Here is a 44,442-nt window from a genome sequence, read left to right as displayed (position 1 = left end):
CCCGCCGATATCGCGGCGCTGAAAGACTGAGGCGGGCCGGGGCTGGCCCCGGTGCGCGCGACACATAAAGCACGAATGATGAGGCGAACATGTTCGATCTGACGGGTAAGACGGCGCTGGTGACCGGCGCTTCGGGCGGCATCGGCGGCGCGATCGCCACGGCGCTGCATGGGGCAGGTGCGACAGTCGCCCTGTCCGGCACGCGCGAGGCCCCCTTGCGCGAACTGGCCGACAGCCTGGGCGACCGCGCGCATGTGGTTCTGGCGAACCTGGGCGATCCCGAATCGGTGGCGGCGCTGCCCAAGGCCGCGGCCGAGGCGATGGGCGGCATCGATGTGCTGGTGAACAACGCGGGCATCACGCGCGACAACCTGTTCATGCGCATGTCGGACGACGAATGGGCGCAGGTGATGGACGTGAACCTGACCAGCGTCTTCAAGCTGTCGCGCAGCGTTCTGCGCGGCATGATGAAGGCGCGCTGGGGGCGGATCGTCAACATCACCTCGGTCGTGGGGTCGACGGGCAATCCGGGGCAGGGCAACTATGCCGCCGCCAAGGCGGGGCTGGTCGGTATGTCGAAATCGCTGGCCTATGAGGTCGCAAGCCGCGGGATCACCGTGAACTGCGTGGCGCCCGGTTTCATCGCCACGCCGATGACCGACAAGCTGACCGATGACCAGAAGGCCAAGATCCTGACCCAGATCCCCGCCGGACAGATGGGCAGCCCCGACGATATCGGCGCGGCGGTCCTCTATCTGGCCAGCCCCCAGGCGGGTTACGTCACCGGCACGACCCTGCATGTGAACGGCGGCATGGCGATGATCTGACGGGCTTGGGTCCTGCATGCAACGTCACGCGGGATCTGTTGCGAAAGCGGTTGCATGAAGGTTCATGGGTGCTATATCCCCGGCTTTAGCAGCAGGGGAACCGCCCTGTGCTGAATCGGGCCGCTTGCCCGTGCAAAAAATGGGCGGATGCCCGCGAGAATGAGGATATGACATGAGCGATATCGCTGATCGCGTGAAGAAGATCGTAGTCGAGCACCTGGGCGTTGACGAAGACAAGGTGGTCGAATCCGCTTCGTTCATCGACGATCTGGGTGCCGACAGCCTCGACACCGTCGAGCTGGTTATGGCCTTCGAGGAAGAGTTCGGGATCGAGATCCCCGATGACGCCGCCGAAACCATCCAGACGGTTGGCGACGCCGTGAGCTTCATCAAAGGCGCGGTCTGATCCGACGCTTTCGGTTGCCCGGTCACGGGCGACACTCATGACGGCGCTTCCCGCAAGGGGGGCGCCGTTTCTTCATTCCCCGTTCCTTCATCCCAAGGACATGGACGGAACCGGCGTGCGGCGGTTCGGGTTGTAGGCCCGAATGACGACAAAGGAGCTGATCATGGCTGTGAAGTTGAAGGGGCTGACCGATAACGCCCGCAAGACCGCGATCTCGGAACTCAATGCCCGGCTGGCAGATGGCCTTGCGCTGTCGATGGCCATCAAGCAGGCGCATTGGAACATGAAGGGCATCAACTTCATCGCGGTTCATGAATTTGTCGACGGGGTGAATGCCCGCCTGAACGAACATCTGGACACCTTTGCCGAACGCATCCAGATCCTGGATGGCGTCGCCATCGGCACGGCCGAAAATGTGGCCAAGGAATCGACGCTGAAGCCCTATCCCACCGACGTGACCAAGGTGAACGACCACCTGAAGGAACTGTGCGACCGTCTGCGCGATCATGGTGAAAACCTGCGCAAGGCCATCGACATCACCGACGAAGCCGGTGAGGCCGATACCGCCGACATCTTCACCGCCGCGTCGCGGACAGCCGACAAGGATCTGTGGTTCCTGGAAAGCCACCTGGAATAACGGACCCGTCGGACCGAAGGAAAGGGCGCCCAGATGGCGCCCTTTTTCTGTCATGGGCGTCAGCGACCCAGCTTGGCGTGAACTTCGGCGATGTCGACCTCGCCCACGGGGAACTTGTTGTCCGGATCGTCGAAGTCGTATTTGAACAGCTGGAAATCGTCCTTGTAGATTTCCCAGATCAGGTGGCGCGACAGGTCGTCGAAATAGTCGCTGACCTTATGGGCACGCTTGGGGCCGTGGCCTTCGGATTCGTTGAAGCGCGGCACCTGGCCCAGATCGATCCCGACCTTGGTATCGGCGGCATCCAGAACCTTCTGCATGCCTTCGTTGAAGGTTTCGGTATGGAAGATCTGGTCATAGCGTCCGCCGTTCACGATGAAGGTCGAGATATGCCCGGACATGGCCGACCAGTGGATGTCGGGTTCCATCGGCTTGCGGAACCGGATGGTGTCACGCGCGAACAGCAGGAAACGGCGGAAGCTGGCGACTTGGTCGAAATCGAACCCGTTTTCGGGGCTGCCGACATCGATGCCATAGCGTTGGGTCAGCTGCGGCACCAGATTGCCGCGGTAACGGCGGCCATTGCGCTGGATGCCGGCAATCTTGTCGAAAAACGACGACAGCAAACGGGCATAAGGGTTCCTGACGCAGGTGAAGGCGACGGCCTCATGGGCGCGGACGGCCCGTTCGATCGGTTCGTGGCTGTAATCCTGGGCCCATTTATGCAGGCCTTCGGTTGAATCGTGGATGTCACCGTCAAAGAACCGCCCGTGATCGGAATGGTACATGATCTGGCCGATGGTCGAGCAGGCGCATTTCGGCACGACCCGATAGACCATGCTTTCACTTTCCGTCATCCAGACGCCGGGAAAACCCATGAAAATACTTCTCCGAATTGCGAGCATCTGACCCGGTGAACGGGGGCCCAACGGCCATGCTGCTTGTCCCAACGATAAAAATGGTTACACATTCAGAACAAAACCGACAGAGATTTTCAACGTCTTACGTCCGTTCGAGTGTAATCATTGCGGGGGAAGTCTTCGAAACATGGCGCGTATTGCCTTCATTCTGCTGACCCACAAGGATCCACAGGGTGTGATCGATCAGGCGCGGCGCCTGACGGCGACGGGCGATTACGTTTCGATCCATTTCGACAAGCGCGCGCCCGCCGGGATGTTCCAGCAGATCAAGCAGGCGCTTGGCGATCATCCGGGCGTTGCATTCGCGCAAAAGCGGCTGAAATGCGGTTGGGGGGAATGGTCGCTGGTGGCAGCCACCCTCGAGGCGTTGCGCGCCGCCGAGGCCGCCTTTCCCCAAGCGACCCATTTCTACATGCTGTCGGGCGATTGCATGCCCATCAAGTCGGGCGAATTCGCGCGCAATTTCCTGGACGACGAGGAATGCGACTATATCGAAAGCTTCGATTTCTTCGAGAGCGACTGGATCAAGACGGGTTTCAAGGAAGAGCGCCTGATCTATCGGCACTGGTTCAACGAACGCACCCAGAAATGGCTGTTCTACACCAGCTATGACCTGCAGAAGCGGTTCGATCTGACGCGCGCGGTGCCCAAGGACATCCAGGTGATGATCGGGTCGCAATGGTGGTGCCTGCGGCGCCAGACCATCGAGGCGATCCTGGAGCTGATCCGCCGCCGCCCCGAGATCGTGCGCTTCTTCAGCACCACCTGGATCCCCGATGAAACCTTTTTCCAGACGCTTGTGGCCCATGTGGTGCCCAAGACCCAGATCCGCACGCGGACGCTGACCTTCCTGATCTTCACCGATTACGGGATGCCGGTGACCTTCTACAACGACCACTATGACCTGTTGCTGCGTCAGGATTACCTCTTTGCCCGCAAGATCAGCCCCGAGGCGCTGGAGCTGCGGGCAAGGCTGGGTGCCTTGTGGCAGACCACCGGCCAGAATTTTCCCATCGCGGCCGAAGGGCGGCGATTGTTCAGCTTTCTGACCGGGCGGGGCCGGATCGGTCGCCGCTTTGCGCCGCGGTTCTGGGAAACGGATGGCAGTCTGGGCAATGACCGCGTCGCCCATATCATCGTGGCCAAGAAATGGCATGTGGCCAAGCGGCTGACCGCCGCGGCGCGGCGGCATACCGACATTCCCGCGGTCGATTACCTGTTCAACGAGGAGGAGGCCCACCTGCCCGAGATGGGCGGCGTCGAATCCTCGCTTGGCAAGCGCCAGCGCCACCGCCGCGCGCTGGTCAAGCTGCTGTTCGACCAGTTCGGCGCCGAGAGGCTGGCCTTTTGCGTGGACCCATCGGCCCTGTCGCTGATCACGGATTTCGACAATGACCGGTCCGAGGTGCGCATCCTGTTCATCGACTGCAGGTTCGACGACGATTACGTGCGCGGGCATATGGGCCGCGTGGGGCTGGTGGCCGACGATGCCCCGCAGGCGCAGATCGAGAGCCTGCTGCCCATCGTGCGGCGCGATCTGCAGCACGAGGCCGAGCGGCTGAAGGAGGCGGGATTCACTCATCTTTCCATCATCTCGGAGACGGCGGGGCCGGCGAAGAACGCCGAGGCCTTGGCCGGTTTCTTCAAGATCCCGGCCGACAGCGCGCGTATCCTGGCCGAAACACCGCATCTTTTTGACGACTAGAAAGGTTTCACGATGGGCTTTGCCTATGACGACAGCAACATCTTCGCCAAGATCCTGCGCGGAGAGATCCCGAACGACACGGTCGCGGAAAACGATCACGCGTTGGCCTTCCGCGACATCTCGCCCAAGACGCCGACCCATGTGCTGGTGATCCCGAAGGGGTCCTATGTCAGCTTCGACGATTTTTCGGCCAATGCGTCGGACGCGGAGATCGCGGGCTTCATGCGGCTTTGTGCGCAGGTCGTGGCGTCCGAGGGCGTGGGCCTGGAGGCGGGCAAGGGTTTCCGCGCCATCACCAATGCCGGCGAGCACGGCGTGCAGGAGGTGCCGCATTTCCACCTGCACATCATGGGCGGTCGGATGATGGGGCCGATGGTCAGCCTGCGCGACTGATCAGCCTGTCGCGCGGCAGGGTCACTTGTCGCGCGTCAGTTCCACGAAGACGTCTTCCAGGTCGGGCTGTTCGGTCGCCACATCCAGGATGGGGATGCCCGCGCCCCGCAGCGCGTCCAGGACCTGATCGGCCCGCAGTCGCGAGGGCGGATAAGTCAGGGCCAGCCTGCCATCGGTGCGGCGTTCGTGGCGCACGCCCTCGGGCAGGGGGGGCAGGGTGACGGGCCCGCCCGTGTCCAGCACCAGCGTCTTGCCGTCGGTGCGCGACAGCAAGTCGCGGGTGTTCTGACGCACCACCAGTTCGCCGTGGTTGATGATGGCGATCTCGTCGCACATCTGTTCGGCCTCTTCCAGGTAATGGGTGGTCAGGATGATGGTCATGCCCTGTTCGTTCAGCTTGCGGACATTGGCCCACAGCATCTCGCGCAGGGTGATGTCGACGCCCGCGGTCGGTTCGTCCAGCACCAGGATCTGGGGGCGGTGAACCAGCGCCTTGGCCAGAAGCAGCCGCCGCTTCATGCCGCCCGACAAGTTGCGGGCATAGGCATTGGCCTGATCCGTCAGCCCCACCAGCGCCAGCAGCTCGTCCGTCCAGCGTTCGGATTTCGGAACGCCGTAGAGGCCCGCCTGCACCTCCAGGCTGGCGCGGGGGGTGAAGAACGGGTCCATGTTCAGTTCCTGGGGCATGACCCCGATGGCCGCGCGCGACTGGCGCGGGTTCACGTCCTGGTCGAAACCCCAGATGACCACCTGTCCCGCGGTCTTGTTCACCAGCCCTGCAAGGATGTTGATCATGGTGGATTTGCCCGCGCCGTTCGGACCCAGAAGGCCGAAGATGCTGCCAGCCCTGATGATCAGGTCCACCCCCTTCAGAGCGTGTTTGGCGGGGGCGTTGCCTTGGGCGGCATAGGTCTTGCGAAGACCGGTGATCTGAAGTGCATCGGGCATGGGACAATCCTTGCAGTGCTTGCGAAGGCAGGCGGCGCTGCGCTATTGGGGTTAGACCAGATGCAGCCCGCCGCCACAAGAAGGCCAGCCCATGACCCAGTCCGATCTTCATCACGTCACGCCCGAAACGCCCCTGTCGACCGAAACCGGTCCCGAGGCGATGAACCTGCCCGCGCCCGTGACCGAAGTCGTCACCAAGTGGCGCGTCAGCTGCGACGGCGACGATGCGGCGGGTCTGGGCCATCCGCGCGTCTGGCTGGCCATCGCCCCCGAGGCGGGCTATGTCGATTGCGGATATTGCGACAAGCGCTTTGTCATCGACCGCGCGCACGCCCACGACGACCACTGATCCGCCGACCACCGATCCGTCCCGGCCCGGCAGGCCTTGCCAGCCCCCATCGAGGGGGCCGTCAAGGCCGGGTGGCGTCGCCACCCTTTCCAGGCCCGCGCGCGGCGTTCCGGCAGCGGTCGGAGCAATATCTGACCTGATCCCAGTCCCGCGCCCATTTCTTGCGCCAGGCGAAGGGCAGGCCGCAGGCGGCGCAGGTCTTGTGAGGCAGGTCGGCCTTGCGGCGCATCTTGGGCATCGTCGTCTTTCCATCGGTGTCTGGAGATTTCGGCGCGGGCGTGGCAGAAGGCATCTCTGATCACAGGGGAAGTTGAGCATGAGCGACGCATTCGGCAAGGGCTGCCACCTGCATCTGATCGACGGATCGGCCTTCATCTTCCGCGCCTATCACGCGCTGCCGCCGCTGACGCGGAAATCAGACGGCCTGCCGATGGGCGCCGTCGCGGGGTTCTGCAACATGCTGTGGCGCTATGTCCAGAACGAGGACGGCAGCAGCGCACCCACCCATGCGGCGGTGATCTTTGACCATTCGTCCAAGACATTCCGCAACGAGATCTTCCCCGATTACAAGGCCAACCGCCCCGAACCGCCCGAGGATCTGCGCCCGCAATTCCCGCTGACCCGCGACGCGACCCGCGCCTTCAACATCGCCTGCATCGAGACCGAAGGCTATGAGGCCGATGACATCATCGCCGCCCTGTCCTGCAAGGCGCGCGACGCGGGCGGCAGCGTCACCATCATCAGCAGCGACAAGGACCTGATGCAGCTGGTCGGCAACGGCGTCGACATGCTGGACCCGATCAAGAACAAGCTGATCGGCCCCGATGAGGTGATGGAAAAGTTCGGCGTCGGTCCCGACCGGGTCATCGACGTGCAGGCGCTGGCGGGCGATGCGGTCGACAACGTCCCCGGCGCGCCCGGCATCGGCATCAAGACCGCCGCCCTGCTGATCAACGAATACGGCGATCTGGACACGCTTCTGGAACGCGCGTCCGAGATCAAGCAGCCCAAGCGCCGCCAGACGCTGATCGATCATGCCGACCAGATCCGCATCAGCCGCCGCCTGGTGGCGCTGGACTGCGACACGCCGCTGGATTTCACGCTGGACAGCCTGGAGGTGCGCGACCCCGAGCCGCAGACCCTGCTGGACTTTCTGGCCACGATGGAGATGCGGACCCTGTCGGCCCGCATCGCCGAAAAGCTGGGCGCCGAAGCCCCCGTCATCACCGCCCCGCCCGTGGCCGATGCGCCGGCCGCGCCCGAACAGCCCGCCATCGACACCGCCGCCTATGAAACGGTGACCGACATGGAGGCGCTGGATGCCTGGATCGCCGCCATCCGCGAAGCGGGGCAGGTGGCCATCGATACCGAAACGACCGGCCTGGACGAGATGCGCGCCGATCTGGTCGGCATCTCTCTGGCCGTGGCACCGGGCAGGGCCTGCTATGTCCCGTTGGGCCATGTGGCGGGGGGCGACGACCTGTTCGGCAAATCCGCGCGGGTCGATGGCCAGCTGGACATGCAGGCCGTGCTGGCGGCGCTGAAGCCCGTGCTGGAGGATGCGGGGGTCCTCAAGATCGGGCAGAACCTGAAATACGACTGGAAGATCCTGGCGCGTCTGGGCATCCGGATGGCGCCCCTGGCCGACACGATGCTGATGTCCTATGCGCTGAATGCCGGCACGCATAATCACGGCATGGACGAATTGGCCGAACGCTATCTGGGCCACAAATGCATCCCCATCAAGGAGCTGATCGGGTCGGGCAAAAGCCAGATCCATTTCGGTCAGGTCGCCATCGACAAGGCCGCCCCCTATGCCGCCGAGGATGCGGATGTTACGCTGCGCCTTTATCAGCATTTCCTGCCGATGCTGCCCGACCAGCAGGTGATGACCGCCTATCAGACGCTGGAACGCCCGATGATCCCGGTGCTGGCCGATATGGAAATGGCTGGCATCCGCGTCGACGGGGCGACCCTGAACCAGATGTCGAACGCCTTCGCCCAGAAGATGGCCCAGCTGGAGGATGAGATCCACGCGCTGGCAGGCGAAAAATTCAACATCGGCAGCCCCAAGCAGCTGGGCCAGATCCTGTTCGAGACGATGGGCCTGGCGGGGGGCAAGCAGGGCAAGACCGGCGCCTTCTCCACCAGCGCCGACGTGCTGGAGGATCTGGCCGCCGAAGGTCACGACCTGCCCGCGCGCGTCCTGGATTGGCGCCAGATCAGCAAGCTGAAATCGACCTATACCGACGCGCTGCAGACCTATGTGAACCCCGAAACGGGGCGGGTGCACACCAGCTATTCCATCACCGGCGCGCAGACGGGGCGCCTGGCCTCCAGCGAGCCGAACCTGCAGAACATCCCGATCCGGTCCGAGGAAGGCCGCCGCATCCGTCAGGCCTTCGTGGCCCCGGAAGGATACAAGCTGGTCAGCCTGGATTACAGCCAGATCGAACTGCGCATCCTGGCCCATGTCGCCGACATCCCGGCGCTGAAGCAGGCCTTCCGCGACGATATCGACATCCACGCCATGACCGCCAGCCAGATGTTCGGCGTCCCGGTCGAGGGCATGGACCCGATGATCCGCCGCCAGGCCAAGGCGATCAATTTCGGGGTCATCTATGGCATCTCGGGCTTCGGGCTGTCGCGCAACCTGCGCATCCCGCGGGCCGAGGCGCAAAGCTTCATCGATACCTATTTCGAACGCTTCCCCGAAATCCGCGCCTATATGGACAAGACGGTGGCCGACGCGAAACGGGACGGCTTCGTGCGGACTCTGTTCGGGCGCCGCATCAACACGCCGGGCATCAACCAGTCGGGCCCTGCGGCGGGCGGCGCACGCCGTGCGGCGATCAACGCGCCGATCCAAGGGGCAGCCGCGGACATCATCCGCCGCGCCATGATCCGCATGCCCGACGCCATCAAGGACCTGCCCGCGCGGATGCTGCTGCAGGTTCATGACGAACTGGTCTTCGAGGTGCGCGACGATGCCGTCGACGACCTGATCAAGACGGCCCGCGACATCATGGAAAACGCCGCCGAACCGGTCGTCAAGCTGTCGGTCCCCCTGACGGTGGAAGCCGGTCAGGGCATGAACTGGGCCGACGCGCACTGAACGGCCACATATCTCCTTTGTGCAAATACCCATGAAGGGCGGGGTCTTGCCCGCCCTTCACTTTCGGCGCGCCGGCTGATAACCCGCACGCACCCGGTCGCAGCCTACCCGGGTCACAAAAACAAGGGTTACAGATATGAAGACTGCTCTCGTCTGCTCCGGCGGACTCGATTCCGTTTCGCTGGCGCACAGCCTTGCCGGGCAGGGGCACCTGTCGCGCATCGTCAGTTTCGATTACGGCCAGCGCCACCGCAAGGAACTGGACTTTGCCGCCGCCTGCGCCCGGCGCCTTGGCATGCCCTTCCACCTGGTCGATCTGTCGGGCCTGGGTGCCGCGCTGTCGGGATCGGCCCTGACCGATGACATCGACGTCCCCGACGGCCATTACGCCGAGGAGACGATGCGCATCACCGTCGTCCCGAACCGCAACTCGATCATGCTGACCATCGCCTTCGGCATCGCGGCAGCCAATGGCGACGATGCGGTCGCGGCGGCGGTGCATGGCGGCGATCACTTCATCTATCCCGACTGCCGCCCGGCCTTCACCGATGCCTTCGGCGCGATGCAGAAGGCGGCGCTGGACGGCTATGCCGATATCGGCCTGCATGTGCCCTTCGTTCATGCGACCAAGGCCGATATCGTGGCCGAAGGCGCGCGCCATGCCACGCCCTTCGCGGAAACCTGGTCCTGCTACAAGGGCGGCGATCGGCATTGCGGGCGCTGCGGCACCTGCGTCGAACGGCGCGAGGCCTTCCATCTGGCGGGCGTCGCAGACCCCACGGATTACGCCGATCCCGACTATTGGCAGGCAGCCATCGCCGCGCATGAGGGGGCGTGATGTACAGGATCAGCAAGGAATTCCACTTCAGCGCCTCGCATCAGCTGGCGCATCTGCCGGGTGACCATCAATGCGCCCGCCTGCACGGGCATAATTACATCGTCGTGGTCGAACTGGCATCCGCCGATCTGAACGCGGACGGTTTCGTGCGCGATTACCACGAATTGAAACCGCTGAAGGATTATATCGACGGGACCTTCGATCACCGCCACCTGAACGACGTGCTGGACGGTCCCTCGACGGCCGAGAACATGGCGCGACATTTCTTCGACTGGTGCAAGGCCCGCTGGCCGGAAACCACCGCCGTCAGGATCAGCGAGACGCCCAAGACCTGGGCCGAGTACCGCCCATGACCCGCCTGCGCATCGCCGAGATCTTTGGCCCCACCATCCAGGGCGAGGGCGCGCTGATCGGCGAACCCACCGTCTTCATCCGCGCCGGCGGCTGCGATTACCGCTGCAGCTGGTGCGATTCGATGCATGCCGTGGACAGCGCCTTTCGCGACACATGGGCCCCGATGGAGCCCGCGCAGGTCTGGCAACAGGTGCGCGATCTGTCGGGGGGCGTGCCGCTGACGGTGTCGATTTCGGGGGGCAACCCCGCCATCCAGGATTTCGCCCCGGTGATCGCGATGGGCAAGGCCGAAGGATACCGCTTTGCCTGCGAGACCCAAGGTTCGGTCGCGCGGCCTTGGTTTGCGGATCTGGACATGCTGGTGCTGAGCCCCAAGCCGCCCTCCAGCGATCAGGTGGTGGATTGGGATGCCTTCGACGCTTGCGTCCAGGCGGGCCGGGGGGCGGGACAGACGGTGATCAAGATCGTAATCTTTGACGACCGCGACTATCTGTGGGCGCAGGATGCCGCCGCCCGCCATCCCGACCTGCCGCTTTACCTGCAGCCCGGCAACCCCGAGGTCGACCCCGATGTGCCGGTCGCGGCGCAGGATGTGGCGGACCGGTTGCTGTGGCTGGTGGACAAGGTGACGGCGGATCGCTGGTTCCGGCCGCGCGTCCTGCCGCAATTGCACGTGATGCTGTGGGGAAACCTGCGCGGGGTGTGATTGCGTCCCGCGACGCCGGGGGGCCTGCTGCCCCCCGGACCCCCCGCTGCCACCGCCTTAGCCGACCAGTTCGCCGCGCAGCGAATTCGTGGCGCTTTCGATGATGCGCACCTGCACCAGGTCGCCGATCTGGCCCTGCGGCGCGTCGACGAAGACCGAATGCAGGTAGTCGGATTTGCCGATCATCTGGCCCGCCTCGCGGCCCTGTTTTTCAAAGAGGACGCCAAGGGTGCGACCCACCATTTCCGCTTGGACGGCGCGTTGTTGGCGCGTCAGCAGGGCCTGCAATTCCTGCAGGCGGGCATCGGCCACGGCGGCCTCGACCTCGGGGCGGTCATAGGCGGGTGTGCCGGGGCGGGGCGAATACTTGAAGCTGAAGGCCGTGCCGAAGCCCACCTGTTCGACCAGGCGCAGCGTGTCGGCATGATCCTGGTCGGTTTCACCCGGGAAGCCGACGATGAAATCGCTGGTCAGCAGGATGTCGGGGCGGGCGGCACGGATGCGGTCGATCAGCCGCAGATAATGGTCCGCCGTATGCTTGCGGTTCATCGCCTTCAGGATGCGGTCGCTGCCCGACTGGACCGGCAGATGCAGATAGGGCATCAGCTGCGGCACGTCGCCATGGGCGGCGATCAGGTCGTCGGCCATGTCGTTGGGATGGCTGGTGGTATAGCGGATGCGGTCCAGGCCCTCGATCTCGGCGATGGCGCGGATCAGGCGGCCAAAGCCCCATTCGCGGCCATCGGGCCCCACCCCGTGCCAGCCATTCACGTTCTGGCCCAGCAGCGTCAGTTCGCGCACGCCGCGGGCGACCAAGCTCCGCGCCTCGGACAGGATGCGGTCGACGGGACGGCTGACCTCGGCCCCGCGGGTATAGGGCACCACGCAGAAGGCGCAGAACTTGTCGCAGCCCTCTTGCACGGTCAGGAAGGCCGCGGGGGCGCGGCGGGTGGCCATGCGTTCGGGCAGGTGGTCGAACTTGTCCTCGGCCGGGAAATCCGTGTCGATGTTCGGACCCTCGCCCCGCGTCATGGCGGGCAGGCGGTGATAGGATTGCGGGCCCACGACCAGATCGACCAGCGGCATGCGGCGGGTGATCTCGGCACCCTCGGCCTGGGCCACGCAGCCTGCGACGCCGATCTTCAGATCGGGTTTCGCGGCCTTCAGCGGCTTCAGCCGGCCCAGATCCGAATACAGCTTTTCCGCCGCCTTTTCGCGGATATGGCAGGTGTTCAGCAGGACCATGTCCGCATCGGCCTGGTCCTCGGTCAGGACATAGCCTTCCGCGCCCATGGCCTCGGCCATGCGCTGGCTGTCATAGACGTTCATCTGGCAGCCATAGGTCTTGATGAAGAGTTTCTTGGCCGCCGGGGCGGTCCTGGCTTGATCGGTCATGCCACGCTGTCCTTGGGGTTCGCGCGCTGATACAGGAAAGCGGGACGATTGGGAAGACGGGCATGGACAGCGATCTGGTCACGATCAGGAATATCGGTCCGGCGACGGCGGCATCGCTGATCGCCGCGGGCATCCCGGACGCCGCGACATTGCGGGCGATGGGGGCGGACGCGGCCTATCGCGCCATGCTGGGGATGGGCGAGCGTCCGCATTTCATCGGTTACTATGTGCTGCACATGGCCCTGCAGGGGCGACCGTGGAACGATTGCAAGGGCGACGAAAAGACCGCCCTGCGCGCGCGTTTCGATGCGCTGGTGGCCGATGTCGGGGGCGGCAGGCTGTCCGGCATCGAGGCCGAGCTGGATGCCATCGGCCTGCGCCGCCCCCGGACCGGTCATTCGTCCTTCTGAAGGGTCTCGAAGCGCAGGCCCTTGGCGCTGCGGTCGGGGAAGCCCGCCCAATAGCTGTGATCGGCGGTCGGCTGGCCGGCATCATCCAGCGCCGTGACCCCGTCGTCCGAGGCGGGCGTCAGGTCCAGGAAGCGCGCCTTGTCCTCCTCACCCTTCAGGTGCAGGTCGAAATAGGCGGTCGCGAAATGCTGCAGGATGTTGTTCATCCGCACCGTGTCCCAGACCGCATCGGCGTAATGGTCGAAGGGCGCACGGCCCAGGCTGTCGGAATGCTGCCACGCTTCGACCGGCGCGGGCATGGCGGCGGCGGCATTGTGGTTGGCGTCATCGAAGGTCAGCAGGTGGCGCGTGGTGGCGGTGGTCTGGTCGAAGATCTGGCGGATCGCGTCATATTGCGACACGTCGTCGGCGCCGCCCGCGACCAGCATCAGCGGCTTTTGGAAACCTGCCAGCCCCTCGGCATCCCAGAATTCGTACTGGCGGCCCCAGGGGGCGATGGCGATGACGGCCTTGACGCGCGGATCGACCAGTTCGGCATGGTCGTCGCTGCCCGATTGCAGGCGGGCCAGCAGGGTCTGCGGCGGCACGAAGCGTTCGGGCTGGTCGCGCGTGACGGCGGTTTCGGAAAGCCCCGCGCCCCCAAAGATCATCGCGCCATAGCCCCCCATGGAATAGCCGACGACACCGGTCTTCTCGGCATCCGTGATGGCGCCCAGGTCGTCCTCCAGCGCCGCCATGCTGTCCAGCAGAAAGCGCTGGTCCACCGCACGGTTCACCAAGGTCGACGTGAAGGGCCCCATGTCGTCATAGGTGCTTTCGGGATGGTCGGCGGCCACCACGACATAGCCCTTGGATGCCATGTTCTCGGCCAGGTGGCTCAGCAGATAGCGGTTGCCGGGAAAGCCGTGGGACACGATCAGCAGGGGGAAGGTCCCGTCCGCAGGCGTCGCGTCGCGGCTGGCGCGGCCATGCAGCTGGATCTGCGTTTCGCCGTCGCGCAGCATGGTGTCGTAGGCGACGCCCGGCGCGGTCCCCTGGGCGGCGGGATACCAGATCTCGGCCTGCAGGCTGCGCGGTCCCCGGGGGGGCGTGTCCGTCGCGGTGGCGGCCTTGACGTCGATGCGGTCGGGGTCGGTGAATTCCGCCGCCCGCACGCCGACGGGGAAGGGGCCATAGGGGGCCAGTTCCGGGGCGTCGGGGCGGATCATGTCGATGCGGTTCACCTGTGCCTCCTGCTGGGCATCCTGGGCTGCCTCTTGTGCGGCAAGCGGCGCGGCGCAGGCCAGCGCGGCGGCGGCGGCCATCATAAGCTGTCTCATGCGGGGTCCTCCTCGGGGTTCGTGCAGACTGTGCATGGGGTTCGCGCAGCTGACAAGCGTGACGGGCGGTCATCGGGGCGATGCCGAAAGGCCCCATTGAACGCGCGCTGCGGCGCGGATAGCCTGCCCTCAAGATCCGGTTGAGGAGCATCACCATGACGACACCGCAAAGCTGGGAAGCACGCGCCGACGAATATTCCCTTTACGGGTTCACCGACCTGCCAAGCGTGCACAAGCGCGGCGCGGTCGTGCTGACCCATGGCGAAGGCCCCTATGTGGTCGACGTGAACGGCAACCGTTACCTGGATGCCAATTCGGGCCTGTGGAACATGGTCGCGGGCTTTGACCACAAGGGTCTGGCCCAGGCCGCCAAGGACCAGTACGACCGCTTTCCGGGCTATCACGCGTTTTTCGGGCGGATGTCCGACCAGACGGTGATGCTGTCGGAAAAGCTGGTCGAGGTGTCGCCGTTTTCGCGCGGCAAGGTCTTCTATACCAATTCGGGTTCGGAAGCGAACGACACCATGGTCAAGATGCTGTGGTTCATGCACGCCTCGGAAGGCAATCCGCAAAAGCGCAAGATCATCACCCGCTGGAACGCCTATCACGGCGTGACGGCGGTGTCGGCCAGCATGACCGGCAAGCCCTATAACGAGGTGTTCGGCCTGCCGTTGCCGGGCTTCATCCATGTCGGCTGCCCGCATTTCTGGCGCTATGGTGCCGAGGGCGAGACCGAGGATCAGTTCACCGCCCGCCTGGCGCGCGAGCTGGAGGAAACGATCCAGAAGGAAGGCGCCGACACCATCGCGGGCTTCTTTGCCGAACCGGTGCAGGGCGCGGGCGGCGTCATCCCGCCCTCCAAGGGGTATTTCCAGGCGGTCATGCCGATCCTGAAGAAATACGGCATCCCGATGATCTCGGACGAGGTGATCACCGGCTTTGGGCGCACGGGCAACACCTGGGGCGCGCAGACCTATGATTTCATGCCCGACGCGATCATCAGCTCCAAGAACCTGACGGCGGGGCTGTTCCCGATGGGGGCGGTGATCCTGGGGCCGGAACTGGCCGACCGCCTGCAGGCCGCGATCGAGAAGATCGAGGAATTCCCGCATGGCTTCACCGCCTCGGGGCATCCGGTGGGCTGCGCGGTGGCGCTGAAGGCCATCGACGTGGTGATGAACGAGGGTCTGGCCGAGAACGTCCGCAACCTGGCGCCGCGCTTCGAGAACAATCTGCGCCAGCTGGCGACCAATCCCAACATCGGCGAATATCGCGGCGTCGGCTTCATGTGGGCGTTGGAGGCGGTCAAGGACAAGGCGACCAAGACCCCCTTCGACGGGTCGCTTTCGGTCAGCGAGCGCATCGCCAACACCTGCACCGACATGGGCCTGATCTGCCGTCCCCTGGGCCAGTCCATCGTCCTCTGCCCGCCCTTCATCATGACCGAGGCGCAGATGGACGAGATGTTCGAAAAGCTGGACAAGGCCTTGGGCAAGGTCTTCGCCGAAGTCGCCTGACGCCTCCCTTGACGGGCCTGACATTGCGACGCCCGGCCCGTCAAAGGGCCGGGCGTTCGTCCATGGGGGCGGGTTTCATGGGATCCGCAGGGGCGCCATGTCGCCCTGATGCCAGACCGGCCCGTCCTTGCCGAAATCGACCGCCACGGCGCCCGTGCGGCGCAGGCTGGCCGGATCGAACAGCAGGCAGTCGGGCGTCTTCAGCCCCGTCTTTTCCGCCGCCACGACGATGCGTTTCGCCCGGCACGCTTTGGCCGCGCGTTCGCCCGACCCCTTGCCGGTCAGGTGCCACAGCTGCCAGCCGTCCGGCAGATCCGCCCACCGGTCGCGGGTGTCCCCCTGCCAGGCGGGGCGGGCGGCCGAGATGTCCTGCGCGGCCATGTCGCCATCTTCCTGCAGCCAGGACGAGGTGACGAAGGACCCGCCCTTGGGTTTGGACATCGCGCGGCCCTGATCGGTCATCAGGCCCACGGCCTTGCCCTCGGGGGCGATCAGGATCAGGGGGCGATGGGCGGTCGCCCAGATGGCCGCGGCCGCCACCATCATGGCAAGCCCGCTGGCCAGCCCGCAGGTCTGCGCCATGCTGCGTTGCGCCTTGGCACGCCAGCACAGGATGGCCAGCACGGCGCCGAATTCCATCATCGGGATGACGGCGGCAGGGGGTTTGGACACCGCCATGACCGCGCCGCCCAGACCCGCCACGTATTCCGCCACCAGCAGCATCCATTGCGTGCCGATCCCCATGACCCACAGCGCCGGCGCCTCGGCCCCGACCAGCGCCAGAATCGCGCCGATGACGCCTGCGGGCATGACCAACGTGCCCATGACCGGCACGGCCAACAGATTGGCCAACAGCCCGTATTGCGCCATCCGGTTGAAATGCGCCGCAGCGATCGGCGAGGTGGCCATCGCCGCCACCAGCGACGACACGATCAGCATCGCCAAGGGCCGGATCCACCAGGGGACATTCGGTGCGATCCGCGACCAGGGGCCATAGCTGATGATCAGCGCGATGGTGGCCGCGAAGCTCATCTGGAAACCCGCGCCGGTGACGGCTTCGGGGGTGAGGATCAGGATGACGGTGCCCGCCAGCGCCACCGAACGGAAGGATATCGCCCGTCGGTCGGCCAGGATCGCGCCCAGCATGACGGCGACCATGACGAAGGCGCGTTCGGTCGCCACGCCCCCGCCCGACAGCCACAGATAGGCCGCCGCCGCCGCCAGCGCACCGCCCGCCGCCCATTTGTGCAAAGGCCGGCCCAGCCCGATCCCCGCACCCTGCACCGCCACGGTCAGCAACCGCAGACCCGAATAGACGAAGCCCGCCAGCATCCCCATGTGCAGCCCCGAGATCGAGATGATGTGGTAGAGGTTCGAGGCCCGCATCACCTCGTTCGTGTCCTCGGAAATGCCCGACCGGTCCCCGGTCATCAGCGCCGACGCCACCGCGCCCGCCTGTCCGCCGATCCGGTCGCGGATGGCGGCGCTGACCTTCAGCCGTGCGCGATGCAGCCACCAGAGGCCGCCCTGGGGCAGGGCCACCGACATGATGGGCGTGCGCGCATAACCCACCGCGCCCAGTTCCTGAAACCAGGCATAGGTGCGGAAATCGAAGCTGCCGGGGGACGCGGGCGGTGACGGTGGACCCAAATGCCCGGTCAGCATGACCCGCTGGCCCAGGGGGGGCAGGTCGGCATCGGGGTCCATCAGCGACAGGCGCACCTTGGCGGGCGTGCGGTCGGGCGCCAGATCGCGCAGCAGCACCTGATCCAGCGTGACCCGCATCCGATCGCGCGAGGATCGGTCGATCTCGGTCACGCGCCCTTCGATCGGGCCGTAATAGCGCCATTCCAGCACGGGGGCGGCCACCTGGGCGGCGCGGAATGCCGCCAGCCCCGTCCCCAGGCCCACCAGCATCACCGCCAATGCCGCCAGATGCAGGGCATCGGCGGCCTGCCAGCCGATCAGTCCCCGGCCGGCGCTCCGATGCACCCGCAATGCGACCGCCAGTGCCACCGCCACCAGCATGGCCAGTGCGGACCATTGCCACGCGACCAGCAGCGCAGGCCGCCAGAACCATAGCGCGATCCCCATCGACAGTAGGACAGGCACCCAGGGGAACAGACCCGCGCGCGCGGCGGCGGCAGGGCGGGGACGAATGGCGGCTGCCGGGCGCATCGCCGGGGCCGCGCCCGTTTGGGGCAACATCCTTGTCCTTTCGCGGCCTGTTGATTATCAATTGCGCGCAAGGATGGCATGGCGACCGTTACCAAAGCGTTAACGCCCGATCGCCCGTGTCGCATCACGATATTTTCCGAAGGCTCACATGTCCGAAACCCCCTCTGTCGTCACCCGTTTCGCCCCTTCGCCCACCGGGTACCTGCATGTCGGGGGCGCGCGCACGGCCCTGTTCAACTGGCTTTACGCCCGTGGCCGGGGCGGCAAGTTCCTGCTGCGGATCGAGGATACCGACCGCGTCCGGTCGACCCCCGAAGCCACCGCCGCGATCCTGAAGGGTCTGGAATGGCTGGGCCTTGACTGGGACGGCGAACCCGTCAGCCAGTTCGAACGCAAGGACCGCCATGCCGAGGTCGCCAACCAGATGCTGGCGGCGGGCACGGCCTACAAATGTTTCTCGACCACCGAGGAAATCGCCGCCTGGCGCGAGGAAAACCCCCGTCAGCCTTTCATCAGCCCCTGGCGTGACGCGACGGAACTGCCCGATGCGCCCTATGCGATCCGCCTGAAGGCCCCGCGCGACGGCGAGACCGTCATCGCGGACCAGGTTCAGGGCGATGTGCGCGTGGCCAACGACCAGCTGGACGACATGGTGCTGCTGCGCAGCGACGGCACGCCCACCTATATGCTGGCCGTGGTGGTGGATGACCACGACATGGGCGTGACCCATGTGGTGCGGGGCGACGATCACCTGACCAACACCGCGCGCCAGATCCAGATCTATGACGCGATGGGCTGGGACCGCCCTGTCTTTGCCCATATCCCGCTGATCCACGGCGAAGACGGCAAGAAGCTGTCCAAGCGTCACGGCGCGGTTGGCCTGCATGAGTTCGCGGCCCTTGGCTATCCGCCGGCGGCGATGCGCAACTATCTGGCGCGCCTTGGCTGGAGCCATGGCGACGACGAGCTGTTCGACGATGCGCAGGCCCGCGAATGGTTCGACCTGACGGGCATCGGCCGTGCGCCCGCGCGGTTGGATTTCAAGAAGCTGGAGCATGTCAGCGGCCATCACATCGGCCAGATGGCCGATGCCGATGTCATGAAGGCGTTGCAGGATTACGTTAGGGAATCGGACAACGAGTCCCTGACGCAGGTGCAGCATCAGCGCATCGAGGCCGCCATGCCCGCCCTGAAGGAAAAGGCGAAAACGCTGCCTGCATTGCTGAGCCAGGCCCGTTTCGCGCTGGTCGAACGCCCCATTCAGGTGGACGATAAGGCGGCCAAGAACCTGGACTCGGTATCCCGTGGTATGCTGAAATCATTGACTGCCGCAGTGCAGAATGGTAGCTGGACCCGAGACGAGCTGGAGGAGGCCGCCAAGCAGGTCGCGGAACAACACGGCGTGGGCCTGGGCAAGATCGCCGGCCCCTTGCGGGCTGCCTTGGCAGGGACCAGCGCCACCCCCAGTGTGTTCGACATGATGACTGCGCTTGGTCGCGACGAAACGCTGGCCCGGCTTCAGGACCAGACCGATTTGGCAGGCTGAAGCCTGCTTTCACTTGTCCGCATGGCCTGTCCGTTTTGATGACGCGCCATGCGGCTTAGCCGGAAAGGACGTACAGGATGGCAGACAAGAGCGCCACACTGCGAATCAACGACAAGGATTACGAACTTCCGATCCTCAGCCCGACGCAGGGGCCGGATGTCCTGGACATCCGCAAGCTGTACGGCCAGGCCGACGTCTTTACCTATGACCCCGGCTTCACCTCGACCGCCAGCTGCGATTCGACCATCACCTTCATCGATGGCGACAAGGGAGAGCTGTGGTATCGCGGCTATCCCATCGAACAGCTGGCCGGCCAGTCGAACTATCTGGAAGTGTGCTATCTGCTGCTCTATGGCGAACTGCCCACGACCGAGCAGATGGAAGATTTCCGCACCCGCGTGACGCGTCACACGATGGTGCATGAACAGATGCACAACTTCTTCCGCGGGTTCCGCCGCGATGCGCATCCGATGGCCACGATGGTCGGCGTCGTCGGGGCCATGTCGGCCTTTTACCACGACAGCACCGATATCGGCGATCCCTGGCAGCGCGAGGTCGCCTCGATCCGCCTGATCGCCAAGCTGCCGACGATTGCCGCGATGGCCTATAAATACTCGATCGGTCAGCCCTTCGTGTATCCCAACAACGAATTGGATTACGCGTCCAACTTCCTCAACATGTGCTTCTCGGTCCCGGCCGAGAAATACAATGTCGATCCCGCCCTGGCACGCGCGATGGACCGCATCTTCACGCTGCATGCCGATCACGAACAGAACGCCTCGACCTCGACGGTGCGTCTGGCCGGGTCGTCGGGCGCGAACCCGTTTGCCTGCATCGCGGCGGGCATCGCCTGCCTGTGGGGTCCGGCCCATGGCGGCGCCAACCAGGCCTGCCTGGAAATGCTGCGCGAGATCGGCACCGTCGACCGCATCCCCGAATTCATCGCCCGCGCCAAGGACAAGGACGACCCGTTCCGCCTGATGGGCTTTGGTCACCGCGTCTACAAGAACTTCGACCCGCGCGCGAAGGTCATGAAGGAATCGGCCGACGAGGTTCTGGATCTGCTGGGCGTGGGCAACAACCCCACCCTGCAGGTCGCCAAGGAGCTGGAGCGCATCGCGCTGGAGGACGAGTATTTCGTCTCGAAGAAGCTCTATCCCAACGTCGATTTCTATTCGGGCATCATCCTGGAGGCGATGGGCTTCCCCACGTCGATGTTCACGCCGATCTTCGCGCTGTCGCGCACGGTCGGCTGGATCGCCCAGTGGAAAGAGATGATCGGCGATCCGCAGAACAAGATCGGCCGCCCGCGCCAGCTGTATGTCGGTTCGGAAAAGCGCGATTACGTCGATTTCTCGAAGCGCTGAGATCGGTTGAATGCAGGAAGGGGCCCCGTTCGCGGGCCCCTTTTTCATGCGGCAACGAAGGGCTTGCGTGACGGGCGCGGCGATGGCAATGGATCGGGCATGAGTGAACATGATCAGGCGAAAGCGCCCAAGCTGGCGTTGGTGACGGGGGCCTCGCGGGGTCTGGGGGCGGCCTTGGCCGAGGAACTGGCGGCGCGAGGATACCACGTGCTGGCGGTGGCCCGGACGGTGGGCGGCCTGGAGGAACTGGACGACCGCGTCCGGTCGGCGGGCGGGCAGGCGACCCTGGCCCCGATGGATGTGGGCGAGGCCGCCGCGATGCAGCAGATGGCGCAGGCCATCGAAAGCCGTTGGGGCGGGCTGGACTTGTGGGCCCATTGCGCGGTCCATGCGGCGCCGATGTCGCCCGCCCCCCATATCGAGGGGCGCGACTGGTCGAAATCGATGCTGATCAATGTCGAGGTGACGCGCGGGTTGATCGCCCTGTTGGAACCTCTGCTGCGTCGCAACGGCGGCACGTCGCTGTTCTTCGACGATCCGCGCGGCGGGCAGAAATTCTTTGGCGCCTATGGGGCCACCAAGGCGGCGCAGATCGCGCTGGCGCGGACTTGGCAGGCCGAAACCGCCCGCATGGGCCCGCGCGTGGTCATCGACAGCCCCGCGCCCATGCCGACCGCCGTCCGCGCCCGCTTTTTCCCGGGTGAGGAGCGCGACAAGCTGGCTTCCTGCAAATCCGAGGCCCTGCGCATCCTGAACGCGCTGTAACCTTGCGTCCCGCGGCGAGGCGGGGGGCTGCCTGCCCCCGCACCCCCCGGGCGTCGCGCCCTTAGGTCAACGGGCGCGTCGCCTGTTCCAGCCAAGCCCGGTCGGTTTCGTCCAGCGCGTCGGACAGGGCGTCGCGGACCTGCGCGTGATAGCCGTCCAGCCAATCCCGTTCATCGCCCGACAGTGCCGCGACATCGATCAACCGCTGGTCGATGGGGCAGAGCGTCAGCGTGTCGAAGCCCAGCATCTGGCGTCCCGGCTCGGCCTCGACCGGTTGGATGGCGATCAGGTTTTCCAGGCGAATGCCGAAGGCTCCTTCGCGGTAATAGCCCGGTTCGTTCGACAGGATCATCCCCGCCTCTAGCGCGATGTCGCTGGCGCGGCTGACGCGGATCGGGCCTTCGTGGACGCAAAGCGCCGCGCCGACGCCGTGACCGGTGCCGTGATCGAAGTCCAGCCCCTGGGCCCACAGAAATTGTCGCGCCAGCGCATCCAGGTGACCCCCCGTGACGCCCTTGGGAAAGCGCGCGCGGCTGAGCGCGATCATCCCGCGCAGCACCGCCGTGAAGGGCGCGACGGCATCGCGGTCAATGGTGCCGATCGGCACCGTCCGCGTGATGTCGGTGGTGCCGCAGTCATATTGCCCGCCGCTGTCGATCAACAGCAGGTCGCCATCCGCGATGGGACGGTTGGATGCCTGTGATACGCGGTAATGGACGATGGCGCCGTTCGGGCCCGCGCCCATGATGGTGTCGAAGCTGATGTCGAGGATGCCCTGGTCGCGTCGGAACTGCTCCAGCTGGCGGACAACGTCGATTTCCGTCAGCGTGCCGGGGGCCTGGCGGTCCAGCCAGGACAGAAGGCGCACCATGGCGATGCCGTCCTGTTGGTGGGCCTTGCGCATGCCCAAAAGTTCCGCCGTGTTCTTGCGGGCCTTGGGCAGGATGGCTGGGTCCGAACCGCGCGCGATATCCGTGCCCGCGGCTTCCAGGATGCGGAAGGCGGCCTCGGGGGCGGTGACGGGATCAAGGCGGACGGGGCCTTCCAGGTCGGTCAGCGCCGCCGACAGGGCGTCGGGCGGCAGGATGGTGACCTGGTTGCCCAGATGGGCGCGCATGTCGTCGTCGAACTTGGCAGGGTCGGCAAAGAGCGCCATCGCGCCGCTGTCCGACAGCACCGCAAAGGACTGCACGATGGGGTTCTTGGGGACATCGCTGCCGCGGATGTTCAGCAGCCAGGAAATCGAATCCGGCAGCGACAGCAGGGCGGCGGCCTGACCTTCGGCCTTGAGTTCGGCGGCAAGGCGGGCACGCTTGTCCTGCGCCGTTTCGCCGGCCCATTCGGCGGGGTGGGCACGGGTCCGGCCCACGGGGGCATCGGGGCGGTCGGGCCAGATGGCGTCGACCGGATTGGCGTCGACGGCGATCAGGCCGATATTGCTGCCCTCCAGCGCGCGCTCCATCCCCTCGATTTCCTTGCGGGTATGCAGCCAGGGGTCGAAGCCCACGCGCCCACCCTTGGGCAGCGCCTCTCGCAGCCAGTCGGAGGGGCGGGTTTCGGGCCAGGGAACCGGGGTGAAATGGGCCGCGTCGATCTGGCTGCGCACCTGCACGCGATAGCGGCCGTCGATGAAGACGCCTGCCTGATCCGTGGTGACGATCGCAAATCCCGCGCTGCCGGTGAAGCCTGTCAGCCAGGCCAGGCGCGCATCGGCATCGGCGACATATTCGCCCTGATGGGCATCGGCACGCGGCACGATGAACCCCGCCAGGTCGTGGTCGCGCAGGGTCGCGCGCAGGTCCGACAGGCGCTGCGGGTGGTCATTGCCGCCGGCCGGGTCGTCGAAGGTCTGGAAGGGGGTCATAGGTCGATGGCCTTCATGATCTGCGGTTCGATCACCTGCACGCCGGGCAGGGCCTGCACCATCACCGACGCATCCTGTTCCAGCGCATCGAAGGTCTTGTAATGGCAGGGGATCACCGTCTTGAAGTTGAAATAGCGCTTGGCGGCATAGCTGGCGCGGCTCATGTCCATGGTGAAATGGCCGCCCGCGCAAAGGATGCCGATATCGGGTTTGTGCAGGTCGCCCATCCAGTCCATGTCGGCCATGATGTCGGTATCGCCCGACAGATAGATGACATGGCCTTCCGCGGCGATCATGTAACCGGCCTCGGCGCCGGCATAGATCGGGCCGTCGGGACCGCTGAGCGAGCTGGAGTGGCAGGCATTGACCATCGTCACCTGCACGCCCGCCAGATCGACGGTGCCGCCCTTGTTGAAGCCGATGCCTGCGATCTTGTGATCCGATTCCCAAAAGCTGATCAGGTCGAAGATGCCCACGACGGGGATCTGCAATTCGCGGGCCAGGGACAGGGCGTCGCCGCTGTGATCGCCATGGCCGTGGGTCAGCAGGATATGGGTCGCGCCTTGGATGGCCTGATCGCGCTGGTCCTGTGGAAAGGCGGGGTTTCCGGTCATCCAGGGGTCGATCAGGATCACGGCATCCCCGGTTTCCAGTCGAAAGCCGGAATGTCCAAGCCAGGTCAGTTTCATCATGGGCTCCTTGATGGCAATGTCGCGCAAAGCTTAGCGGCGCGAGGGCGCAGTGACCACAACATCCGCCGTGGCCTGCCGGTTGCTTCAGGTGACGGCGGCGGCATCGTCCAGACGCAGGCGCAGGCGTTCGCGCCCGCCCCATGTGGACAGTTCCAGCTTGCCCGCCAGGTGAAAGCGACGGCCCTTGGCGCCGATCAGCGCGGGTCCCAGGGGGCCGTCCATGGCGCCCCAGGCGACGGCCTCCATCGCGGGGGCGCTGGGGGTGCGGAAGGACAGCCGCAGATGCCGGTCCCCCATGGTCGAGGCGCTGTCGATCAGCTGGTCGGCAAAGGCAAAGCGCGGCGCGGGGGCGGCCTGGCCATAGGGGCCCGCATCCTCCAGCATCCTGAACATGTCGGGCGTGGCCCCCGCCGTTTCCAGCAGCCCCGAGATGCGCAGATCGCCGCCGCCGGTGCGGCCCGCCAGATCGCGCTCCAGCAGGTCCGACAGCCGCGCCATGGCGGCGGGGATCTGGTCCTCGGCCACGGTCAGGCCGGCGGCCATTTCATGCCCGCCCCCCTTGATCAGCAACCCTTCGCGGGCCAGCCGCTGGATGGCGCGGCCCAGATCGACGCCCGGAACCGACCGGGCCGACCCCTTGCCGATGCCGCTGTCCACGCCGATCACCACGGATGGCAGGTCGGTGGCCTCTTTCACGCGGGCGGCGACGATGCCGACCACGCCCGGATGCCAGCCCTGACCGGCGGCCCAGGACAGGCGGGTTTCCATGCGGGCCTCGACCTGGGCCAGGGCCTCGGTGCGGACGGCGGCCTCGATGGCGCGGCGGTCGCGGTTCAGGTCGTCCAGCTGCTTGGCCAGCTGCGCCGCCTGCGCCGGGTCGCGCGACGCCAGGCATTGCGCGCCCAGATCGGCGCGGCCCACGCGGCCCCCGGCATTGATGCGCGGTCCCAGCAGGAACCCCAGGTGAAAGGCCGCGGGCGGGCCGTCCAGCCGGGCGATGTCCGACAGCGCCACCAGCCCCGGCCGCTGCCTGCGGGCCATGACCGCCAGACCGGACCGCACGAAGGCGCGGTTCACGCCCACCAGCGGCGCGACATCGGCGACGGTCGCCAGCGCCACCAGATCCAGCATCGCCATCAGGTCGGGCTGCGGCAGGCCCTTGTCGCGCAGCAGCCGCCCGCATTGCACCAGCGTCAGGAAAACGACGCCCGCCGCGCAGAGGTGGCCAAGGCTGCCGTCTTCGTCCACGCGGTTTGGGTTCACAACGGCAAGTGCCGGGGGAAGGGTCTCGCCGCCCAGATGGTGGTCCAGCACGATGACCTGCGCGCCCTTGGCCGCCGCCAGCGCGTCATGGCTGAGCGTGCCGCAATCGACGCAGATGATCAGGTCATGTTCCGCGGCCAGCGCCGCCATGGCGGGTTCGTTCGGGCCGTATCCTTCGTCGATGCGGTCGGGAATATAAAGCGTCGCCTTGCGCCCCTGCTGGTACAGCCAGTCGATCAGCAGCGCTGCCGAGGTGCCGCCATCGACGTCGTAATCGGCAAAGATGGCGATGCGTTCGCCGCCTGTGGCGGCCGCGACGATGCGGTCCGCGGCGGTCTGCATGTCGCGCAGGCTCAGCGGATCGGGCAGCAGGTCGCGCAGCTTGGGCGCCAGGAAGGCCTGCGCGTCCATCGGTTCGACCGCGCGTTCGGCCAGCACGCGGGCAACGGGCAGGGGCAGCGACGCCTGCTGCGCCAGGCCTTCGGCGCGGCGTTCCAGATCGGCGGCGGGGCCGATCCAGCGCCGTCCGGAAACCGATGTATCGATGCCCAGGAATGCCACGTCGCGCCCACCTTTGTCTTGAAACGAATGTCGTGGCGCTTCATTAGCCTAGTTGACCGGGTTGCGGTAGGTCATGCGCCGGACCGATCCGGTGGCCGAACGCATCAGGACCGTCTCGGTTGTCAGGAAGCCGGGTTCGCGCTGGACGCCCGCCACGACCAGCCCATCCGTCACGCCCGTCGCGGCAAAGACGACATCGGCGCGCACCATGTCCTGCAGGGCATAGATCCGGTCGGGTTCGGTCAGCCCCGCATCGCGGGTCCGCGCGCGATCCTCGTCATTGCGCAGGACCAGACGCCCCCAGATCTGCCCGCCCATGCATTTCAGCGCGCAGGCCGCCAGCACGCCCTCGGGGGCGCCGCCGATGCCCATGTAGATGTCGACCCCGGTCAGCTCGGGTTCGGCCACGTGGATGACGCCCGGAATATCCCCGTCCGAGATCAGCCTGATCGCCGCGCCCGTCTGGCGCAGTTCGGCGATCATGTCCTCGTGCCGCGGGCGTTCCAGGATGCAGACGGTGATGTCGCGCATGTCGCAGCCGCGAAACTGGGCCAGCGCGTGCACCCGTTCGGCGGGGGGCATGTCCAGATGCACCAGGTCGGCCGGATAGCCCGGCCCGATGGCCAGCTTGTCCATATAGACCTGGGGCGCGGCCAGCAGGCTGTCGCGGGGCGCCATGGCGACGACGGTCATGGCATTGGCCTTGCCCTTGGCGGTCAGGGTGCTGCCCTCCAGCGGGTCCAGCGCGATGTCGACGTCGGGGCCCTTGCCGGTCCCGATGGATTGGCCGGTATAGAGCAGCGGGGCCTGGCCCGGCGCGCCCTCGCCGATGACGATCCGACCGGTCATGGCCATTTGTGCCAGCTGGTCCTGCATGGCGGTGGCGGCCGCGTGATGGGCGGCGCGTTCGTCACCCCGTCCGATGAACGGGGCCGAAGCCTGGGCCGCAGCCTCGCTTGCGCGGCTCAGTCCCAGTGACATCAGGCGGTCGTTGAAATCCCCTGGCGCGGTCATGTCGGTGGTGTCCTTGTCCTCATCCCCCGACCGCTTCTAGGGGGGCGGACCGGGGCGGACAAGACCGGGCGCGGGGCGCGCGTCAGCTTTCGCTGAGTTCCAGCGCCAGCGCATGGATGCGCGGCACGATGTCGCCAAGCCGGTCATGGACCAGGCGGTGGCGCTGCAGCCGCGTCAGGCCGGCGAAGGCGGGGCTGGCCAGGCGGATGCGGAAATGGCTTTCGCCACCCTCGCGGAATCCTGAATGGCCCCGGTGGCTTTCGCTTTCGTCCAGGATTTCCAGCTGCGTGGGGGTCAGGCCCTGCAGCCGCTCGGTCATCTCATCCGCAATCATCCGCATAACTTTTCGTCAAGCCCTTTCATGTGCCGCCAGATAGCATAGACTGCCGCCTCCGAGTCGCAAAGGTGCCCCAACCATGAGCAAGAACGACCCGTTTGGTTTCGACATTTCGGCTGCCAAGGACAAGAAACGCAAGTCCAAAGGCCGTCGAGGGATGTCGGGTGCCTTCGAAACGTCGACCCGCGTGTGCGAACGCGAGGGTTGTGACGAACCCGGTCAGTATCGCGCCCCCAAGAATCCGCGAAACCTGGATGACTATTTCTGGTTCTGCAAGGATCATGTCCGCGAATACAATGCCAACTGGAATTATTTCCAGGGCCAGTCCGAGGAGGAATTCCAGCAGTTCATCGACAATGCCACGGTGTGGGAACGGCCGACCAAGCCCTTCCGCAAGAGCGTCGAGGAACAGAAATGGGCCCGCCACGGCGTCAGCGATCCGCACGAGATCCTGGGCGCGAACGGCACCGCCCCCGAAGCGCGCGCGCAGGTCAGCACGCGAAAGCTGCCGCCGACCGAGCGGCGTGCGTTGGACATCCTGGAAGCCAAGGACAGCTGGACCCGCCCCGAGATCCGCAAGAAATACAAATCGCTGGTCAAGGATCTGCATCCAGACATGAACGGCGGCGACCGTTCCGACGAGGATCGCCTGTCCGAAGTGGTCTGGGCCTGGGATCAGATCAAGGACAGCCGCTTTATCCGCGACTGATCACGGCAAAAGGGGGCGATCGGCCCCCCTTACTGCCGATTTCGGCGCGGACGCAGCGTCGCCAGCATCAGCAGCCCCAGCAGAACCAGAAGCGGCGCATCGCCGACCCTGATCCAGACCGTCGGGGGCAGGGCGCCGGGCAGCGGGGCGTCGATCTTTCCCATCTGACGCATGCCAAGCTGGTCGCGGATGCGGCCCTTGGCATCGATCATGGCGCTGACGCCCGTATTGGCCGCCCGCGCCACCGGCAACCCGCTTTCGATGGCCCGCAGCCGCGCCTGCGCCAGGTGCTGATATGGCCCCGAGATATTCCCGAACCACGCGTCATTCGTTGCCTGCAGAATCCATGCGGGCCGCGTGGCCAAGTTGCGCAGATGCTGGGGGAAGATCGCCTCGTAGCAGATCAGCGGCTGGAAGGGCGGCAGACCCGGTTCGTCGATGACCTGCGGCCCCGCCCCCGAGGAATAACCATTGCCCTGCTGGGCGGCAAAGGCGCCGACCCCGAACCGGGCCATCAGGTCGCCCCAGGGGATGTATTCGCCGAAAGGCACCAAGTGGAACTTGTCGTAGAGCTGCGTCACCTGTCCGCCCGGCTGGACCAGCGCCAAGCTGTTGAAATAGCGCGAATCCTCGCGGCGCTGGATGCCCATCACCAGGGGCGCGCCCGCCGCGTCGGACATGGCGGGCAGGATCGAGGCGGCGTCCTCCAGCAGGAAATTGACGGCGGTTTCGGGCCAGATGACCAGATCGCGCGGACCGGCTTCGTTCGACAGGGTCAGCAGCCGTTCAAAGAAGACCTGCGACCATTCGGGGTCCCATTTGAGGTGCTGCGTGGCATCGGGCTGGACGATGCGGACGGTCAGATCGGTGTCGGCGGGACCGGGACCCGCCAGCCGCGACAGGCCGAAGGCCCATGCCGCCCCGACCGACAGGATGACGGCCAGGGCGCCGGGCAGATGGGCGGCCGCCCGTGGCCAGTCGGGACGCCACAGCAATGTGGGCAGGGCCGCCAGCGCCAGCGTGAACGCGCCAAGGCCCAGGGCACCGCCCCATGCGGCCAACTGCGCCACCGGCGTGTCGATCCAGGCATGCCCGATCAGCGCCCAGGGAAAGCCGGTGAAGATCCACCCCCGCAGCCAATCCGACATCGCCAGTGCCGTGGCGATGCCGATCGCCTGCCAGCGCCAGTTCCGCGACCAGATCGCCGCCAGCCAGGCAGGCAGCGCCCAGAACAACGCGCCCCCCAATGCCATCAGCACCAGCGCGAAGGGGGCCATCCAGCCATAGATCTCGGGTTCGACCAGGAAGGGTTCGACGATCCAGAACAACGCCAGGGCGAACCAGCCGAAGCCCGCGACCAGCGCATGCCAGAAAACGGCGGCCGGGCGCTTTCGCGCCAGCCGCCAGATCAGGATTGAAAGAACGAAGGGGGGTGCGGCCCAGATGCCGAAGGGCGCAAGGCCCAGGGCACCGACTGCGCCCAGCAGCAGGTCCGGCCAAAGCTGTCGCAGGGGCGGTCGGCCCCTGCGATGCAGCCGTGGCGGAATCTGGCTGGACGCCGCCGAGGTCATCAGGCCTCGGAGGTCGTGTCCTTGGCGGGCGCCTCGGCTGCTGCCTCGGGGTCGGCCTTCTTGCGGCGGGTGCGCTTGGGCTTTTCGGCCGTCACGTCCTCGGGGGTGTCGTCGGTCTTCTTGCGACGGGTGCGCTTGGGCTTGGGGGCCTCTTCGGCGGCTGCGGGGGCGGTTTCGGTTTCACCGGCCTCCGCGGGTTTCGCGGCCGGCTTGCGGCTGCGCGTGCGCTTGGGCTTTTCGGCGGTCGCCTCCTCGGCCACAGCGGCGTCGGCCTCGGTCATCTCGGGCTTCTTGCGGCCGCGGGTGCGCTTGGGCTTGGCGGGGGCTTCGGGCTGTTCAGCAACCTGTCCGGTGGGCTGTGCATCCGATGCCGCATCGGTCGCCACGTCCCGAGCCGGAGCTTCAGCCGCGGTTTCGGCGGGCGTCGCGACCAAGGGAGCTTCCGCGACCGGCGCATCGACCGGCTTGTCGGCTGCCTTCTCGGCGGAGGATTTGCGACGGCTGCGGGTGCGCTTGGGCTTCTGCTCGGGCTGGGCGGCCTCGGGCTGTGCCTGGGGCGCCTCTTCGGGGCGTTCCTCGGGCATGGGCGAGATGCGCAGCTCGACCGTCATGAAGCGCGGGACATGATCGCCCATGCCGACGATCTGCTGACCGCGATTGCCGTCATTCCCGCCACGACGGCCATCACGCCGATTGTTGTCGCGGTTGCTGTCCCCACGGTTGCCATTGTCGCGGCGGTTCTCGTCGCGACGGCTGTCCTCGCGGCGGTTTTCATCACGGCGGGCAGGTTCGGCTGCGGCGGGACGGCTGTCCTGGCGCGGCTGGCTTTCCTTGCGGGGCTTATCGACGGCCTCGGGCATGGCAACCTCGGGTTTGACGGCTTCTGGCATGGGGGCGGCGGGCTGCGTTGCGGCCTCGGGCTGGTTCGGGGCGGGGCTGACAGCGGATTGCTGTTCCGAATCGTCGCGCTTGCCGCGGCGGCTGCGCTGACGGCTGGTGGGCTTGCGGTCCTCGGGACCGGCATCTTCGGGCTGCGGAGCCTGGGCAGGCTTTGCACCGGCGAAACCGGCGGGCAGATCGCTGCGGGGCAGGCTGTTCTTGACCAGCGCCTCGATGGCGGTCAGGTATTTCTCGTCCGAGGGGGTCGAGATGCTGATCGCGGTGCCAAGACGTCCCGCGCGACCGGTCCGGCCGATGCGGTGGACGTAATCCTCGGCATGGCTGGGCAGGTCATAGTTGAAGACATGGCTGACGGCGGGAATGTCCAGGCCGCGCGCGGCGACATCGGATGCCACCAGCAGGCGCAGCTTGCCGTCGCGGAAGGATTCCAGCGTGCGGGTGCGCTGGCTCTGTTCCAGATCGCCATGGATCGGCGCGGCGTCATAGCCGTATTTGCCAAGCGATTTCGCGACGATGTCCACATCCGTCTTGCGGTTGCAGAAGATGATCGCGTTCTTCAGCTTGTCACCCTCGGCCTCGATCAGGGCGCGCAGCAGGTCGCGCTTCTGCTTGGCGGCGGTGTCGCGGCGTGCGGGCGTCAGTTCGACCAGACGCTGCGTGATGGTTTCGCTGGTCGTCGCCTGGCGCGCGATCTCGATGCGCTCGGGGGCGTGCAGGAAGGTGTTGGTGATCCGCTCGATCTCGGGGGCCATGGTGGCGCTGAAGAACAGCGTCTGGCGCGTGAAGGGCGTCAGCTGGAAGATACGCTCGATGTCGGGGATGAAGCCCATGTCCAGCATGCGGTCGGCCTCGTCCACGACCATGATCTGCACGCCGGTCAGCAGCAGCTTGCCGCGTTCGAAATGGTCCAGCAGGCGGCCGGGGGTGGCGATCAGCACGTCCACGCCGCGGTCGATCAGCTTGTCCTGTTCGCCAAAGCTGACGCCGCCGATCAGCAGCGCCTTGGTCAGGCGGGTATGCTTGGCATAGGTGTCGAAGTTTTCGGCCACCTGGGCTGCCAGTTCGCGCGTCGGGCACAGCACCAGGCTGCGCGGCATGCGCGCACGCGCGCGACCCCGGCCCAGCATGGTGATCATCGGCAGTGTGAAGCTGGCGGTCTTGCCGGTCCCCGTCTGCGCGATCCCCAGCACGTCGCGGCCTTCCAGGGCGGGCGGAATCGCGCCCTGCTGGATGGGCGTCGGGCTTTCATAGCCGGCCTCGGTCACGGCCTTCAGCACTTTGGGATCAAGCTTCAGATCAGAGAATTTGGTCATAGGGGGCTTTCCATTAGCCACGCCATCCGTGGCGCGATGCGTTCCATGCCGCGCGCCGGTCTGGCGCAATCGCGGCAAAGTTGGGACGCAATTTCGGACGCCCCGCCTTCTTGCCTGCCGGATGCAGGCCAGCATCGCCTAGACCAAAGCGCCTGCCACGTCAATCTATCCCTATGATGGCAGACGACCGGAACCTGACCTGCTAGTTAGGGCTTTGGAACGAAACCGACGCGAAAGGGCGGCAATGGACAGTGAAGTGATGCAGGTGCTCAGCCCCGTGCAGGTGGTTGCGCTTGTGGGGGTTCTGGGCGTGGGTGCCCAATGGGTGGCGTGGCGTTTCCGCCTGCCGGCCATTGTCCTGATGCTGGGCATCGGCCTGCTGGTCGGGCCGGTCATGGGATTGTTCCTGCCCGATCGCGACCTTGGCCCCATCTACAAGCCCCTGATCAGCGTCGCTGTCGCCATCATCCTGTTCGAAGGCGGGCTGACGCTGGAATATCACCGCCTGCGCGATGCCAAGGGCCCGGTGCGGCGTCTTGTCTATCTGGGGGCGCCGCTTGGCTGGCTGTTCTCGACCTTGGTCCTGTGGCTTGCCGTCGGGCTGTCGTGGCAGGCGGCGGCGGTGTTCGGCGGCGTGATGGTCGTGACCGGCCCCACGGTGATCGCGCCGATGCTGCGCCAGGCGCGGTTGCGGGCGCGGCCTGCGCAGGTGCTGCAATGGGAAGCCATCGTCAACGACCCGGTGGGCGCGCTGATCGCCGTCCTGGTCCTCGAACTGGTCATGGTGCTGGAAACCGGCCTGTCGGCGGGCGAAGCCGTCTGGCTACTGGGATCGGGGATCGGTTTCGCCGTCCTGGCGGGCCTTGCCGCCGGCAAGGGAATGGAGATCGCCTTCCGCCGCGCCTGGATCCCGGAATACATGAAGGTTCCGGTCCTTTTCGTGACCGTCATCGCCATCTTTGCCGTCACCGACAGCATCCTGCATGAATCGGGCCTGCTGGCGGTGACCATCATGGGCATGTTCCTGGCCAACGCGAAGCTGTCTTCCTATACCGAACTGCACCGGTTCAAGGAACATGCGACGATCCTGCTGGTGTCGGGGGTCTTTGTTCTGATGGCGGCGTCGCTTGATTTCTCGACGCTGACGCAGCTGACCTGGCGCGCGGCGCTGTTCGTGATCCTGACGGTGGCGCTGGTGCGGCCGCTGCAGGTGATGTTGCCGCTGATCGGCAGCAACCTTCCCATGAACGAGCGCTGGCTGATCGCCCTGACCGGCCCGCGCGGCGTGGTCATGGTCGCGATCTCGGGGCTGTTCGGCGACCAGCTGGTCGAAGCGGGCATCGCCGACGGCGCATTGCTGGCGCCGCTGTCCTTCATCATCGTCCTGGCGACCGTCATCATCCACGGCTTTACGCTGGCACCCATGGCACGCCGCTTGGGTTTGTCCGGGTCGGAAGGCCCCGGCCTGCTGATCGTGGGGGGATCGCCCTTTTCCGTGGCATTGGCACAGGCGCTGGAAAAATGCGGTGTCATCTCGCTGATCGCCGATACCAACCGCCAGCATCTGACCAAGGCGCGCCATGCGGGCATTCCCACCTTCTATGGCGACATCCTGGGCGAAGCCGCCGAGCATCAGGTCGAATTCATCGCCTATCCTTCGGCGCTGACCGCGTCGGACAACGATGCCTACAACACCCTGGTGGCAACCGATCTGGGGCCGGAAATGGGCCGCGACGCCATCTGGCAGCTGAGCCGCATCAAGGACAATTCCCGCCATGCGCTGCCGGCGCAGCTGGGGGGACAGCGCGTCAACGGCAAGCTGACCTTCGAGGATGTGAACCAGCGCCTGGCCGAAGGGTGGACCTTGCGCAGCACCCGCCTGACCGACGAATACGACCTAGAGGCTTGGGAGGCCGAACGTCCCGGCGCCGAACCTTTCGTGGTGGTGTCGAAATCCAGCGGGCTGCGCTTCATCGGTCCCGACCAGCCGGTCGGTGCGCAGTCGGGCGATTGGGTGACGGCCTTCCTGCCGCCCGAACTGTCGGCCGCACGCGACGCCGCAGCCCAGGCCCTGGCCGAAGAGGCGGGCGACGTGGTCAAGGAACAGCGCGAAAGGAAGGAAAAGGGCACCTGATCGGCGCGTCACGGGGCTTTCGGTTGACCTTACCCGACCTGTGGCGTTAACCCGCAGGGGTCAATCAGGAAGCTTATGATGAACCTATTCACCGATCTTCGCGGCGTCGTCGTCGAGGCGCTTGACCAGATGGCCGATGCGGGCGAACTGCCCCGTGGCCTCGATTACGGCAACGTCACGGTCGAGCCTCCGCGCGATCCGGCGCATGGCGACATGGCGACCAATGCGGCCATGGTCCTGGCCAAGCCTGCGGGCATGAAGCCGCGCGACATCGCCGACAAGCTGGCCGCGCGGCTGACCGATCCGCGCATCAGCGCCGCCGAGATCGCAGGTCCGGGCTTCCTGAACCTGCGCCTGTCGCCCACCGTCTGGCAGGGTGTCGTCGCCTCGGCCCTGGCCAAGGGCGCCGATTTCGGGCGTTCGGACATGGGCGCGGGACAGAAGATCAACGTCGAATTCGTCAGCGCCAACCCCACCGGCCCGATGCATGTGGGCCATGTCCGCGGCGCGGTCTTCGGTGATGCGCTGGCGCGGCTGCTGGATTTTTCCGGCCATGATGTGACGCGCGAATATTACATCAACGATGGCGGCGCGCAGGTCGACGTGCTGGCCCGTTCCGCCTTTGAACGCTATCGCGAGGCCAACGGGCTGGAACCCGAGATCCGCGAAGGCCTTTATCCCGGCGATTACCTGATCCCGGTCGGCGAGGCGCTGAAGGAAAAATACGGCGACAGCCTGCTGGACCGCCCCGAAGACGAATGGCTGGAAGAGATCCGCGAATTCGCCACCCAGGCGATGATGGAGATGATCCGTGGCGATCTGGCCGCGCTTGGCGTGCAGATGGACGTCTATTCCAGCGAAAAGGCGCTTTACGGCACCGGTCGGATCGAGGATGCGATCGCGCGGCTGGAAAGCCAGGGGCTGATCTATCGCGGCGTGCTGGAACCCCCGAAAGGCAAGCTGCCCGAGGATTGGGAGGCCCGCGAACAGCTGCTGTTCCGGTCATCGGCGCATGGTGACGACGTAGATCGTCCGATCCAGAAATCGGACGGGGCCTGGACCTATTTCGCGCCCGACATCGCCTATCACTGGGACAAGATCGATCGCGGCTTCGACCAGCTGATCGACGTCTTCGGTGCCGATCACGGCGGTTACGTCAAGCGGATGAACGCGGCGGTCAAGGCCTTGTCGAATGGCCGCGTGCCGCTGGACGTCAAGCTGATCCAGCTGGTCAAGCTGTACAAGAACGGCGAGCCGTTCAAGATGTCCAAGCGTGCCGGAACCTTCGTCACCCTGCGCGACGTCGTCGAGGAGGCGGGGGCCGACGTCACCCGCTTCATCATGCTGACACGCAAGAACGACGCGGCGCTGGATTTCGATTTCGCCAAGGTGCTGGAACAGTCCAAGGACAACCCGGTCTGGTACGTGCAATACGCCAGCGCGCGGGTGAATTCCGTCCTGCGCCGCGCCGCCGAGGCCGGGATCGCGGTGGACGATTCGACCCTGGCGGCCGCCGATCTGTCGGTTCTGGCCCATCCGGCCGAGCTGGAGCTGGCCCGCAAGGTCGCCGAATGGCCGCGTCTGGTCGAACATGCCGCCCGCGCGCATGAGCCCCATCGCATCGCCTTCTTCCTCTATGAGATCGCCTCTGACCTGCATTCCCTTTGGAATCGCGGCAATGATGACCATTCCCTGCGCTTCGTGCAGGATGGCGATGCTGCAACCAGCCAAGGAAAAATTGCACTGGTCCGGGCGGTTGGCGTTGTTATTTCATGCGGTCTGGGTATTCTTGGCGTCGCTCCTGCAGAAGAAATGCGCTGACGAACGGTGCCGCTGCGGGACGTGCTAGAGCAGTCATAACGTTAATCCGGAACAACCGGCAGGCAGGCAGACAGACATGGCAGTGATGGACTTCCGCGAAGGCGGCTATGTGTTCTCGCGTCACAAGGTGAAGCGGGAATTCCAGTACGACCAGCAAGGGTGGGACGATGCCCAGTCAGACGGGCAGGCCGATCCGCGACACGCGACAGGCGTGGCGGGGGACGGCCTGCAGGTTCGGCTGGCGCGGCTGACCCATTACGTGGGCGCGGTCGCATCGGTCGGGTTGATGGTCGGCCTGCTGGCCTGGGGCTGGCAGCTGGTGTCGCGCGACGTGTCGGGCGTGCCGGTGATCCGCGCCGTCCAGGGCGAGGCCCGCACCACCCCCGAGGAACCGGGCGGGCAGCTGACCAGCCATACCGGCCTTGCCGTGAACACGGTCGCGGGTGGCGACACCGCCACCGCCGCCCAGGAGGTCGCCATCGCCCCCGGCGGGACCGAACTGTCCGAAGACGATGTCGCCATGGGCGAATTGGGTGCCACGGCGCGCGAACCCTCGAACAGCTCGGAAACGCCGCTGACCTTCGCGGGCGATCCGATCGTGCCGATGTCCGACAGCGAGGCTGCCGCCAAGGCCGCCGCCGATGCCGAACGCGCGCTGGCCGACCAGGCCGTGGCCCAGGCCGCGATCATCGACGCCCCCGCCAGCGAAGGCCCCGTGACCAGTGTCGTCACCGACGAAAACGGCATGCCGGCCCAGGCCGACGCCATCGCCGAGGCCTTGGCCCAGGCTCAGGCCGAAGCGAACCCCGGCGTGCTGATCGCCTCGACCCGTCCCGCTCCGCGTCCCCGCGTGACCCGCGTCGCATCCGCCGCGCCTGCCGCCGCCGCGGCGGCGACCGAAACCCAGGCCGAGCCCGTGGCCCAGCCTGCCGAAAAACCCGCCGACACGCCGGTCGTGGCCAGTTCGGCCAGCGGCCCGGTCGTTCAGGTCGGGGCCTTCGACAGCAGCGCGATTGCGGAAAACCAATGGGCACGCCTGTCGGGCAACAATTCCTCGCTGTTTTCGGGGAAATCGCCGGTCATCCAGCAGCATGACAGCAACGGGCGCAGCTTCTGGCGCCTGCGCGTGGCGGGCTTCGGTTCGATCAGCGAGGCGCGGCAGTTCTGTTCGGCGCTGAAATCATCCGGGACCGACTGCCTGGCCCTGGGCGGGTGATCGCGACCGCATGACCCATAATGCCACGATTCTGGGCGGCATCGCCGGGACGTCCCTGACGCCCGACGAGGCCGCCTTTTTCCGCGCCGCCGACCCCTGGGGGTTTATCCTGTTCGGGCGCAACGTCGCCGACCCCGACCAGCTGCGCCGCCTGACCGGCGATCTGCGCGCTGCGGTGGGCCGCGATGCCGTCATCACCGTGGATCAGGAGGGCGGCCGCGTGCAGCGCCTGCGTGGCCCGCACTGGATGGATTGGCCCGCACCGCTGGATCAGGCCGGGGCAGGGGCGCGGGCCATGTGGCTGCGCTATCACCTGATCGGACAGGAACTGCGCGCGGTGGGCATCGACAGCAATTGCGCCCCGACGCTGGATGTGGCGCAGGCCGACACGCATCCCTTCCTGCGCAACCGCTGTTTCGGGACCGATCCGGCACGCGTGGCCGAACTGGGGCGCGCGGCGGCGGACGGGATGCTGGCGGCGGGTGTCCTGCCCGTGGTCAAGCACATGCCGGGCCATGGCCGTGCGGTCGCCGACAGCCACCATGACCTGCCGACCGTCACCGCCTGCCAGGCCGACCTGGCGGATCTGGATTTCGCCCCCTTCCGCGCCTTGGCCGACCTGCCGATGGGAATGACGGCGCATATCCGTTTCACCGATCTGGATGATGCGCCGGCCACGGCGTCGCGGCGGATGATCGACCTGATCCGCGGTGATATCGGCTTTGATGGCCTGCTGATGACCGATGACATCACCATGAACGCGCTGTCGGGCACGCAGGCCGAACGCGCAGCGGCTTCGGTCGCGGCGGGATGCGACATTGTCCTGCATTGCAACGGCAGCATTGCCCAGATGGAGCCCGTCGTGCAGGCTGCGGGCGCCATGGGGGCCGATGCGATGCGGCGTGCCGATGCCGCCCTTACGCGGCGCCATGCCCCCGATGACGCCGATATCGGGGCGCTGCTGGCCGAATGGCGGGATCTGACGGGCGCGCCCGCTTGACACCGCCGGGGTGCAGGCCGGACCCTGCAGCTCGCGAACAGAGGGAGCCGACGTGACCAAGCCATCGACCGAGGTGCCCTATCTGACCCCCGTCCCCGACGGGCCGGACGCCGTTGCCCAACGCCGCGCGGATGAAGCCTTGATCGTCGATGTGGACGGCTATGAAGGCCCGCTTGACCTGCTGCTGACCATGGCGCGGTCGCAGAAGGTGGACCTGATGACCATCTCGGTCCTTGAACTGGCCGAGCAATATCTGGCCTTCGTGGAAAAGGCCCGCGCGCTGCGGATCGAACTGGCGGCGGATTATCTGGTCATGGCGGCCTGGCTGGCCTTTCTGAAATCGCGCCTGCTGCTGCCCCCCGACCCCGAGGCTGAAGGCCCTTCGGCCGAGGAAATGGCCGATCACCTGGCTTTCCAGCTGGAGCGGCTGTCCGCCATGCGGCAGGCCGCCGCGCAGTTGATGGGCCGCGACAGGCTGGGCATCAGCCGTTTCGCGCGCGGTGCGCCCGATGCCTTCGCCCGCACCCGGCGCACGCGATACACGGCCAGCCTGATCGACCTGATGCGCGCCTATGCGCGCCTGAAGACGCGCGATGAGTTCCGCCCCTATGCCTTCGACCGCAAGGATGTCTTCACCATGGAACAGGCGCTGGAACGCCTGCGCCGGATGATCGGCTTTGCGGGGGAATGGACCGACCTGTCGGTGTTTCTGCCGCAGGGGTGGGAGGCAGACGCCCCCCGGCGCCGCAGTGCGACCGCCGCCACCTTCGCCGCCTCGCTGGAGCTTGCACGCCAGGGCCGGCTGGAGATACGCCAGGCAGACACCTTCGCCCCCATCAGCTATCGCCAGAGACCCCATGAGCCCTGATTTCCCGCCGCCCCCGATGGACCAGCAGGAACGCATGGTCGAGGCGATCCTGTTCGCGGCGACCGCCCCCGTCACCCTGCGCGATCTGATCGCCCGCCTGCCGGTCGGCTGCGATGCCGCCGAAGCTCTGGCCGCGCTGCGCCGCACCTATCGCGGGCGCGGCGTGGTGATCGAACATCTGGGGGACGGCTATGCCTTCCGCACCGCGCCGGACCTGTCCTTCCTGATGCAGACCGAAACCCTCGACACCCGCCGCCTGTCGCGCGCCGCGATCGAGACTTTGGCCATCATCGCCTATCACCAGCCCGTCACCCGCGCCGAGATCGAGGAGATCCGTGGCGTCGCGGTCAGCCGCGGCACGCTGGACCAGCTGATCGAGATGGAATGGGTCCGCATGGGCCGCCGCCGCATGTCGCCGGGCCGCCCCGCCACCTTCGTCGTCACCGACGGCTTCCTGGACCATTTCGGGCTGGAATCGTCGCGCGATCTGCCGGGGCTGTCGGAACTGCGCGCTGCCGGCCTGCTGGATTCGCGCCCGCCCGCCGAAGGTTTGTCCATGCCCCTTGCTAGGGACGATGAGGATGCCGATATTGAACCGATGGATCCCCCCGAGGATCTGTTCGAGGATGAGTGAAGGGGCGCATCGATGAACATGAACATGCTGGTCAACATGTTTACCAAGCTTGTCGCGCGCAGGGCGATGAACTGGGGTATCAACAAGGGCATCAATTCCATGGGCCGCAAGGGTGATCCTGCGGATGCGGCGGGCCGCAAGCAGCGCCCCAACCAGCAGACGAAGAACCTGGCCAAGCGGATGAAGATGCTGAGCCGCATGACGCGCCGCTGAGGCTTTGCTTTCCCCGCGACCCGCGCTAGGGCTGCGGGCATGAGCGACAATCATTTCGAAATCTTCCTGGTGGCGACACCGGGGCTTGAAGCCCCCTTGGCCGCCGAAGCGGCAGCATTGGGCTGGCAGCCCGTGCTTCAGACGGGTGGCGTGACCGTGACGGGCGACTGGTCGGATGTCCGCCGCGCCAACCTGATGTTGCGCGGGGCGACGCGCGTCCTGGCACGCATCGGCGGGTTCCGCGCCATGCATCTGGCACAGCTGGACAAACGTGCCCGCAAGTTCCCCTGGGCCGATATCCTGCGCCCCGATCAGCCGGTCAAGGTCGAGGCGGTCTGCAAGGCTTCGAAGATCTATCACGCCGGGGCCGCGACGCAGCGGATCGAGCGGGCCATCACCGAGGAACTGGGTGCGCCCATCGCTGCCGATGCGCCGATGACCATCAAGACCCGGATCGAGGATGACCTGGTCACATTCAGCATCGATACGACCGGCGAATCGCTGCACAAGCGCGGCCACAAGGTTGCCGTCGCCAAGGCCCCCATGCGCGAGACCATGGCCGCGATGTTCCTGTCCGAAATGGGCTTTGACGGCATGCAATCGGTGCTGGACCCGATGTGCGGGTCGGGCACCTTCCTGCTGGAGGCTGCCGAGATCGCCGCAGGTCTGGCGCCAAGCCGCAGCCGCAGCTTTGCCTTTGAACAGCTGGCCAATCACGACCCCGATGCGTGGGACCGGATGAAGGCGCAGGTCACACGCCGCCCGGTCGGCGCGACTTTCTTGGGCCGCGACCGCGATCCCGGCGCCATCCGCATGAGCCGGGCCAATGCCGAACGCGCGGGCGTCGAGGATCTGATAAGATTTGAGGCCTGCCAGATCGCCGATCTGGAACGGCCCGATTGCGACCCCGGCATCGTCATCTTGAACCCGCCCTATGGCGCGCGGATCGGCAACAAAGGGCCGCTGTTCGGGTTGCATGCCACCATGGGCGAGGTCTTTCGCAGCCGTTTCCAAGGCTGGCGCATCGGCATCGTAACCAGCGAGGCAGGATTGGCCAAGGCGACCGGGCTGCCCTTCAAGCCCGCCGGACCCATCGTGGCGCATGGCGGGTTGAAGGTCCGCCTGTGGCAGACCGGCCCGCTTTAACGGAACTGCTTGGCCAGTTTCAGGCCCTGACCCTGGTAATTCGACTTGATCCCTTCGCCGTACAGGCGTTCGGGGCGGGTCGCCATGCGTTCATAGACCAGCCGCCCGACGACCTGCCCGTGTTCCAGCACGAAGGGCGCCTCGTGGCATCGGACCTCCAGCACACCGCGCGCGCCGGTGCCGGTGTCGCCGATGCCGAAGCCCGGATCGAAGAAGCCCGCGTAATGCACCCGGAATTCCCCGACCATCGCCAGATAGGGGGCCATCTCGGCGGCGTAATCGGCGGGGATCGCCACCGATTCGCGGCTGACCAGGATATAGAACGCGCCGGGGTCCAGGATCAGGCGCCCTTCGGAGCTGTGCAGCTCGTCCCAGAACTCCGATGCCGGGTATTCGCCGATGCGGTCCAGATCGATCACGCCGCTATGGGGACGCGCGCGATAGCCGACCAGATCGCCCGTCGCGGGACGCAGATCGACGGAAAAGCCAAGGCCCTGGTCGATCAGCGGCTGACCGTCGCCCACCAGGGGCTGGGCATCATGCAGGGCACGCAGCTGGTCGTCGTTCAGCACAGCCTGTCCGCGGCGCAGGCGCAGCTGGTTCAGACGCATGCCGGGCCGCACAAGAACCGAGAAGCTGCGCGGGCAGATCTCGGCATAGAGGGGGCCGTCATAGCCTTCGGGCAGGCGGTCGAATTCGGTCCCGTCATCGGTGACCAGACGCGTCAGCAGGTCCAGCCGCCCGGTCGAGGATTTGGCATTCGCCACCGCCGTCAGTCCATGGGGCAGGCTGATGCGTTCCTGCAGCGGCACCAGATAGACGCAGCCGCGTTCCAGCACGGCCCCGCCCGACAGATCCATCTGGTGCATCTGCAGATCGTCCAGCCGGTCCGCGATGCGCCGGCCGCGCCCTGCCAGAAAGCTGGCGCGCAGGCGATAGGCGGTCTGGCCAAGCCGCAGGTCAAGCGAGGCGGGCTGGATCTGTTCGGGAATGATGGGGGCATCGGCGCTGATGATGCCGGTCTGGATCAGGTCGCGGATTTCACTGTCGGAGAGGACACCGTTCATCCAGATTGCTCCTGATCTTGATGCTGGATAAGGGAAACGCCCATTCTCGGATGAGAATGGGCGTTTTCGGAATGGTCGGGCCGGCGAGATTCGAACTCGCGGCCTTCCGTCCCCCAGACGGACGCGCTAACCAGGCTGCGCCACGGCCCGACGCGCTTCGTATAGTGCGATCCGGCAGGGATGCACAAGGCCCTCCAAGCGGAAATCTTTGCGAAATCGCAACCCGATGTCACGAAAACCGCATCATCGCCCGCGCCAGATCGATGGCGGTCGGTCGGGCGGCGTGCCAGCGCGCATCGCGGGGCGCGATATGGCGCAACCGGCGCGACAGATCGGTCAGGCGGGTCAGCCAGTCGATGGTGGTTGCGGGGGTGTCATCCATATCGGACGCATCCGGCAGGGGCGTGTCGTCGCGTGACAGGCGGGCGCTGCCCAGGGCGCGCACGGACTGACCCTTGTCGCCCGACAGCTGCTTGCGCGCGCCGCGGATGGTCAGCCCCTGATCGCGCAGCAATTCGCAGATGCCGGCGGCCAGCGCGATATCGGCAGGGCGGTAATAGCGCCGTCCGTCACCGCGCTTCATGGGGCGCAACATGGTGAACTGCGTTTCCCAATAGCGCAGGACATGGGGTGCCACGCCGACCAGTTTGGCGACCTCGCCTATGGATCGGAATGCCTCTGCGCTTTTCGCCATGCTGTCGGTCAGATCCTATCGCTTGTTTCCATCGGCGACGCGGTCCTTCATCAGGTGCGACGGACGAAAGGACAGGACCCGGCGCGGCGTGATCGGAACCTCTTCCCCGGTCTTGGGGTTGCGGCCGATCCGTTCGTTCTTGTCCCGCACCGAGAACGTGCCGAAAGACGAGATCTTGACCTGTTCGCCGCGCACCAGCGCATCCGAGATGTGGTCCAGAACGCTTTCGACCAACTGTGCCGATTCGTGCCGCGACAGCCCGACTTCGCGGAACACCGCCTCGGCCAGGTCCATACGGGTCAGAGTCTTGTAGCCCATGGTCAGTCCTCTTGGATTGGGGGGAAGGATGGGTCTTCTTGCCGTCCCTGTCAACGAGAAGGGCGGGGAAACTGTTCCCCGCCCGATACTTGGCTGTCAAAGGTGATGGTCAGGTCACTCGGCGCAGGCCTGGATCGCGGCCAGATCGGGGCCGTTCGGGGTGCGGCCCAGGTTGAAGGGCGCCGAGGCTTCACGCCAGCTGCCGTAATCCTGCAGGTAGGAAAGCTGGCTGGCATAGACCTTGGCGGATAGCGGGTTTTCGCAGGCGACCTCGGTGATGGTCTCGTTGGCCAGTTCCTGCACGCGTTCCAGCGCGGCATCGTCCAGGCGGGTGATCTCGGTCCCGGCCTCCTGGAACTGGGCATAGGCCTCGGTCGCGCGCTTCTCGGTGAAGGACAGCGACCAGAGCATGGTTGATTCGGCCGCAATCTCAAGACGTTCGCGGGTTTCGTCATCCAGCGCGTCCCATGCGCCCTTGTTGATCATCACCCCGAAGATCGACGAGGACTGATGCCAGCCCGGCGTCGACCAGTATTTCGTGACCTGCTGGAAGCCACCCGAGAAATCGACGTTCGGGGTCGAGAATTCCGCCCCGTCGATCACCCCACGCTCCAGCGACTGATAGATCTCGCCGCCGGCCATGCTGACCTGGTTGCCGCCCAGCTTCTCCAGCAGCTTGCCCTGTTCCAGGCCCGACAGGCGCAGGCGCAGGCCCGACAGGTCCTCCAGCGTGCGGATCGGCTGGCTGACGGTGCGGAAGCCCGATTCGTTGTTGGTCACGCCATAGGGCAGATAGACCATCCCGAACTTGCCATAGACCTCGTTATACAGGTCCTTGCCGCCCCATTCCTGGATCCAGTTCACGTAATCGACGGCGTTGAACAGGCTGGCCGTGGTGGCCAGGGGCGAAAAGGCGCTGTCGCGGCCTGCCCAGTATCCCGGCCAATCGGCACCGGCTTGGATGGTGCCCGATTCGACCGCGCCGAAGACCTCTCCGGCGGGGACCAGGCTGCCGCCGTCGAAGAATTCGATGGTCAGCTTGTCGTCATCGACCAGCTTGTTGGCCAGTTCGACCCAGTGCTTGTCGATCTCGATCAGCTCCAGGCTGGACGGCCAGGTCGTGGTCATCGTCCAGTTTTCCGACAGGGCCGGGGTGGCGACGGTCAGCGCCAGCGCGGCCGTGGTCAGCAGATGTTTCATGTTATCCTCCTCAGGGTGAAAAATGTCAGCCGTACAGGACGGCAGGCAGCCACGTGACCAGCGACGGGAACAGGATCATCATCACGCACATCAGCAGAACCAGCCCGATGAAGGGCAGCACGCCCATGATGATGTCGCCCGTCTTGATCTCGGGTGGAGCGATGGCGCGCATGTAGAACAGTGCGTATCCGAAGGGCGGCGACAGGAAGCTG

41 protein-coding genes, 1 tRNA gene and 1 pseudogene (1 of these 43 cut by a window edge) are annotated in these 44,442 nt (G+C 66.1%); 24 read left to right on the top strand and 19 right to left on the bottom strand.

What is annotated here, in order from left to right; all coding sequences use genetic code 11:
• Positions 1-89 precede the first annotated feature (89 nt).
• From fabG to dps, 3 genes are all read left to right on the top strand, one after another.
• A complete protein-coding gene (gene fabG / locus IE00_RS07380) occupies positions 90-827 on the top strand; it encodes a 3-oxoacyl-ACP reductase FabG (RefSeq protein WP_072296444.1) in 738 nt (245 codons plus the stop codon).
• 172 nt (positions 828-999) lie between these two features.
• Positions 1,000-1,233, top strand: a complete 234-nt coding sequence (locus tag IE00_RS07375) for an acyl carrier protein (protein ID WP_072296443.1) — start codon at positions 1,000-1,002, stop codon at positions 1,231-1,233.
• Between the two features lie 163 nt (positions 1,234-1,396).
• Entirely contained in the window at positions 1,397-1,870 is a 474-nt protein-coding gene (gene dps / locus IE00_RS07370) for a DNA starvation/stationary phase protection protein Dps (RefSeq protein ID WP_072296442.1), read from the top strand.
• A 59-nt stretch (positions 1,871-1,929) separates the two neighbouring features.
• Here the strand turns inward: dps and IE00_RS07365 are convergent, their stop codons facing one another.
• Positions 1,930-2,748, bottom strand: coding sequence for a sulfotransferase family protein (locus IE00_RS07365; protein WP_072296441.1), 819 nt, complete (start codon positions 2,746-2,748; stop codon positions 1,930-1,932).
• Between the two features lie 169 nt (positions 2,749-2,917).
• Between IE00_RS07365 and IE00_RS07360 the strand changes: the two genes are divergently transcribed.
• Positions 2,918-4,495: a DUF5928 domain-containing protein gene (locus IE00_RS07360; protein ID WP_072296440.1), complete on the top strand. Its 1,578-nt coding sequence runs from the start codon at positions 2,918-2,920 to the stop codon at positions 4,493-4,495.
• A gap of 12 nt (positions 4,496-4,507) precedes the next feature.
• The gene (locus IE00_RS07355) at positions 4,508-4,888 is read left to right on the top strand and encodes an HIT domain-containing protein (RefSeq protein WP_072296439.1); all 381 of its coding nucleotides are present in this window, start codon (positions 4,508-4,510) and stop codon (positions 4,886-4,888) included.
• Between the two features lie 21 nt (positions 4,889-4,909).
• Here IE00_RS07355 and IE00_RS07350 read toward each other — a convergent pair whose 3' ends face one another.
• Positions 4,910-5,836: an ABC transporter ATP-binding protein gene (locus IE00_RS07350; protein WP_072296438.1), complete on the bottom strand. Its 927-nt coding sequence runs from the start codon at positions 5,834-5,836 to the stop codon at positions 4,910-4,912.
• 160 nt (positions 5,837-5,996) lie between these two features.
• Between IE00_RS07350 and IE00_RS07345 the strand changes: the two genes are divergently transcribed.
• Positions 5,997-6,185 (top strand): zinc-finger domain-containing protein, encoded by a 189-nt coding sequence (locus IE00_RS07345; protein WP_072296845.1) that lies wholly within the window; start codon positions 5,997-5,999, stop codon positions 6,183-6,185.
• A 61-nt stretch (positions 6,186-6,246) separates the two neighbouring features.
• On the opposite strand, the gene IE00_RS07340 is transcribed toward IE00_RS07345, so the two are convergent.
• A complete protein-coding gene (locus IE00_RS07340; RefSeq protein WP_072296437.1) occupies positions 6,247-6,423 on the bottom strand; it encodes a DUF2256 domain-containing protein in 177 nt (58 codons plus the stop codon).
• 78 nt (positions 6,424-6,501) lie between these two features.
• Here IE00_RS07340 and polA point away from each other — a divergent pair, with 78 nt between their 5' ends.
• The 4 genes from polA to queE all read left to right on the top strand — a co-directional run bounded on the left by polA (position 6,502) and on the right by queE (position 11,198).
• On the top strand, positions 6,502-9,300 hold the full coding sequence (gene polA, locus IE00_RS07335; RefSeq protein ID WP_072296436.1) for a DNA polymerase I: 2,799 nt from the start codon (positions 6,502-6,504) through the stop codon (positions 9,298-9,300).
• A gap of 136 nt (positions 9,301-9,436) precedes the next feature.
• Positions 9,437-10,138, top strand: a complete 702-nt coding sequence (queC, locus tag IE00_RS07330; protein WP_072296435.1) for a 7-cyano-7-deazaguanine synthase QueC — start codon at positions 9,437-9,439, stop codon at positions 10,136-10,138.
• On the top strand, positions 10,138-10,491 hold the full coding sequence (queD, locus tag IE00_RS07325) for a 6-carboxytetrahydropterin synthase QueD (RefSeq protein ID WP_072296434.1): 354 nt from the start codon (positions 10,138-10,140) through the stop codon (positions 10,489-10,491). The genes queC and queD overlap by 1 nt, the downstream gene beginning before the upstream one ends.
• Positions 10,488-11,198, top strand: coding sequence for a 7-carboxy-7-deazaguanine synthase QueE (queE, locus tag IE00_RS07320; protein ID WP_072296433.1), 711 nt, complete (start codon positions 10,488-10,490; stop codon positions 11,196-11,198). The genes queD and queE overlap by 4 nt, the downstream gene beginning before the upstream one ends.
• Before the next feature lie 57 nt (positions 11,199-11,255).
• Here queE and miaB read toward each other — a convergent pair whose 3' ends face one another.
• Positions 11,256-12,593, bottom strand: a complete 1,338-nt coding sequence (gene miaB, locus IE00_RS07315) for a tRNA (N6-isopentenyl adenosine(37)-C2)-methylthiotransferase MiaB (protein ID WP_072296432.1) — start codon at positions 12,591-12,593, stop codon at positions 11,256-11,258.
• 62 nt (positions 12,594-12,655) lie between these two features.
• On the opposite strand from miaB, the gene IE00_RS07310 reads away from it, so the two are divergent.
• Positions 12,656-13,003, top strand: a complete 348-nt coding sequence (locus tag IE00_RS07310; RefSeq protein ID WP_072296431.1) for a TfoX/Sxy family protein — start codon at positions 12,656-12,658, stop codon at positions 13,001-13,003.
• Here the strand turns inward: IE00_RS07310 and IE00_RS07305 are convergent.
• The gene (locus IE00_RS07305) at positions 12,988-14,322 is read right to left on the bottom strand and encodes an alpha/beta fold hydrolase (RefSeq protein WP_083554157.1); all 1,335 of its coding nucleotides are present in this window, start codon (positions 14,320-14,322) and stop codon (positions 12,988-12,990) included. The two genes, IE00_RS07310 and IE00_RS07305, sit on opposite strands and share 16 nt — an antisense overlap.
• Before the next feature lie 155 nt (positions 14,323-14,477).
• On the opposite strand from IE00_RS07305, the gene IE00_RS07300 reads away from it, so the two are divergent.
• A complete protein-coding gene (locus tag IE00_RS07300) occupies positions 14,478-15,839 on the top strand; it encodes an aminotransferase (RefSeq protein ID WP_072296430.1) in 1,362 nt (453 codons plus the stop codon).
• Positions 15,840-15,914: 75 nt separating this feature from the next.
• Here IE00_RS07300 and IE00_RS07295 read toward each other — a convergent pair whose 3' ends face one another.
• Positions 15,915-18,047: a ComEC/Rec2 family competence protein gene (locus IE00_RS07295; RefSeq protein WP_083554155.1), complete on the bottom strand. Its 2,133-nt coding sequence runs from the start codon at positions 18,045-18,047 to the stop codon at positions 15,915-15,917.
• Between the two features lie 118 nt (positions 18,048-18,165).
• Between IE00_RS07295 and gltX the strand changes: the two genes are divergently transcribed.
• The 3 genes from gltX to IE00_RS07280 all read left to right on the top strand — a co-directional run bounded on the left by gltX (position 18,166) and on the right by IE00_RS07280 (position 21,695).
• On the top strand, positions 18,166-19,563 hold the full coding sequence (gene gltX, locus IE00_RS07290; RefSeq protein WP_072296429.1) for a glutamate--tRNA ligase: 1,398 nt from the start codon (positions 18,166-18,168) through the stop codon (positions 19,561-19,563).
• A 77-nt stretch (positions 19,564-19,640) separates the two neighbouring features.
• On the top strand, positions 19,641-20,930 hold the full coding sequence (locus tag IE00_RS07285) for a citrate synthase (RefSeq protein WP_072296428.1): 1,290 nt from the start codon (positions 19,641-19,643) through the stop codon (positions 20,928-20,930).
• 99 nt (positions 20,931-21,029) lie between these two features.
• Positions 21,030-21,695: an SDR family oxidoreductase gene (locus IE00_RS07280; protein WP_072296427.1), complete on the top strand. Its 666-nt coding sequence runs from the start codon at positions 21,030-21,032 to the stop codon at positions 21,693-21,695.
• A 61-nt stretch (positions 21,696-21,756) separates the two neighbouring features.
• Here the strand turns inward: IE00_RS07280 and IE00_RS07275 are convergent, their stop codons facing one another.
• The 5 genes from IE00_RS07275 to IE00_RS07255 all read right to left on the bottom strand — a co-directional run bounded on the left by IE00_RS07275 (position 21,757) and on the right by IE00_RS07255 (position 27,423).
• A complete protein-coding gene (locus IE00_RS07275) occupies positions 21,757-23,559 on the bottom strand; it encodes an aminopeptidase P family protein (protein WP_072296426.1) in 1,803 nt (600 codons plus the stop codon).
• Complete coding sequence (locus IE00_RS07270) at positions 23,556-24,248, bottom strand: metal-dependent hydrolase (RefSeq protein ID WP_072296842.1); 693 nt, start codon at positions 24,246-24,248, stop codon at positions 23,556-23,558. Before IE00_RS07270 ends, IE00_RS07275 begins: the two co-directional genes overlap by 4 nt.
• 87 nt (positions 24,249-24,335) lie before the next feature.
• Positions 24,336-26,075, bottom strand: a complete 1,740-nt coding sequence (recJ, locus tag IE00_RS07265) for a single-stranded-DNA-specific exonuclease RecJ (RefSeq protein ID WP_072296425.1) — start codon at positions 26,073-26,075, stop codon at positions 24,336-24,338.
• Positions 26,076-26,123: 48 nt separating this feature from the next.
• Entirely contained in the window at positions 26,124-27,089 is a 966-nt protein-coding gene (gene glpX / locus IE00_RS07260) for a class II fructose-bisphosphatase (RefSeq protein WP_072296424.1), read from the bottom strand.
• An 82-nt stretch (positions 27,090-27,171) separates the two neighbouring features.
• Positions 27,172-27,423, bottom strand: coding sequence for a BolA family transcriptional regulator (locus tag IE00_RS07255; RefSeq protein WP_072296841.1), 252 nt, complete (start codon positions 27,421-27,423; stop codon positions 27,172-27,174).
• 82 nt (positions 27,424-27,505) lie between these two features.
• Between IE00_RS07255 and IE00_RS07250 the strand changes: the two genes are divergently transcribed.
• Positions 27,506-28,135 carry a J domain-containing protein gene (locus IE00_RS07250; RefSeq protein ID WP_072296423.1) on the top strand — a complete coding sequence of 210 codons (630 nt, stop codon included), beginning with the start codon at positions 27,506-27,508 and terminating at the stop codon, positions 28,133-28,135.
• 29 nt (positions 28,136-28,164) lie between these two features.
• Here IE00_RS07250 and lnt read toward each other — a convergent pair whose 3' ends face one another.
• Positions 28,165-29,706, bottom strand: a complete 1,542-nt coding sequence (lnt, locus tag IE00_RS07245; RefSeq protein WP_083554153.1) for an apolipoprotein N-acyltransferase — start codon at positions 29,704-29,706, stop codon at positions 28,165-28,167.
• A 539-nt stretch (positions 29,707-30,245) separates the two neighbouring features.
• Positions 30,246-31,919, bottom strand: a pseudogene (locus IE00_RS07240) (DEAD/DEAH box helicase); the annotation flags it as partial.
• A gap of 244 nt (positions 31,920-32,163) precedes the next feature.
• Between IE00_RS07240 and IE00_RS07235 the strand changes: the two are divergent.
• The 8 genes from IE00_RS07235 to IE00_RS07200 all read left to right on the top strand — a co-directional run bounded on the left by IE00_RS07235 (position 32,164) and on the right by IE00_RS07200 (position 40,951).
• Positions 32,164-34,053, top strand: coding sequence for a sodium:proton antiporter (locus IE00_RS07235; protein WP_083554151.1), 1,890 nt, complete (start codon positions 32,164-32,166; stop codon positions 34,051-34,053).
• A gap of 78 nt (positions 34,054-34,131) precedes the next feature.
• The gene (argS, locus tag IE00_RS07230; RefSeq protein ID WP_072296838.1) at positions 34,132-35,874 is read left to right on the top strand and encodes an arginine--tRNA ligase; all 1,743 of its coding nucleotides are present in this window, start codon (positions 34,132-34,134) and stop codon (positions 35,872-35,874) included.
• A 76-nt stretch (positions 35,875-35,950) separates the two neighbouring features.
• Positions 35,951-37,090 (top strand): SPOR domain-containing protein, encoded by a 1,140-nt coding sequence (locus tag IE00_RS07225; RefSeq protein WP_072296421.1) that lies wholly within the window; start codon positions 35,951-35,953, stop codon positions 37,088-37,090.
• Positions 37,091-37,100: 10 nt separating this feature from the next.
• The gene (gene nagZ, locus IE00_RS07220; RefSeq protein WP_072296420.1) at positions 37,101-38,090 is read left to right on the top strand and encodes a beta-N-acetylhexosaminidase; all 990 of its coding nucleotides are present in this window, start codon (positions 37,101-37,103) and stop codon (positions 38,088-38,090) included.
• A 52-nt stretch (positions 38,091-38,142) separates the two neighbouring features.
• Positions 38,143-38,958 (top strand): ScpA family protein, encoded by an 816-nt coding sequence (locus IE00_RS07215; protein ID WP_240493814.1) that lies wholly within the window; start codon positions 38,143-38,145, stop codon positions 38,956-38,958.
• Complete coding sequence (gene scpB / locus IE00_RS07210) at positions 38,948-39,592, top strand: SMC-Scp complex subunit ScpB (protein WP_072296419.1); 645 nt, start codon at positions 38,948-38,950, stop codon at positions 39,590-39,592. The genes IE00_RS07215 and scpB overlap by 11 nt, the downstream gene beginning before the upstream one ends.
• Before the next feature lie 12 nt (positions 39,593-39,604).
• Complete coding sequence (locus tag IE00_RS07205) at positions 39,605-39,805, top strand: hypothetical protein (protein WP_072296418.1); 201 nt, start codon at positions 39,605-39,607, stop codon at positions 39,803-39,805.
• A 39-nt stretch (positions 39,806-39,844) separates the two neighbouring features.
• Entirely contained in the window at positions 39,845-40,951 is a 1,107-nt protein-coding gene (locus tag IE00_RS07200; protein ID WP_072296417.1) for a class I SAM-dependent RNA methyltransferase, read from the top strand.
• Here the strand turns inward: IE00_RS07200 and IE00_RS07195 are convergent.
• From IE00_RS07195 to IE00_RS07170, 6 genes are all read right to left on the bottom strand, one after another.
• The gene (locus IE00_RS07195; RefSeq protein WP_072296416.1) at positions 40,948-42,018 is read right to left on the bottom strand and encodes a 2'-deoxycytidine 5'-triphosphate deaminase; all 1,071 of its coding nucleotides are present in this window, start codon (positions 42,016-42,018) and stop codon (positions 40,948-40,950) included. The two genes, IE00_RS07200 and IE00_RS07195, sit on opposite strands and share 4 nt — an antisense overlap.
• A gap of 72 nt (positions 42,019-42,090) precedes the next feature.
• Positions 42,091-42,168: transfer RNA gene (locus IE00_RS07190), tRNA-Pro, on the bottom strand.
• Between the two features lie 79 nt (positions 42,169-42,247).
• Entirely contained in the window at positions 42,248-42,712 is a 465-nt protein-coding gene (locus tag IE00_RS07185) for a MerR family transcriptional regulator (protein WP_072296415.1), read from the bottom strand.
• Between the two features lie 15 nt (positions 42,713-42,727).
• Positions 42,728-43,030 (bottom strand): integration host factor subunit alpha, encoded by a 303-nt coding sequence (ihfA, locus tag IE00_RS07180; protein ID WP_072296414.1) that lies wholly within the window; start codon positions 43,028-43,030, stop codon positions 42,728-42,730.
• A 114-nt stretch (positions 43,031-43,144) separates the two neighbouring features.
• A complete protein-coding gene (dctP, locus tag IE00_RS07175; RefSeq protein ID WP_072296413.1) occupies positions 43,145-44,230 on the bottom strand; it encodes a TRAP transporter substrate-binding protein DctP in 1,086 nt (361 codons plus the stop codon).
• 25 nt (positions 44,231-44,255) lie between these two features.
• A protein-coding gene (locus tag IE00_RS07170) for a TRAP transporter large permease subunit (RefSeq protein ID WP_170864102.1) crosses the window boundary here: on the bottom strand, positions 44,256-44,442 show its 3' end. 1,136 nt of this gene lie beyond the right edge of the window; the window shows 187 of its 1,323 coding nt (coding positions 1,137-1,323); its start codon lies off the right edge, out of view — the gene reads right to left on this strand; its stop codon occupies positions 44,256-44,258.

Source organism: Paracoccus sp. SM22M-07, from assembly GCF_001887735.1.
Lineage (GTDB): Bacteria > Pseudomonadota > Alphaproteobacteria > Rhodobacterales > Rhodobacteraceae > Paracoccus.
The sequence above is the reverse complement of the archived record's forward strand: the minus strand, read 5'-3'. Positions and strand labels throughout refer to the sequence as shown.

What these genes read in the sequence shown, in the direction of transcription:
- fabG (WP_072296444.1), top strand. Translation starts at nt 90, where the DNA reads ATGTTCGATCTGACGGGTAAGACGGCGCTGGTGACCGGCGCTTCGGGC.
- IE00_RS07375 (WP_072296443.1), top strand. Translation starts at nt 1,000, where the DNA reads ATGAGCGATATCGCTGATCGCGTGAAGAAGATCGTAGTCGAGCACCTG.
- dps (WP_072296442.1), top strand. Translation starts at nt 1,397, where the DNA reads ATGGCTGTGAAGTTGAAGGGGCTGACCGATAACGCCCGCAAGACCGCG.
- IE00_RS07365 (WP_072296441.1), bottom strand. Translation starts at nt 2,748, where the DNA reads ATGGGTTTTCCCGGCGTCTGGATGACGGAAAGTGAAAGCATGGTCTAT.
- IE00_RS07360 (WP_072296440.1), top strand. Translation starts at nt 2,918, where the DNA reads ATGGCGCGTATTGCCTTCATTCTGCTGACCCACAAGGATCCACAGGGT.
- IE00_RS07355 (WP_072296439.1), top strand. Translation starts at nt 4,508, where the DNA reads ATGGGCTTTGCCTATGACGACAGCAACATCTTCGCCAAGATCCTGCGC.
- IE00_RS07350 (WP_072296438.1), bottom strand. Translation starts at nt 5,836, where the DNA reads ATGCCCGATGCACTTCAGATCACCGGTCTTCGCAAGACCTATGCCGCC.
- IE00_RS07345 (WP_072296845.1), top strand. Translation starts at nt 5,997, where the DNA reads ATGAACCTGCCCGCGCCCGTGACCGAAGTCGTCACCAAGTGGCGCGTC.
- IE00_RS07340 (WP_072296437.1), bottom strand. Translation starts at nt 6,423, where the DNA reads ATGCCCAAGATGCGCCGCAAGGCCGACCTGCCTCACAAGACCTGCGCC.
- polA (WP_072296436.1), top strand. Translation starts at nt 6,502, where the DNA reads ATGAGCGACGCATTCGGCAAGGGCTGCCACCTGCATCTGATCGACGGA.
- queC (WP_072296435.1), top strand. Translation starts at nt 9,437, where the DNA reads ATGAAGACTGCTCTCGTCTGCTCCGGCGGACTCGATTCCGTTTCGCTG.
- queD (WP_072296434.1), top strand. Translation starts at nt 10,138, where the DNA reads ATGTACAGGATCAGCAAGGAATTCCACTTCAGCGCCTCGCATCAGCTG.
- queE (WP_072296433.1), top strand. Translation starts at nt 10,488, where the DNA reads ATGACCCGCCTGCGCATCGCCGAGATCTTTGGCCCCACCATCCAGGGC.
- miaB (WP_072296432.1), bottom strand. Translation starts at nt 12,593, where the DNA reads ATGACCGATCAAGCCAGGACCGCCCCGGCGGCCAAGAAACTCTTCATC.
- IE00_RS07310 (WP_072296431.1), top strand. Translation starts at nt 12,656, where the DNA reads ATGGACAGCGATCTGGTCACGATCAGGAATATCGGTCCGGCGACGGCG.
- IE00_RS07305 (WP_083554157.1), bottom strand. Translation starts at nt 14,322, where the DNA reads ATGAGACAGCTTATGATGGCCGCCGCCGCCGCGCTGGCCTGCGCCGCG.
- IE00_RS07300 (WP_072296430.1), top strand. Translation starts at nt 14,478, where the DNA reads ATGACGACACCGCAAAGCTGGGAAGCACGCGCCGACGAATATTCCCTT.
- IE00_RS07295 (WP_083554155.1), bottom strand. Translation starts at nt 18,047, where the DNA reads ATGTTGCCCCAAACGGGCGCGGCCCCGGCGATGCGCCCGGCAGCCGCC.
- gltX (WP_072296429.1), top strand. Translation starts at nt 18,166, where the DNA reads ATGTCCGAAACCCCCTCTGTCGTCACCCGTTTCGCCCCTTCGCCCACC.
- IE00_RS07285 (WP_072296428.1), top strand. Translation starts at nt 19,641, where the DNA reads ATGGCAGACAAGAGCGCCACACTGCGAATCAACGACAAGGATTACGAA.
- IE00_RS07280 (WP_072296427.1), top strand. Translation starts at nt 21,030, where the DNA reads ATGAGTGAACATGATCAGGCGAAAGCGCCCAAGCTGGCGTTGGTGACG.
- IE00_RS07275 (WP_072296426.1), bottom strand. Translation starts at nt 23,559, where the DNA reads ATGACCCCCTTCCAGACCTTCGACGACCCGGCCGGCGGCAATGACCAC.
- IE00_RS07270 (WP_072296842.1), bottom strand. Translation starts at nt 24,248, where the DNA reads ATGAAACTGACCTGGCTTGGACATTCCGGCTTTCGACTGGAAACCGGG.
- glpX (WP_072296424.1), bottom strand. Translation starts at nt 27,089, where the DNA reads ATGACCGCGCCAGGGGATTTCAACGACCGCCTGATGTCACTGGGACTG.
- IE00_RS07255 (WP_072296841.1), bottom strand. Translation starts at nt 27,423, where the DNA reads ATGATTGCGGATGAGATGACCGAGCGGCTGCAGGGCCTGACCCCCACG.
- IE00_RS07250 (WP_072296423.1), top strand. Translation starts at nt 27,506, where the DNA reads ATGAGCAAGAACGACCCGTTTGGTTTCGACATTTCGGCTGCCAAGGAC.
- lnt (WP_083554153.1), bottom strand. Translation starts at nt 29,706, where the DNA reads ATGACCTCGGCGGCGTCCAGCCAGATTCCGCCACGGCTGCATCGCAGG.
- IE00_RS07235 (WP_083554151.1), top strand. Translation starts at nt 32,164, where the DNA reads ATGGACAGTGAAGTGATGCAGGTGCTCAGCCCCGTGCAGGTGGTTGCG.
- argS (WP_072296838.1), top strand. Translation starts at nt 34,132, where the DNA reads ATGAACCTATTCACCGATCTTCGCGGCGTCGTCGTCGAGGCGCTTGAC.
- IE00_RS07225 (WP_072296421.1), top strand. Translation starts at nt 35,951, where the DNA reads ATGGCAGTGATGGACTTCCGCGAAGGCGGCTATGTGTTCTCGCGTCAC.
- nagZ (WP_072296420.1), top strand. Translation starts at nt 37,101, where the DNA reads ATGACCCATAATGCCACGATTCTGGGCGGCATCGCCGGGACGTCCCTG.
- scpB (WP_072296419.1), top strand. Translation starts at nt 38,948, where the DNA reads ATGAGCCCTGATTTCCCGCCGCCCCCGATGGACCAGCAGGAACGCATG.
- IE00_RS07205 (WP_072296418.1), top strand. Translation starts at nt 39,605, where the DNA reads ATGAACATGAACATGCTGGTCAACATGTTTACCAAGCTTGTCGCGCGC.
- IE00_RS07200 (WP_072296417.1), top strand. Translation starts at nt 39,845, where the DNA reads ATGAGCGACAATCATTTCGAAATCTTCCTGGTGGCGACACCGGGGCTT.
- IE00_RS07195 (WP_072296416.1), bottom strand. Translation starts at nt 42,018, where the DNA reads ATGAACGGTGTCCTCTCCGACAGTGAAATCCGCGACCTGATCCAGACC.
- IE00_RS07185 (WP_072296415.1), bottom strand. Translation starts at nt 42,712, where the DNA reads ATGGCGAAAAGCGCAGAGGCATTCCGATCCATAGGCGAGGTCGCCAAA.
- ihfA (WP_072296414.1), bottom strand. Translation starts at nt 43,030, where the DNA reads ATGGGCTACAAGACTCTGACCCGTATGGACCTGGCCGAGGCGGTGTTC.
- dctP (WP_072296413.1), bottom strand. Translation starts at nt 44,230, where the DNA reads ATGAAACATCTGCTGACCACGGCCGCGCTGGCGCTGACCGTCGCCACC.